The following is a 57,671-nucleotide window of genomic DNA, read 5'->3' as shown; positions in this document are numbered from 1 at the left end:
GGCTTCTTGAGAGTTGTCGCCGCTGCCGGTGGGGATACTGTTCGACAACGGAACGAACACCATACCGCCGGCGTTGAGGTTTTCGTCCGCACCACGCCCTTCGTGTACGCGGAAAAAGCCGCCGATAACGAAACGGTCCATCATATAAACAACGGGTTCGCACACGGCGCCATTCATGGTTTCATAGGTATAAATGCCTTCTTGGACAATCACTTCGCTGACTTCCAAGCCTTCTTTCACCTTCGCCATTTTGTTGCGGTTTTTGCGGTTCAATCCGCGCACTTCGTCGGCGGATTTGACGCTCATCACGCCCATGCCATAAGTACCTGCGTCGGCTTTGACAATCACGAAAGGCCGGTCGGTAATGCCCAATTCGTCGTATTTGGCTTGAATTTTTGCCAGCACGCGTTCTACCGCTTCCGCCAACGCATCTTCACCTTCGCGCTCTTGGAAGTCCAAACCGCCGATTTTTTCAAAATACGGGTTAATCTGCCATTCGTCGATGTCAATCAGCTTGGCAAATTCGGCGGCGACTTGGTTGTATGCGCTGAAATGCTCTGTTTTGCGGCGCGTCGTCCAACCGCCGTGCAGCGGAGGCAATACGGTTTGGTTGATGCCTTTGAGAATGTCGGGAACGCCCGCGGACAAGTCGTTGTTCAACAAGACGACGCAAGGCGAGAAACCGTCTGCAAGATGGACGCGCTCGCGGGTACGCAATAAGGGCTCCAGCAGGATTTTATCGCCCAACGCGGTTTCAAATTCGGTCGGTTCGGTAACTTCCGGATTCAGGCTGCCCAAACGGACTTCATACCCTGCCGAGCGCAAAATCTCGCTGAGTGCGTAAACGTTTTGCAGGTAGAATGTGTTGCGGGTATGGTTTTCGGGAATAATCAATACGGATTTTGCCGTTTCGCAAGCGCGTTGTACCGCATCTTGAGCCGCCACTGCCGCCAGCGGGATGAAATTCGGATTCAGGTTGTTGAAACCGCCAGGAAACAAGTTCATATCAATAGATGAAATTTTGTAACCGGCATTGCGGATGTCGACCGAACCGTAAAATGGCGGGCGGTGCGCGTTCCATTGCGAACGGAACCATGCTTCGATTTTGGCGTGGTTGCACAAGATTTTCGCTTCAAACGCCTGAAGTTGCGACAGATGTTCGGCAGCCATAACCGGTAATTTCATTCTCTATACCTCTGTTGTCGGATGTAGGATACGGATGGAAATGATAGTGCTTTTTTAGGCGGTACGACAAGCATTGTTTCAAATAAAATACCTCTTTTTGTCAACAATTCTACAATTTGTCTAATTTTTGAAAGTTATTTTTAGATTTTTATGTGAAAATGTAGAAATTAGACAAGTTTCTATTGCACTACCCCTATAAAAAGCCTAAAATCCGCCCATTAAAACAAACCATCTACTCCTATTATTAATAAGCAAAGATAACCCATCATGAGCGCACAAACCCTCTACGACAAACTCTGGAACAGCCACGTCGTCCGCGAAGAAGAAGACGGCACTGTCCTGCTCTATATCGACCGCCATTTAGTGCACGAAGTCACCAGCCCGCAAGCATTTGAAGGCCTGAAAATGGCGGGACGCAAGCTGTGGCGTATCGATAGCGTCGTCTCCACCGCCGACCACAACACCCCGACCGGCGATTGGGACAAAGGCATCCAAGATCCGATTTCCAAGCTGCAAGTCGATACTTTAGACAAAAATATCAAAGAGTTCGGCGCACTCGCCTACTTCCCGTTCATGGATAAAGGTCAGGGCATCGTTCATGTTATGGGTCCGGAGCAAGGCGCAACCCTGCCCGGCATGACCGTCGTCTGCGGCGACTCGCACACCTCTACCCACGGCGCATTCGGCGCGCTGGCACACGGTATCGGCACTTCCGAAGTCGAACACACTATGGCGACCCAGTGTATTACCGCGAAAAAATCCAAATCCATGCTGATTGCCGTTGAAGGTCGTCTGAAACCGGGCGTTACCGCCAAAGACGTCGCCCTCTACATCATCGGACAAATCGGTACGGCAGGCGGTACGGGCTATGCCATTGAGTTCGGCGGCGAAGCCATCCGCAGCCTTTCGATGGAAGGCCGCATGACCCTGTGCAACATGGCGATTGAAGCAGGAGCGCGCTCCGGCATGGTTGCCGTCGATCAAACCACCATCGACTATGTCAAAGACAAACCCTTCGCACCCAAAGGCGAAGCATGGGACAAAGCCGTCGAATACTGGCGCACGCTGGTTTCCGACGAAGGCGCGGTATTCGACAAAGAATACCGTTTCAAAGCCGAAGACATCGAACCACAAGTAACATGGGGCACATCGCCTGAAATGGTTTTGGACATCAGCGGCAAAGTACCGAATCCTGCCGAAGAAACTGATCCCGTCAAACGCAGCGGCATGGAGCGCGCCCTCGAATACATGGGTTTGGAAGCCGGCACGCCGCTGAACGAAATCCCCGTCGACATCGTATTCATCGGCTCCTGCACCAACAGCCGCATCGAAGATTTGCGCGAAGCCGCCGCCGTCGCTAAAGGCCGTAAAAAAGCCGACAACGTACAGCGCGTGTTAATCGTTCCCGGCTCCGGCTTGGTTAAACGGCAGGCGGAACAAGAAGGCTTGGACAAAATCTTCATCGACGCCGGTTTCGAATGGCGCGAACCAGGCTGCTCGATGTGCCTCGCCATGAACGCCGACCGCCTCACTCCGGGCCAACGCTGCGCCTCCACCTCCAACCGCAACTTCGAAGGCCGGCAAGGCAACGGCGGGCGCACGCACTTGGTCAGCCCCGCTATGGCTGCCGCCGCCGCGGTAAACGGTAAATTTACCGACATCCGTACTATGGCATAATCTTTCAGACGACCTCATCAATAAAGGTCGTCTGAAAACACGTTGCTCAAGCAAATCTCCCTATCGTTGCGCAAAACGTCTGAAACCTTTTCAATCATTTATCACTTGAAAGGAATCCATTATGAAAAAACTTTTTGCATTGGCTGCCGCAGCTTTCATCTTGTCTGCCTGTTCCAGCACATGGTCCGGAGCAAAAGATGATACCAGCCGCAACTGGGATAAAACCAAAGAAACCGCCGGTCATGTAGCCGACAAGACTGAGGAAGCCGTTAAAAAAGGCGGCAATGCCGTAGGTCGCGGCATGACTCATGTCGGCGAAAAACTTGAAGCCGCTACCGAATAAACCGGCAACCAAGGTCGTCTGAAAAATCCAAACCTTTTTTCAGACGACCTCTTACCCTACATCAATAAGGCATCCAGAAATATTCAGCATCTCATAAAAAGGAAGAAACCATGAGCAATCCGTCAAGCTGGTTTGGTATTCACGCCCAAGATTTGGATCGAGCCAAAGCGTTTTACGAATCTGTCTTCGGCAAACCTTTGCAAGATATCGGCGGTAACGGCTTCCGTTTCATCATTTTCCTGCCGATTACACGCAACACGGTACTGCCGGCATGATTTGGCACGACAGCAACGCCCAACCCGGTCACGGCGGTACAACCATTTTCTTCAATTGTCCGGATTGTGCCGAGACCGCAGAAAAAGCCGTTTCGGCAGGGGGAAAATTGTTGCAGGGAAAATTCCCCATCGCCAACGGCTTTGCCGCCTTTATCGAAGATACCGAAGGCAACCGAATCGGTTTGCACAGCACACGTTAACCCAATCCGCCAAACAGCCACAGTTTTTTTCACATTATTCCTATAAGAACCTGACATGAAAGCCTTTACCAAAATCACCTCCATCGTCGCCCCGCTCGACCGCAGCAACGTCGACACCGACGCCATCATACCCAAACAATTTTTAAAATCCATCAAACGAAGCGGCTTCGGTCCCAATGCCTTTGACGAATGGCGTTACCTCGACCACGGCGAACCGGGCATGGACAACAGCAAACGCCCGCTGAACCCCGATTTCTCGCTGAACCAGCCGCGTTACCAAGGCGCACAAATCCTGTTGACGCGCAAAAACTTCGGCTGCGGCTCCTCGCGCGAACATGCCCCTTGGGCATTGGATGACTACGGTTTCCGCGCCGTCATCGCCCCCAGCTTCGCCGACATCTTCTTCAACAACTGCTACAAAAACGGCCTCCTGCCCATCGTGTTGACCGAAGAACAAGTCGACCAGCTCTTCAAAGAAATCGAAGCCAACGAAGGCTATCAGCTCTCCATCGACCTTGCCGAACAAACCCTGACCACACCTAGCGGCGAAACGTTCAAATTCGACATTACCGAACACCGCAAACACTGCCTCTTAAACGGTTTGGATGAAATCGGCTTAACCCTGCAACACGCCGACGAAATCCGCGATTTCGAAGAAAAACGCCGCCAAAGCCAGCCTTGGCTGTTTAACGGTTAAAACAGCAGGCAGCCTGCAATGATTGTGCAGGCTGCCTGTTTTTTGTGCGTCAGACCAAATGCAGAGAATAGAAACCCTCTCCGCTCATTTTCAATTAGTCCCAAATGAAAACATTATCCGAACTCATCAATACCGCCGCCCCCGCATGGCCGCTGATTCAAGAGTGGCTTACTGAAGCTGCCCATCCTGTGGAAATCCTGCCGCGCGATTCTGCCGCTGCAGAAGCCGAACTCTTAAAAACCCAAGTAACAACACGTTCATTTATGGGTGCGGTCGTTTATGAAACCGGCGGCATCCTGATTGACGACGGCTGGTTGCGGATACTGGGTTCCGGCAGCGCAAAACTGCCTCGCGGACTGGGAAGCTGGAATCTCGGCCGCACACAATCCGAACCTGCCGCGCCCGCGCCCTATTACCTGATTGCCGATGACGCCGCAGGCGGCTACTTTGCCCTCAACGGCGGCGGATTGGACGGCACACCCGGCAATGTTTTCTACCTCCCGCCGGATACGCTCGAATGGGAAGATTGCGAAAAAGGCTATGGCGATTTCTTGCATTGGGCATTAGTAGGCGACCTGCAGATGTATTATGAGAACCTACGCTGGCAAAATTGGCGCGAAGAAATCCGCAATTTGAGTGGTGACAGTGTTTATACGTTCTTTCCATTTTTATGTACTGAAGAAGGTAGCGACATCAACCAAGTCAGCCGCAAGCCTATCGCCATTGCCGAACATTATGCTTCCACTTTAGATTTACAAAAATCTATCCTATAAGGAATGCTTTTTCAGACGACTTTTTTATCAAAGCCAAATTTGGCGGGAAATATAACCTGAGATATATAAAACCATTCACTCACGACCACCATGAAAAAAATTATCCTGCTCCCTATACTTTTTATCAGCCTCGCCGCACATGCGGAATTCTCAGAAATTCAAGATCCTGACGGATACAGCAACTTACGCGAAAAACCGAACGCCCAAAGCCGAATCCTGACCAAAATTCCAAACGGTACCCATGTTTATACCCCCGAGATGGACGGAAAGCTTTATTTAGAACACGGTTGGCAGATGACCTACGATTTGCGCGGCAAAAAAAGGCTAGATGGCTGGGTGCATACTTCGCGACTGATTCCGTTGTCGCGTTATGAAAGCATCCCCGTTACGGCCACTGCCGACGGCTTTACCTGCCAAAAAAACGGTATGGGCGTGCGCATTAAATCGGAACGTTTCAACTATAAGAAAGAAAAACATCTGTTTACACACGATCAATACGGACTTTCCCATTATCGCAGAAAAGAAATGTTCGGCACTGACGGTACAATTCCATTCAGCCACTATCGTGAAATTGCCTTTTTCCGCAACGGTAAAACACAAATCGCTCCCCGAGCCCAATATGACCACCTGTTCAACCCATATTTTGAAAAGGCAGGCGATAATACGCAACTGAGCCACTGTTACTACCGCGCTAAAGACGATACCCTTTTCTTAACGACCATCATCGGAGATGGTGCCGCCTATACTGAAGTCTTATTTGTCTTCCGGCAAGGCATCTTGAAGAACGTATTGGCTTCGCTACACCCTGAGGTTTAATTTTCAGACGGCCTTTTTATCTCTTCCTTCAAAACATGATTACCGACATCATCAGCAACGCCACCCGCTACGCCGCACTGCACCCCGACTTCGCCGACGCCGTCCGGCTGTTGCAAACGCTGGATTTCGCCGCCCTGCCCGACGGACAAGTGCCGTGCGCAAACCCAAACATCCGCCTCTTTATCGGCAGCGAACTGATGAGGAGCAAAGCCGATGCCAAGCCGGAAGCGCATTTGAAACATATCGACATCCAAGCCCCCATCAGCGGGGAAGAAACCTACGGCTGGATAGACAGAGGTCGTCTGAAAAACGGTTTGGGCTACGACGAAAAGCGCGACATCGAATTTTTCGACTGCGAACCGGAAACTTGGCTCACGCTCCAACCGGGCGAGTTCGCCCTCTTCTTTCCCAACGACGCGCACGCCCCATTGGTGGGCGAAGAAAAGTCCATACGCAAAGCCGTATTTAAAATCCGTATCGAAGCAGAACGCTACTGATTTCCTTCAATCCTTCGGAAATACTGTAAAACTCGGCTATATCGCCCATCGCGTTCCCAACGAATCCGCCTGCATGATTTCCACGCAGCTTTCTCGATGCCGCAATGGTACAATCAGCCTCGTTCAAGCAAACCGACCTGCAAACAGACACAAAAGGTCGTCTGAAAACACCATCCTAAAAAATGGAAAACGTATCGCCGTTTTCAGACGACCTTCCCCTTTCCAAACCCTCATAAGGATTTTGCCATGACCAAACATATCGCCATCCTCCGAGGCGACGGCATCGGTCCCGAAATCGTCGCCGAAACCGTCCGCGTACTCGACAAACTCATCGCCCAAGGCTTGGACGTCAGCTACGAATATGCCCCACTAGGCGGCGAAGCCTACGACGAATACGGCCATCCCTATCCCGAATTTACACAAAACCTCTGCCGCAAAGCCGATGCCGTCCTGCTCGGCGCGGTCGGCAGCCCGCAATACGATAACCTCGACCGCCCGCTACGCCCCGAACGCGGCCTATTGGCAATCCGCAAAGACCTGAACCTGTTTGCCAACCTGCGCCCCGCCATCCTCTACCCCGAGCTTGCCAACGCCTCCACGCTCAAACCCGAAATCGTCGCAGGACTAGATATCCTCATCGTGCGCGAACTCACCGGCGACATCTACTTCGGCGAACCGCGCGGCATCCGTGTTCTGGAAAACGGTGAACGCGAAGGCTACAACACCATGAAATACAGCGAAAGCGAAATCCGCCGCATCGCCCACGTCGCCTTCCAATCCGCCCAAAAACGCAGCAAAAAAGTCTGCTCCGTCGGCAAAGCCAACGTCTTGGAAACCACCGAACTTTGGCGCGAAATCTTTGAAGAAATCGGCAAACAATACCCCGACGTCGAACTCTCCCACATGTATGTGGACAACGCCGCCATGCAGCTCGTGCGCGCACCCAAACAATTCGACGTCATCGCCACCGGCAACATCTTCGGCGACATCCTCTCCGACGAAGCCTCCATGCTGACCGGCTCCATCGGCATGCTGCCCTCCGCCTCGCTGGACGAAAACGGCAAAGGCCTGTACGAACCGTCACACGGCTCCGCCCCTGACATCGCCGGACAAAACAAAGCCAACCCGCTGGCCACCATCCTCTCGCTTGCCATGCTGCTGCGTTACAGCCTGAACGACGAAACCCGCGCGCAACAAGTCGAAAGCGCCGTCCAAAAAGTGCTGCAACAAGGCTTGCGCACCGGCGACATTTACGAAGAAGGCACAAAACTCGTTTCCTGCTCCGAAATGGGCGACGCCGTACTCGCCGCCTTGTAAAAGGTCGTCTGAAAACCAAAAGCGCGGATAATTCCGCGCTTTTTTCATTAACTTTAATAACAGAAGTTTTAATCACTACTTGCCAAAATTTTAGCTCCTTCTGGCAATATTGCCTTTAGTTCAGTCTTTGTGAATAAACCTTGTGCTTCAGGATTTACCGTTAAAGCTTCTGGATATTGCCGCCAAAAATTTTTATCCGCTTCTAATTGTGTCACATTCGGTGGCCAAAAATCATTCTGAGCTTTAAATAACAAATCATTCCCTGAGCGTTCCCCGGATAGATATGCTTCGAAATCCGTGGTGTTTATTTCAAAAACTCGCCTCACAGAAGCAATACCAAGTTCAAAAAACGTATAGTATTTTCCATCATGCTCCCGAATATAAAGATTGTCTGGCGTATGGACTTCCTTAAAGTTCTCATATTCTTCCCATGCTATTTTTGTTAAGCCCATTTTAATTATCACCTAATTTTCTAATTGTAAATTGTCCCCAAGGCACCTCATCAATGACTGCTTCGGGCATATCGCCTGGATAAGTGCGGCCACCTGGTTTCCAATATCCTTTAAAAGCTGACGCTTCGTTACCACTTGGAACTTTCAAATTTTTAATTGAATCATAAGGAATTTCTATTGTCACAGGTGTATTACCTAAATCACCAGGATGTAATTCTAGCAAATCTTCAAGAAGTCTAGGGTTGCCTTAATATTGCTCTTCTCAGTTTTCAGACGACCCCATCATCAAATCCAAGTAAATCCACCATTCACCCTTAAGAAATGATATGCATTCTTTCCTATGTTAAGATAAACGTCTTTACAACCTCATACAAAGGACAAGAATCATGAAAAAAATCATCTTCGCCGCACTCGCAGCAACAGCCATCGGTACTGCCTCCGCCGCCACTTACAAAGTGGACGAACACCACGCCAACGCCCGTTTTGCCATCGACCACTTCAACACCAGCACCAACATCGGCGGTTTCTACGGTCTGACCGGCTCCGTCGATTTCGATCAAGCAAAACGCACCGGCAAAATCGACATTACCATTCCCGTTGCCAACCTGCAAAGCGGTTCGCAACACTTCACCGACCACCTGAAATCCGCCGACATCTTTGATGCCGCCAAATATCCGAACATCCGCTTTGTTTCCACCAAATTCAACTTCAACGGCAAAAAACTGCTCTCCGTTGACGGCAATCTGACCATGCACGGCAAAACCGCCCCCGTCAAACTCAAAGCCGAAAAATTCAACTGCTACCAAAGCCCGATGGCGAAAACCGAAGTTTGCGGCGGCGACTTCAGCACCACCATCGACCGCACCAAATGGGGCGTGAACTATCTGGTTGATGCAGGCATGACCAAAACCGTCCGCATCGACATCCAACTTGAAGCCGCCAAACAATAAGCCGCGGCGCAACACAAAAGGTCGTCTGAAACGAAGTTCGCTGTATCCGTTTTCAGACGACCTTAAAATATTTCACAACGCCTTTTAGAGATTTCACATAAAATCCGCGATAATAACGTTTATAGTGGATTAACTTTAAACCAGTACGGCGTTGCCTCGCCTTGCCGTACTATCTGTACTGTCTGCGGCTTCGTCGCCTTGTCCTGATTTAAATTTAATCCACTATAATTTTCACACTACGAGAAACACTCCAATGAACAAAACCCTTAAACTCACTTTCGCCGCCCTTGCCCTTGCCGCAGCCTTCAACGCCCAAGCCGAGACACACGCCGTCATCGAAACCAATATGGGCAACATCAGCCTGTCGCTCGACGAAACCAAAGCACCGAAAACCGTCGCCAACTTCGTCAACTACGCCCGCAAAGGCTTTTACGACAACACCGTCTTCCACCGCGTTATCGACGGCTTCATGATTCAAGGTGGCGGCTTTACCCCTGATCTTGCCCAAAAAGCCACCGACAAAGCCATCAACAACGAAGCGGACAACGGCTTGAAAAACACCGTCGGCACCATCGCCATGGCGCGTACCGGCGATCCTAATTCCGCCACCAGCCAGTTCTTCATCAACACTGCCGACAACGCATTCCTCGACTTCAAAAACAAAACCCCGCAAGGCTACGGCTATGCCGTCTTCGGCAAAGTGACTTCGGGCATGGATGTCGTGCAGCAAATCAGCAAAACCCCGACTGCAACACGCGGCTTCCACCAAAACGTCCCCGTCAAACCGGTCATCATCAAGCGTGTAACCATCGGCAAATAAATCGTAAACCGACTTCTTCGACAGAATACGGTTTCAATCCAAACCCGATAGAAAAGGTCGTCTGAAAATCAAATTTTCAGACGACCTTTCGTTTACGTTTGAAACTTAATGCTCCAGCCCCTCGATATTGATTTCGACGACTTTGTCGGTTTTATCCTCCGGCAAAAGCAGGTTCAGGATAACTGCCGTGATGCCGCCGGCGGAAATGGAGTTTTGAAACAAGACAGGCAGGTTCTTAAACACTTCCGGCTCAAACGCCACGCCCAAGCCCAGACCGACCGACGTTGCCGCAATTACCGCCTCGCGTCTGCGGATACCGTGACTGACCAAAATCCGCACGCCCGCAATCGCAATCAAGCCGAACATCAAAACCATCGCACCGCCTAAAACCGGACTCGGAATCGTCGTAAACGCGCGTCCGACCACGGGGAACAAACCCAGCAACACCAAAATCACGGCAATATATTTGCCCACATGGCGCGAAGCCACGCCGGTCATCTGAATCACGCCGTTGTTTTGCGCGAAGGTGGTCAGAGGCAGCGAACCCAAAGCCGTCGCAATTACCGATACCAAGCCGTCCGCCAATACGCCGCCGCGCAAGCGTTTGGTGTATTCCTCGCCTTCAATCGGCTGGTCGGATACCATTGCCGTCGCGGTCAAATCGCCGACCGCCTCAAACACGCTCAACAGGAAAATCGCACCCGCCACAATAAATGCGTGCCAGTCAAAAGCAAAACCATATTTAAACGGTACGGGCAGCGTAACCAACGGCAGGTTTTGCAGCGCGGAAAAATCCACCTTGCCCAAAAACAGCGCGACGATGTAGCCGACAATCAACCCGACTGCGATGCCGCTCATACGCAGCAGCGGATTTTTCATGCAGTTGAATATCAACACAATCAGCAACACCAGCGACGCCAGCCCCAAGTTTTCCATCGAGCCGAACGTGCCGTTCGCCTTCGCGCCGAAGCCGCCGCCGAAATCGGTAATGCCGACGTGTACCAAACTCAGACCAATCAGCATCACAACCACGCCGCTGACCGTAGGCGTAATCACTTTTTTCAAATACGGCAGAAGCCACGCCGAGAAACACACCAAAAACGCGCCGACAAACGATACGCCCAGCAGCGTCGAAATCATCGCATCCTTGGTCAAACCGCCCTCTTTCATCCCCGCGCCCAGCGCAATCATGACGGTAACGAACGAGAAATTCACCGACTGGATAGACAGCATCCCCGAACCGACCGGCCCGAAGCGGTTGACCTGCAAATAAGTGCCGACACCCGACGCAACCATCGCCATCGACACGAGATACGCCGTCATCTCCACCGGCAATTCCAGCGCGCCGCCCACAATCAGCGCGGGCGTAATCATCGGCACAAAAATCGCCAGAAGATGCGTTATCGCGCTTAATAAGGCATTTCCGAATGGCGGTTTGTCTTCCAAACCGTACACCAAATCGGGTGAATCCGCCTGTTTTTTCATTGTTCCAGCCATTGCAGTCTTCCTGTCCGCCGTGAAGCGTTAAAAATTTTTAAGAAACGAAATTGTAGCGAATCAAAGATTCCTTATCAATTCAAATACTCCAGCGCAAAAACATCTTCAGTTGCCCAAACTCAAATTTCTTTGAATTTCCGCTCTAGGCAATCCCTCATTTTCAGGCAGCCTTCATACGCTTAACACATTTTAATTCTTGACAGCACTTCCACCGCCAAAAACCAATAATTTTATGATTATAAAAAATATTATTTATTAAGATATGATAGCCCTTAAGCTTCCAAACCAACCGCCCGGCCGATATGTTTCACACAAACAACAAAGTAAGCTACAATCCCAAGCATAATCGACCTCACACAATGAATAAAAAGGTTTCCGTATGTTACAAGGTAGCTTGGTTGCCCTGATTACACCCATGAATCAAGACGGCAGCATCCATTACGAACAACTCCGCGATCTGATCGATTGGCACATCGAAAGCGGTACTGACGGCATCGTCGCCGTCGGCACGACAGGCGAATCCGCCACCCTCTCCGTCGAAGAACATTTAAGCGTAATCGAAGAAACGGTCAAACACGTCAACAAACGCGTTCCCGTTATCGCCGGCACCGGCGCCAACAACACCCTTGAAGCCATCGCACTCTCCCGCGCCGCCGAAAAAGCCGGCGCAGACTACACCCTTTCCGTCGTCCCCTATTACAACAAGCCCTCCCAAGAAGGCATTTACCAACATTTCAAAACCATCGCCGAAGCCACTTCGATTCCGATGATTATCTACAACGTACCCGGCCGCACCGTCGTCAGCATGACCAACGACACCATCCTGCGCCTTGCCAAAATCCCGAATATCGTCGGCGTCAAAGAAGCCAGCGGCAATATCGGCAACAATCTCGAACTGATCAAACACGCACCAGAAGGCTTCACCATCCTTTCCGGCGACGACCCAACCGGTCTGCCCTTCATGCTCTGCGGCGGACACGGCGTCATCACTGTTGCCGCCAATGTCGCCCCCAAACTCTTCGCCGACATGTGCCGCGCCGCCCTTGCAGGAGATATTGCGACCGCTCGTCAATTAAATGACCGCCTGATTCCGATTTATAACACTATGTTCTGCGAACCAAGCCCTGCCGCGCCCAAATGGGGCGTATCCGCGTTGGGCAAATGCGAACCTTATGTCCGCCTGCCGCTCGTTTCCCTGACCGAAGCCGGACAGGCAAAAGTCCGCGCCGCATTGCAAGAATCCGGACAACTCACCGCATAAACCGCAAAGGTCGTCTGAAAACCGTTTCCAAGTTTTCAGACGACCTGCCGTTAACCCATCACATCCCACAGGAAACCAATATGACCTATATGAAACCTGTCGTCGTAGCAATCGCCCTGATCAGTATGACCGCTTGTTCGGGCAACAAAAAAGACCTGCCCAAGCTGGATTACCAAACCCAGACCCGAAAAATCGTCAAATTAGAAGTACCGCCTGATTTGAACAATCCCGATCAAGGCAACCTCTATCAAGTACCCGCCGGCAGCGGTGCCGTCCGCGCCAGCGATTTGAGCCGCCGCACATCGGCAACCCAACAAGCCGCCAATTCTGAAGTCCTCAAATCCGTCAAAGGCGTCCGTTTGGAGCGTGACGGCAACCAACGCTGGGTTGAAGTCCAAGGCAAATCCCCTGCCGAAATTTGGCCTCTGTTGAAAGCATTCTGGCAAGAAAACGGCTTCGACATCAAATCCGAAGAACCCGGCATCGGTCAAATGGAAACCGAATGGGCCGAAAACCGCGCCAAAATCCCGCAAGACGGTCTGCGCCGCCTCCTGGACAAAGTCGGTATGGGCGGTGTCTATTCCACCAGCGAGCGCGATAAATTCATCATCCGCATCGAACAAGGCAGAAACGGTACAACCGACATCTTCTTTGCCCACAAAGGCATGAAAGAAGTTTACGCCGACAAGAAAAAAGACACGACCATGTGGCAGCCTGCCGCCAACGACCCAAATCTTGAAGCCGCCTTCCTCGCACGCTTCATGCAATACTTGGGCGTTGACCAGCAACAAGCTGAAAACGCGCTGACCCAAAGCGTTGCCAAACGCAGCGGCAACGATTTGGCTCGAATCGACGGCAACACCCTGCTCGTCTCCGGCGACTACGGCCGCAACTGGCGCCGCACCGCGCTCGCCCTCGACCGCATCGGCTTGAACGTCTTGGGTCAAAACATGGAACGCCACGCTTTCTTGGTTCAACAAGCACCTACCGAAAGTGAAGCCGTTTCCACGAAAAAACCGGGCTTCTTCGGCCGTATGTTGGGCAAAGGTAAAAAAGCCGAAAAACCTGCCGCCTATCCCGAAATCATCGTATTCGTTGAACCTGTCAACGGCGGTTCACGCATCAGCCTCTTGAATAAAGACGGCAGCGCGTACAAAGGCAGCGATGCCTCTACGCTCCTCAGCCGCCTGCACACAGAGCTGCGTTAAGCAATCCGGTATGACAAAAGGTCGTCTGAAAACCTGAAACATGGTTTTCAGACGACCTTTTTCTTTGAATCGGTTTTATAGTGGATTAAATTTAAATCAGGACAAGGCGACGAAGCCGAAGACAGTACAGATAGTACGGCAAGGCGAGGCGAGGCAATGCCGTACCGGTTTAAAGTTAATCCACTATAAAAATGCACCATGACGGCTGGAGGGTACAGCCGTCACGGTGCCATTCAAACTGTTTTCATCTGTTTAAAACGTAGGGGTCGTCTGAAAACCATACAAGCCTTACAGCAACACTTTCTCTACGCCGCCGTTGTTGGCTTTTTTCACAAACTCGTCCAGCCAGTTTTCGCCGAGGATATGTTTCGCCATTTCGATAACGATGTAGTCGGCAGGCATGTCGTTGTCGTCGACGTAGCGGCTCAGGCCTTGCAGACACGCCGGGCAGGAGGTGAGCATTTTGACGGGTTCGCCCTGCGGCAGCTCTTTGAGGTTTTTCTCGATTTCTTCCTGTTTGCGGAATTTGACTTGGGTGGCGATGTCGGGGCGTTTGACGGCGAACATGCCGGATTCGCCGCAGCAGCGGTCGCTTAAGACGACTTTCTGCCCCATGAGGCTGCTTGCCATTTGGGTGGCGTTCATGGTTTTGATGGGCGTGTGGCAGGGGTCGTGGTAGAGGTATTGCTGACCTTTTACGCCGTTCAGTTTCACACCTTTTTCGAGCAGGTATTCGTGGATGTCGATGATGCGGCAGCCGGGGAAGATTTCTTCGAAGCGGTATTTTTCGAGCTGGTCGTAGCAGGTACCGCAACTGACGACGACGGTTTTGATGTCGAGGTAGTTGAGGGTGTTCGCCATGCGGTGGAAGGCGACGCGGTTGTTGGTACTCATCTGCTCGGCTTTTGCCTTGTTGCCGCCCGCGTCCTGCGGATAGCCGCAACACATATAGCCGGGCGGCAGGACGGTTTGTACACCGACGTGCCAGAGCATGGCTTGAACGGCGAGTCCGATTTGGCTGAACAGGCGTTCGGAACCGCAGCCGGGGAAGTAGAACACGGCTTCGGCATCTTCCGGCGCGGCGGGATTGCGGATGATGGGGATGCTTTTGTCGTCTTCGATGCCGAGCATGGAACGCGGTGTTTTGGCAGGCACGCTTTTGGGCAAAGGACGGTTGATGAAGTGGATGATTTGTTCTTTGACCGGAGCGGTGCCGACGGTGGCTTTGGGTTCGGCTTTTTGTTTTTTAGTGCCGACGGGCAGCAGTTTGCCGATTTTGTAGGCGAAGTTCTGCGCAGGGAAACCGGTCTGTATCATGGCAGCGCGCAGGGCTTTGATGGTTTTCGGACCGGTGGCGTTCAGGAATGCCATGCCCATCGATGCGGCGGGTGCAAAGCGTTTGTGGCCGGAATCGGCAAGGTAGTTGCGGATGGCTACGGTTACGTCGCCGAAGTCGATGTTGACGGGGCAGGGTTTGACGCAGCGGTGACACACGGTGCAGTGGTCGCCGATGTCCATCAGTTCTTCAAAGTGTTTGATGGAAACGCCGCGGCGGGTTTGCTCTTCGTATAAGAATGCTTCGGTCAACAGCCCCACGCCGAGGATTTTGTTGCGCGGACTGTACAGCAGGTTGGCGCGCGGAACATGGGTGGAGCAGACGGGTTTGCATTTGCCGCAGCGCAGGCAGTCTTTGACGGAATCGGCGATGGTGCCGAGGTCTGATTTTTCCATAATCAGCGATTCCGCGCCCAAAAGCTCGAAGGACGGCGTGTAGGCGTTGCGTAAGTCCGAACCTTTCATCAGTTTGTGACGGTTGAAGGTGTGCTTGGGATCGACTTGGTTTTTGTAGTCCCAAAACGGCTGCAAATCTTCATCGGTCAGAAATTCGAGCTTGGTGATGCCGATGCCGTGTTCGCCGGAAATCACGCCGCCGAGCGAGCGGGCGAGTTTCATGATGCGCTCGACCGAACGGTAGGCCGTCTGAAGCATTTGGGCGTCGTCTGAATTGACGGGGATATTGGTGTGGACATTGCCGTCGCCGGCGTGCATGTGCAGGGCAACGAAGACTCTGCCGCGCACGGTTTTGGCGTGGATTTTGCCCAAACCTTCGATGATTTTGGTGTCAGTTTTGCCGCTGAAGATTTCGGCGAGCGGTTTCATTACGTCTTCTTTGACGGACACGCGCAGGCGGAAGTCGCGGAATGCGGTGAAACAGCTCTCGTCGTCTTTGGCTTCGGGCGCGGCATGGACGGTTGCGCCGTAGCGGGCTTTGTAGTCGGCAAGCGGCGTATCCAGATTAGCGAGCAACCAGTCCCAACGCGCTTTGACGGCGGAAACGTGGGCAAGGGCGTGTTTGCCGCGTTCGCCCAAAAGTTCGGCAGTCGGCAGATCCGTGCCCATTTTGTCGATGGGGAGTTTGCCGGAAAGATATTGCTCCAATGCGGCGCAGAGGGTGAGTTTGTTTTGGATGGAAAGCTCGATGTTGATGCGTTCGATACCGTCCGAATACTCGCCCAGCCGTTCCAGCGGAATCACCACGTCTTCGTTGATTTTAAAGGCGTTGGTGTGCTTGGCGATGGCGGCGGTGCGGCTGCGGTCGAGCCAGAAGGTTTTGCGCGCTTCGGGCGACACGGCGATAAAGCCTTCGCCGTCGCGGGCGCGGGCAAGTTCGCAGATGTGTTCGGCGGCTGCCTCTACGGCGGCTTCGTCGTCTGAAACCACGTCCGCCAGCAAGACCATTTTCGGCCGCCCCTTACCTGCCGCTTTGGTGGCGTAGCCGACGGCACGGACATAACGCCAGTCCAAATGTTCCAAACCCGCCAGCCGCACGCTGTCGTGGGCGAGCAGGAAATCGCGGATTTCGACGATAGAAGGTGTAGCAGTAGCGACCGTGCCGAAAAACTCCATACACACGGTGCGCGTGTATTTCGGCATTTTATGTAACACGAAGGCGACGCTGGTGATGATGCCATCCGTGCCTTCTTTCTGCACGCCGGGCAGGCCGCTCAAGAATTTGTCGGTAACGTCTTTGCCCAAACCGACTTTGCGGAATTTGTGGCCGGGGATTTCCAAGCGTTCGGTTTTAACGATATTGAGGCCGTCTGAATCCAGCGTGTGAACGTCGAACACGGCGGTTTCTTCGTCGTGGATTTTGCCGAAATTGTGGCGCACGCGCTCGATGCGCAGCCATTCGCCCTGCGGGTTGACCATCTGCCAGTAGGCGAGGTTGTCCAACGCCGTCCCCCACAGCACGGCTTTTTTGCCGCCCGCGTTCATCGCTACATTGCCGCCCACGCAGGACGCATCGGCGGAAGTCGGATCGACGGCGAACACCAAACCCGCCTGATGCGCGGTTTCTTCCACCCGCCGCGTAACCACGCCCGCGCCGCAATGGATAATCGGATATTTGCCGTCCAAACCCGCCAGTTCGACAAATTCGACGCCGCGATGCTTGTCCAGCTTTTCCGTATTGATGACCGCGCTGTTTGCATCCAAAGGCACGGCGCCGCCGGTATAACCCGTGCCGCCGCCGCGCGGGATAATGACCAAATCCAGCTCGATTAAGGCGCGCACCAAAGGCGCGACTTCCGCCTCCGTATCGGGATTGACGACGACAAACGGATATTCGACGCGCCAGTCGGTCGCATCGGTAACGTGCGTTACCCGCGCCAGCCCGTCAAACATAATATTGTGCGGCTTGGTGATTTTGCTCAAACGCTCCAAAATCTGCCGCCGCTTTTGGCGCGTTTCGTCAAAGCTGCCGTCAAAACGTTCGACCGCCTTTTCCGCCGCAGCGATCAACACATCGACTTGCGGATTGTCATCGCGGCGTTTGCGGATTTCGTTCAAACGGTGGTGCATTTCACGCACCAACGCGGCGCGGCGTTTCGGATGCTCCAGCAAATCATCGACCAGATACGGATTGCGCACGACCACCCAAATATCACCCAACACTTCAAACAGCATCCGCGCCGAACGCCCCGTCCTGCGCTGTCCGCGCAAGTCCTGCAGAATCTGCCACGCCTCATCGCCCAACAGGCGGATGACGATTTCACGGTCGGTGTAGGAAGTATAGTTGTAGGGAATTTCCCGAATACGCTGCGGGGCGGTAGTCGTGGTCATGGTGGCGGTGTGTCCGTATGATTATTGGTACGGCGAAACTGCGGAAAGCTGCGGCATGATTTCGCCGTATTTTTATGAAAAGGTCGTCTGAAAGCGCAACTTCAACGAAGTTATAGTGGATTAACTTTAAATCAGGACAAGGCGACGAAGCCGCAAACAGTACAGATAGTACGGAACCGATTCACTTGGTGCTTCAGCACCTTAGAGAATCGTTCTCTTTGAGCTAAGGCGAGGCAACGCCGTCCTGGTTTAAAGTTAATCCACTATAAAATGATTTTCAAAACAATCAGAACAACTCGTTGGAAAAGCGATAATGTAGTTTAAATTCCGATGTTTTTCAACGGAAAAGGCGAAAAATGTTTCAATAGGAATAATTTTCAAAAAGCAAATATTGTTGACAATTTAAAGGTAAAAAGACTTTTCAGACGACCTTCGACGCCGTCGCGCTTGAGTTTTCCCGTAAAACAGTTATAATGCCACTCTCTTACGGCGGGTCTCCCCGCATGGTAATTCGGAACACCGGGTCAGGGGCGGAAGCCAGCAGCCCACTCCGATGCGTCAGTGCCGGGGGTCTGGCTCGCCACCCTATTAAAAAACACCGAAGATTAATTGGTCTTCGGTGTTTTTGCTTTTGCAGAATCTGGGATGGGGAAAAGGTCGTCTGAAAATCTATTGAATGTACCTACTCGAATAACAGCAAGGCATTGCATCCGTTTGTGCCGGCAAGGCAACATCAAGCATTTTTCTCGTTGGCACGCCCTAAGTAAATAGCAATCAGGGTCAACACGGCGCCGCTCCATTGGTGGGCGTTAATCGGTTTATCCAACCAAAAATAGTCTATCAACAAAGCGGCGACAGGCTCGGAGAGCAGCAGCAGTCCGGTCAGCGAGAATGACAATAAGGGAATGGCGTAGGCTATCATGCCCCATGCGAAACACTGCATCACTGCGCCGTAAATCAATACCAGTCCGATATCGCGCATGGTGGCGGGATAGAGGGCGTGGCTGTCAAACAATATGGACGGGATGATGAGGGATAACACGCCGCCAAAGCTCAAAATCATCATCATCGGGAACAGGGAGGTTTTCTCGATTTGGTGGGTTTTGTGGATACACACCATAGACAATGCGAGCATCCCGCCCGAAGTGATGCCGCTGATAAAGCCCCAGACGGCGTTGCCGTTGTGTCCGAACTCAGGGCTGCCGATAAGGGCGACGCCGCTGATGGCGAGAATGAGGCTGAACATTTGCGGTTTGCTCAAACGTTCGCCAAAAAAGAAGAAACCGATAGCGGAGAGGAAAAATATCTGCAAGCTGTTGAGCAAGGTGGAAATACCGGGGCCGACGGCGTGTATGCTTTCATGCCACAGCGACAGGTCGAATGCCAAAAACACGCCGGAGAGCATGGCGGTGTAGATGGCTTTTCTGCTTTTGGGCAGTTTTTGCCCGAAGAGTCGAGACAGCAGCCAAAAAATCACCGCCGCTATCGCCAGCCGCCAAAATGCGATGGCGTAAGAGCCGACTTCGACAAATTTGACAATCAAGCTGCCCAATCCGAAAACGACGCAGCCGACGACCAGCAAAGGGGCGGCATGCGAATGATGCGGCTTATTCATAACGTTCTCTATTCTCTTTGTTTTATAGTGGATTAACTTTAAACCAGTACGGCGTTGCCTCGCCTTAGCTCAAAGAGAACGATTCTCTAAGGTGCTGAAGCACCAAGTGAATCGGTTCCGTACTATCTGTACTGTCTGCGGCTTCGTCGCCTTGTCCTGATTTAAATTTAATCCACTATATAAGGCGGATTTGAAATCCGTCGGTTTTATGGGTATTGCTATACAGCCGGTTTGCAGAAAGGTCGTCTGAAAACGTGCAACCTGCTTTTCAGACGACCTTTTTACATCCTTTTCACATCAATCCTGCATCAGCCAATATTGCAGGCCGATTAGGGTTTTGCCGTCTTTGATTTCGTTGTGTGCCAAAGCGGTGCGGGCTTCTTCCTTGCTCATCAGGACGGTTTCGGTGATTTCGTCTTCGTCGTTGCTCAGAGTGCTGCCGAGGCGCACGCCTTCTGCTTGGTAGAAGTACATTTTTTCGTCGCAGAAGCCGATGGCAGTGTAGAAGCTGCTGATGAGTTTGACGCGGTCGGCGGTGTACGGGGTTTCTTCCGCCAGCTCGCGCAGGGCGCATTCGGCGGGGTCTTCGCCTGCATCGAGTTTGCCGGCGGGCAGCTCGAGCGTGGCAGCGTCTGCGGCGTAACGCCATTGGCGCACGAGTACGGCTTTGCCCTCTTCGGTAACCGCCAAAACGCAGGCCGCGCCAGGATGGCGGATGACGATGCGCTGGCTTTCGTTGCCGTTGGGCAGGCGGACTTTGTCGCGGTTGATGGTAACAAATGAGCCTTGGTAAATTGATTCGCTGCTGAGTTTGGTTTCTTTCAAATCCATTTGCGTGTTCTCTTTATTAAAGTGTGGTACGGGGTTGTCTGAAAATCGGGAATGGGTTTCAGACGACCTTATTGTGTCAAGAAGGTCGTCTGAAACGAGCGAAGCGGGTTTTGCCAAAACGATTTTGTCGTTTTTAAACCTTGCTGCGTTCGATTTCAATGCCGACTTCTTTGACATCGGGCAGGATGCCGGGCTTGATGATTCTGACGCGTACACTCAACGCGCTGAAATTGTCGAGAATCAGCTTGGCGATGTGTTCCGCCAATGATTCGAGCAAAAGGAAACTTTGTTCGGCAAGGCTTGCCCTGACGGCTTCGCAGACTTCGCCGTAGTGGACGGTATTGCCGATGTGGTCGTCTTGGCCGCTTTGTTCGGGGATGCCGATGTCCAAATCCAAAATCAGGGTTTGGGGGCGTTCGCGTTCCCAGTCGTACACGCCGATTAAGGTGTCCGCCTTCATGCCGCGTAAAAAGATTTTGTCCATTTGCCTGCCTGTTTTTTTGATAAAATGAGCGTCCCATTTTAAGTAAAGCATCTGAAATGTTCAATGTATCCGCCGTTATCGCGGCTTATTTAATCGGTTCGCTGTCGTTTGCCGTCATTGTTTCCAAATATTACGGCATGGACGATCCGCGCACTTACGGCTCGGGCAACCCTGGCGCGACCAATGTTTTGCGCAGCGGCAAGAAAAAAGCGGCGGCGCTGACTTTGCTGGGCGACGCGCTCAAAGGTTTGGTGGCGGTGATTTTGGCACGCTGTCTGCAAGATGCTTTGAATCTGTCGGACATCGCCATAGCCGCAGTTGCCGTAGCTGCACTGGTCGGACATATGTGGCCGCTGTTTTTCGGCTTTAAAGGCGGCAAGGGTGTGGCAACTGCTTTGGGCGTATTGCTGGCGCTTTCTCCCGCAATGGCTTTGGTTTGCGCGGCGATTTGGCTGGTGATGGCGTTCGGCTTTAAAGTGTCCTCGCTCGCCGCACTCGCTGCCACCGTAGCCGCGCCACTCGTCGCCTTTTGGCTGATGCCTTACCCTTCTTGGGCTTGGGCGACCGTCGTCATCGCCGTGCTGGTGTTGTACCGCCATAAAAGCAATATCCAAAACCTGCTTCAAGGCAAAGAAGGCAAAATCGGAGACAAGGCGGACAAACCTTAAACCTGATTTTATTTTTCAGACGACCTGTCCGATTGCGGAATGAACCAAGGTCGTCTGAAAACCTTTCAATCTACGCTGCGGCATGCCCTTAACCTGCCGGCAGGTATCGAAAACCGATTTAATCCATTATAATCAAGCTCTTTTGTTTCACAGCCGAACTTCCATGCCGAAACGCTCGTTCAAAACCGTCCTGACCGCCTTTACTTTGGCCGCGCTGTCTGCCTGCTCGCTGGTCAAGTATCAGCCTGTCGCCACCATCAATAAAATTGATATGAACCAAGGCTATCGTTTTGAAACCAGCCAGTTTCGGCGCGAAGAAGACGACACCTTCATCATCCTGATGCTCTCCGGCGGCGGCACGCGCGCGGCGGCGTTGGGCTACGGCGTGTTGGAACAGCTTCAGCAGCAAAAAGTTACCATCGGCGGCAAAAGCAAATCGCTGATGTCCAATGTCGATTTGGTGGTCGGCGTATCCGGCGGCTCCGTCCTCGCCGCCTACTTCGCGCTCAAAGGCGAAGAAACCATCCCCATGTTTTACAAGCGTTTCCTTCACCAAAACTTCCAACGCCAAGTCGTCAAACAAGCCTTCTCCATGACCAACCTGCCCCGCCTTGCCTCGCCCGAATACGGACGCGGCGACCTCTTGCAGGAGCAGTTTGAAAACCACCTTTTCGGTAAAGCCACCTTCCGCGATTTGGAAAAATACGGCAAAGGCCCGTTCGCCATCATTTCCGCCACCGACATGGGCGCGGGCGAACGCCTGAACTTCACGCAAGAATACTTCGACCCCATGTGTCTCGACTTGGGCGGTTTGCGCCTTGCCCGCGCCGTTGCCGCCTCTAGCTCCGTGCCTATGGTGTTCGCTCCGATTACCCTCAACAACAACGGCGGCAACTGCGGCTACATCCTGCCGCCGCAGCTGCAAATGACCGGCCTTGAGTCCCAAAAGCAGCAAAACGCCACTTATCAAGAGTTTAAAAACAGGTTCAACAAATACAGCGACAGCAAAACCCGCCCTTACATCCACCTGATAGACGGCGGGCTGACCGACAACCTCGGCATGCGCAACCTTTTGGACATGACCGAAATCTATCCCGACAAAGTGTTGGAACAACAAATCCGCAGCCGCAACCTGCGCCACATCGTCGTCATCAGCGTCAACGCCCAAAACCAAATCAGCAGCAATATGGACAAAACCGCAGCCGTACCCGGATTCCGCGACGTCGTTACCGCCATCGTCAACATCCCCATCGACCAATACACCCAAGAATCCCTGCGCCGCTTCCGCGCCTTTGTCGATCAACGTAACGAAGCCAACCAACAAAGCGGCGACGGAATCAGCTTCTCCTTCGTCAGCCTCAACCTCAAAGACCTGCCGCCGTCCGCGTTGCGTGACAAAGTGTTAAACATTCCCACCAGCTTCTACCTCCCGCCCGAAGACGTGGACAACCTGCGAACCGCCGCAGCCGAGCTGATGAAACAGTCCCAAGACTACCAAAAACTGCTGCAAGAATTTGCCGCACACCCCAACCCCGAAACCATCTTCGCCGAGCCGCCGCCACCCGATCCCAAAGACGGCAAAGCAGCCAAAAAACAAAACAAACCCATCGAATAACCATACCACAACCATTTTCAGACGACCCATAAAACCCAAGAGGTCGTCTGAAACACCAAAACGGAACACCCCAATCATGAACGACAAAAACAGCCCCATCGTTACCGACATCAACCGCCCCGTCCTCGTCCCGCCCGGCGGCAATAAAAAAGTCCTCTTGCATTCCTGCTGCGCCCCGTGCAGCGGCGAAGTGATGGAAGCCATGCTCGCCAGCGGCATCGACTACACCATCTACTTCTACAACCCCAACATCCACCCGCTCAAAGAATACATGTTGCGCAAAGAAGAAAACATGCGCTTCGCCGACAAATTCGGCATCCCCTTCATCGACAAAGACGACGACTACGAAAACGACCGCAAAGAATGGTTTGCCAAAGCCAAAGGCATGGAATTCGAACCCGAACGCGGCATCCGCTGCACCATGTGTTTCGACATGCGTTTCGAAAAAGCCGCCCAATACGCCCACGAAAACGGCTTCCCCGTCTTCACCAGCTCGCTGGGCATTTCCCGCTGGAAAAACATGGCGCAAATCAACGACTGCGGCCACCGCGCCGCCGCACCCTACGACGACGTCGTCTATTGGGATTTCAACTGGCGCAAAGGCGGCGGCAGCGCGCGCATGATCGAAATCAGCAAACGCGAACACTTCTACCAACAAGAATACTGCGGCTGCGCCTACTCCCTGCGCGACTCCAACGCCCACCGCAAATCGCAAGGCCGCATCCCCATCAAACTCGGCGTACTGTATTACGGCGACGAATCCACACAATACGAACCCTCGCCTGACGAACAGACAGCCAAAATCGTTATGGACAAATAATTGATATCGGTTTTATATGAAGAAAAAGGTCGTCTGAAAGATTTTCAGACGACCTTTTCAGCATTTACCCATTCAAAAAAAGTAACACCCGCCCGTCTAACCGTGTTCTAATAATGCTTTACATTTACGCTGAACGAGAGAAAAGCCATGACCGCACCTCAAACGCCCGTTATCCGCTCCCTGCTCGACACCGACCTGTACAAGTTCACCATGCTTCAGGTGATACTGCACCAATTCCCCCAAACCCACAGCCTTTATGAGTTCCGCTGTCGCAACAAAGACATGGTTTACCCGCTTGCCGACATCCAAAGCGACTTGGAACGAGAACTCGACGCGCTCTGCCAACTGCGCTTCACCCACGACGAACTCGACTACCTGCGCAGCCTGCGCTTCATCAAAAGCGACTTTGTCGACTATCTCGAACTCTTCCAGCTTCAACGCCGCTTCGTCAAAGTCAGCCCCGATTTAGAAGGTCGTCTGAATATCCGCATCGAAGGCCCCATGATTCAGGCGATGTTCTTTGAAATCTTCATCCTCGCCATCGTCAACGAACTCTACTTCCGCCGTCTCGAAACCCCCGCCGTCATCGAAGAAGGCGAACGCCGCCTCCAAGCCAAAGCGCAACGCCTCAAAGAAATCTCCGCCGCGCAAAACCCCGACGATCCGCCGTTCCTCATCTCCGACTTCGGCACCCGCCGCCGCTACACCCTCGACTGGCAGGAACACGTCATCCGCACCCTGCTTGAAGCCGCCCCCGACATCGTGCGCGGTACCAGCAACGTTTATCTCGCCAAAAAAATCGGCATCACCCCCATCGGCACAATGGCACACGAGTTCCTCCAAGCCTTCCAAGCCCTTGACGTACGCCTGCGCAATTTCCAAAAAGCCGCCCTCGAAAGTTGGGTACACGAATACCGCGGCGACCTCGGTATCGCACTGACCGACGTGGTCGGCATGGACGCCTTCCTGCGCGACTTCGATCTCTATTTCGCTAAACTTTTCGACGGTCTGCGCCACGACAGCGGCGACCCTTATGTATGGGGCGACAAAGCGCATGCGCACTATAAAAAACTCAAAATCGACAGCCGCACCAAAATGCTGACCTTCTCCGACGGTCTGGACATCGAACGCTCATGGGCGTTGCACCAATATTTCAAAGACCGTTTCAAAACCAGCTTTGGTATCGGCACAAACCTTACCAACGACATGGGTCATACCCCGCTGAACATCGTTTTGAAACTTGTCGAGTGCAACGGTCAGTCCGTCGCCAAACTCTCCGACTCCCCGGGCAAAACGATGACCACCAACAACACCTTCCTCGCCTACCTGCGTCAGGTGTTTGACGTTCCCGAGCCGAAGGCAGAGGAGTGATTAATTGAAAAACGGCAAGAGGTCGTCTGAAAACCTTGATTCAAGGTTTTCAGACGACCTTTTTTATAGTGGATTAACAAAAATCAGGACAAGGCGACGAAGCCGCAGACAGTACAGATAGTACGGAACCGATTCACTTGGTGCTTCAGCACCTTAGAGAATCGTTCTCTTTGAGCTAAGGCGAGGCAACGCCGTACTGCCGTACTGGTTTAAAGTTAATCCACTATATCAGACAAATTGACAACAAAACCATCCATTCCAAGCCGCAATCCGCCCTATCCTGATATAGGGCTGTTGTCGTTTATGCAACCATTTCATTTGAGTCATAATGTTGCATTTAAAATTCATTTCAGATATGTCTATTAAGGAGTAAAATAGCCACCGTTTTATTTTGTTATGTTTTGAAAGTATATTTAAATGTCCGCACCTCAATTCGACGTCGCCGTCATCGGCGCAGGTCCTGCAGGCTCGGTAGCATCCGCCCTGCTTCACAAAAAAGGTTATAAAGTCTGCGTGTTGGAAAAACAGCACTTCCCGCGCTTCGTCATCGGCGAAAGCCTGCTGCCGCACTGCATGGAAATGCTGGAAGAAGCCGGTTTTGCCGACGCCGTACACGCCGAACCCAGCTTTCAGTTTAAAAACGGCGCGGCGTTTTCATGGGGCAGCCGTTATACCGAATTTGATTTTACCGATAAATTTTCAGACGGCCCCGGCACGGTTTACCAAGTGCGCCGCGGTATTTTCGACAAAATCCTGATTGACGAAGCCGCCAAACAAGGCGTAGAAGTACGTTTCGGACACGGCGTGACCGCGTTCGACAACAGCGGCGACTTTGCCCGTTTGAGCGTGGAAGCCGACACGGGCGAGAGCTACGAGCTGACCGCGAAATTCGTATTGGACGCCAGCGGCTACGGCCGCGTGCTGCCGCGCCTGCTGGACTTGGAAACACCGTCGCACCTGCCGCCGCGTCAAGCGCATTTCACGCATATCGACGACAACATCACCAACCCGAAATTCGACCGCAGCAAAATCCTGATTACCACCCACCCGCAACACCGCGACGTGTGGATTTGGCTGATTCCCTTCGGCGACAACCGCTGCTCCATCGGCGTAGTCGGCACGCCCGACGTACTCGCGGGCGAATCGGAAACGGTGTTGAAAAAATTTGTCTACGAATGCCCGATGCTGAAAGAAATTCTGGACAAAGCCGTCTGGGAAAACGACTTCCCGTTCCGCTCCATCCAAGGCTATTCCGCCAACGTCAAATCGCTGCACGGCAAACATTTCGCGCTGTTGGGCAATGCCGCCGAGTTCCTCGACCCCGTGTTCTCATCAGGCGTAACCATCGCGCTGCACTCCGCCAAACTCGCCGCCGACCTGTTGGCAAAACAGCTTGAAGGCGGTGCGGTAGACTGGGATGCCGAATTTGCCAAACCGCTGATGATCGGTGTGAACGCGTTCCGCACCTACGTCGACGGCTGGTACGATTTCCGCTTCCAAAACGTCGTGTACGCGCCCAACCGCAGCCCTGAAATCAGCCGCATGATTTCTTCCATTTTGGCAGGCTACGCATGGGATACCGAGAATCCGTTCGTGGCAAAATCCGAACAACGCCTGTCCACACTGGCGGCTTTGGTCGGCGACCTGAAAATCGAATAAAGGGGCAACCGACGCCCTCTCGCAACCGCTTCCGCCCCAGTGCGCCAATCGTTGTCCACTGGGGCAAGCTGTTTTATAGTGGATTAACTTTAAACCAGTAGGCGTTGCCTTGCCGTACTATCTGTACTGTCTGCGGCTTCGTCGCCTTGTCCTGATTTAAATTTAATCCACTATACATTTTCAGACGACCCCTGAAAAGGTCGTCTGAAATACTGTCCGACATCGGTTACAATACTTCCTTACTCCGCACCGACAAAGGAACCCCATGCGATTTCCAAGCCTAGCCCTTGCTGCGCTGACCCTTAGTGCCTGCGCCCTTTCCCCTTCCCTGCCTCATCCGCAAACTCTGCCGACGCTTGAGCAATCGGGTTTGTGGTTCAAGCTTGAGCAGACCGATGCTTCGGGCAATGCCGCCCAAACCAGCCTGCTGGCGGTTGAACAGTTGCCGGAGGGCATACGCTTTGTGCAGACCGACGCACTGGGTGCGCCCGTATCGCGCCAGTTTGTCAGCACAAAAGGCTGGAAAAACGACGGCTTCATCATGCCCAATTCCGCTTCGCGCCGCCTGTTTGCCGCGCTGCTGCCGCTGCTTGCCGCCGACCGCGCCGCCGAGCTGTATCCCGAAGTGGAACAAAAAACATCCGAACACAACACATTCTGCCCTGACGGCAACGGCGCGGTATTCCGTTATAAAGAACAAGATTTATGGTGCGTCGCACAAGATAACGGACGTTTCGTGATTGCCTTCCCCGACAAAACCCGTTGGACCGTCAGCCCGATCAAAGAAGAAGAATAATGAAATCCCCTGTTTACCTCAGCCGCCCCGCCGTAACCAGCGCGCTCGGCAGCGGCCTGCAAACCCATATCGACGCGCTGCTGGCGCCGTCTGAAACTTCGCCGCTGACGTTTTCCGACCAATGGGTCAAAGGCAAAAACTTCGCATTCGGCGCGGTAAGCGAAACGCTGCGCCCGCTGCCCGACAATCTGCCCGCCGCATACCGCAGCCGCAACAACCAACTGCTGTGGCACGCGTTGGAACAGATTGAAGACGACATCCATGCCGCCGTCCGCCGTTACGGCGCAGCGCGGACCGCCGTCATCATGGGTACATCCACCAGCGGCGCAGATGAAAATATGCCCTTGTTCCAACACGTTGCCGACGGCGGCAGCTGGACGGACAAACCATTCAACCAGCTTCAACACGAAATGGCATCGCCTTCGGAATTTGTTGCACACGTTTACGGCATTCACGGTCTGTGTTACGCCGTTTCCACCGCCTGCACATCGGGCGCGCGCGCCTTAATCAGCGCGGCTCGGCTGTTGCGTGCGGGTTTGTGCGACGCGGTCATTTGTGGCGGTGTCGATACCCTCTCGCCGTTGACCATCAACGGTTTCGCTTCGCTGGAAGTGCTTTCAGACGACCTCGCCAACCCGTTTTCCGCTAACCGCAACGGTATCAATATTGGCGAAGCCGCCTCAGCCTTCGTCATGACCCGCGATGCCGATTTCGGCGGCACGATGCAGCTGTTGGGCTACGGCGCAAGCAGCGACGCTTATCATATGTCCTCGCCCCGCCCCGACGGTTTGGGGGCGGCGCAGTCTTTTCAGGCAGCGCTGAACAATGCCGGTTTGCAGCCGCAGGACATCGGCTGGATTAATCTGCACGGCACCGGCACGAAACACAACGACAGCATGGAAAGCCGCGCCGTCGCCGACGTATTCGGCAGCCAAACCTTCTGTACTTCGACCAAGCCGCAAACCGGACACACGCTCGGCGCCGCCGGGGCCATCGAAGCCGCATTCGCCTGGGGCATCGCCGACCGCGGCTGCAACCCGCAGGGCAAACTGCCGCCGCAACAGTGGGACGGCATCCCCGACCCCGAACTGCCCGCCATCGCCCTGACCTACGGCAACAGCGTATGGCCGTCTGAAAAACGTATCGCCGCCAGCTCGTCTTTCGCCTTCGGCGGCAGCAATGCGGTATTGATTATTGGAGAATCAGCCGAATAAACCGCTTCCGGCTTTGCCTCAACGATATAGTGGATTAACTAAATCAGGACAAGGCGACGAAGCCGCAGACAGTACAGATAGTACGGCAAGGCGAGGCAACGCCGTACTGGTTTAAAGTTAATCCACTATAATCCACTATAGTGCGGCAAAGCGAGGCAACGCCGCACTGGTTTAAAGTTAATCCACTATAAAAAGGTCGTCTGAAAACAGTTTTGGGTAACTGTTTTCAGACGACCTTTTCCCTTGCTGCGGCCAAACCCGCTCAAGCATGGTTCGGCTTGACGTTTATCCTAATTGGCTGCGTTGACGCACAAAGAATCAATCTTGCCCGCGCGCGGGAAGCGGATGGTGTAGCGTCCTTTTTGGTTGATTTCGGCAAAGCTGAAGCGGTCTTCAGGCGTATCGCCGTCCGCGCCCACTTCCAAAGCAACGCGTTTGCCTTTCGGGTCTTTCACGACCACATTAGGGCTGACGGGCGCGAATGAAAGCATCAAACCATTGTCTTCCGTCACTTTAAAGCTGTACACCTCGCCGCGTTTGACCTTCATAGGTTGGTCGATGCAGCCCGTTTCATTCAAGGGCAAATTTTTTTCCGCATAAGCAAAAGCGGTGCTGCCCAAGCCCAAAGCAAGCATCAGGGAAAAACTCAGAGATTTCATACGGTTTCCTTTGAGATTTAAATATTCAAACGAAGCGGGATTATAGCACTGATTATTTGGCATCCGCGCTAGGCGAGACGAAAAATAATCCAACCAACATAAAACTCAACCATCCCTCCGTTCCAACACCTTCCTCGCCGCTTCCACGCCCCAATACAAGGCTTCTTCGAATACCGAATAGCCACTTAAATCGCTGTGGGCAAACAGCAATCCTGACGCGCGGTTTCTGATTTTTAACAAAGATTCGTCGTTCAGATAACCGACTTTCGGTACGCTCATGCCGTGTCCGCGTACCGTAACATCAACGTGGGAAACGTGTTGCCAGAAGCTCTCTCCGTAGGCGGCGATCAAATCTTTGGCGGCCAAGTCGCGCAGTTCTTCGTCGGAGGCTTCGAGCAGTTGGCGGCGGACGGCTTGCGGGGTGTCGTGGTTAAGCGCGGCGTAGGCGGTGAAGATGGTGCGTTCGGGGCGGGCGACGCGGATGAGCTGGTTGGTGGCGACGACGTAGCCGAGCCCCTGGCTGCCGTAGATGACGTTATCCCACGCCGTTTCGCTGTTGCTTTTTTCTTTCGGGAAGCTGTGCAGCTCGAAATTGGCGACCAACCACGGGGCGTATTCGGGAATGTTCAAACCGTATTGCGCGGGATTTTCGACGATGCGGGCGGCGACCATCAACGGCATGGCGGAGATAACGTGTTGCGCGGTCAGGGCGACGGTTTCGCCGCTTGAATTGTCACGCAGCCAAACTTCAATACGGTCGTCTGAAAGCAGTTTGATTTTGACGGCGGATGCGTTGACGGAAGCGGGTTTGTCTAGGCGGATGCGGTTTTCAGACGACCATTGCCAACCTTCCTGCAAACCGGCATGGCGGCGCAAGCTTTCGGAAAGGTGCGCCAAACCTTCGGGCCAGGTCAGGACGGTTTCCGCGCTGTTTCGGGCAGAGAAGTAATGCAGTCCGGCAAAGGCGGATACTTGCGCTATGCCCTGCCCGTAATCGTCGCGGCAGCAGTAATCGAGATACCACAAGAGTTCGGGCGAGGTGTAGCCTTCTTGCGTAAGCCATTGTTTAAACGTCAGGCTATCGAGTTTGCGCCACGTTTCGTCCGCCGATGACAGGGCTATCGGAATGGCGAAAATCTTTTTGCCGTCGCTGCCGTAAGCCTGTTTCAGACGACCGATTAAATCAAAAAAACGTTTGGAATCCGCATCTTCTTTCGGCAACAGGTGTTCCTGCCATTTATCCTGATACAAAAGGCGCGACTCGGGCGCGTAAACCAAATCAGTTTCCCTGAACCTACCGTCCGATTGCAAGATACCAAAATCCGCCAGCATCTCGCGCACATACGCGCTCTCTTTCGACGGCAACGCAAGATAATGCGCGCCGCTCGGCGCTTGCAGGCCGTCTGAAGCGGCGTAGGCGGCATTATTGCCGTTTCGTTCGAACCCTTCCGCCAACAATACATCACGATGACCGTGTTTCGCCAAATACCACAACGCCCCCAACCCCGCCGCGCCGCCGCCGAGTATCAGCGTATTGCATTCGTAACGGCGGCTCGGCAGGCTGAGTAATTTCCCATCGCGCAACAAATGCCCCAACGGCAGCCCGACGCGGTTGACGGAAACCGGCGGTTTGCGGTTGAGACGTTGGTAAGTCAGCCAAGAGAAAGAGGACGCGGCGGCAAGCGCGGCGGTGTAACTGAGAAATTGACGGCGTGTCGGCATGGAGTTGAATGTCGGTTTATGGTTCTGACAGGTCGTCTGAAAACATCAAGACGGTTTCAGACGACCTTTTGATGAAATGTTTCCATCAATTTTGTTTGACTGAGGATGCTTGTTGGAAACGTTTTTTATTAAGCAGGGTATCAATGAAAAAATCAATTCGTTTCCCATCAAAAAACACAGCCCCTTTGATGTTTTTACATACCGGATCCCGCGAAACATACGAAAATCCATTATCCTCTTCTGAAACGTCTGATTCTTGAATGATGCCACTGATATTTTTGAGACATTGTCTATATACCGCTTCTCGTTTGGCATTGTCTTTCATCCACTCGCTGTACTGTTTTTGCTTTTTCTCCTGCAATACTAACCTGTAAAACATCCCAATTCTTGGAAACTCTTCTTCATATTTGGCCTCTGAAATCGAGAGCTCTTCTACAGTCTGATCCTGAAATTTTTTAAAGAGCACACGGATATGTATCTGGCACGATACGCCTTTTACCCAGTTTATTGATGCCTTACCACCACTACAATGCTCTGCTTCTTCCGCAATCAATTCATCGATACTTTTTTTCTGCAACTCTTCCTCTAGAGACTTGGTTTTGTCAGCAAGTACCTGTCCCAATGCGATGTCAATTAATACCGGCTCCCTCTCTTCCGTACCCAATGCATCAGTTACCATGCGCGAATGGTCTTCTTTCATGATACTTTCGAAGTCTTGCCAAGGTATTTGGGCATATTTCTGCGCCAAAATTTCTTTGATTTTTGCAACTTCAGGTGATTTTTCCAGCCGCTCCCATTCTGGCCGTTCCCCCTCTTTCTTTTTCAAATTTTGTTTGATCTGTTTTATCAGAATTTCTCTGTCAACAGCCTTGCTTAAATTTATAGGCAGCTCCAACTGCTCCATGACCCGATTCGCAATGGCGCATTCTGGAGCAAACACATAATAGTAGGAAGAGTCTTCGTATTCGGATTCGTCAACTTGGGTTACTGCAACTTTATCCTTAAGTTGTTTAAAGCATCTTCTGTATTCAGCCTCGAGTTTGCCATGGTCCAACATTAATGTCTTCTCAATGTTCTTCCAATCTGCCTCTGTGGCGGCGCGGTAGGCGGCTGTCAAGATGGGCGTAGGAATGTGCCTGCCGTCGCTATATCCTAATTCTATATGCACAAGTTCAAATAATGTCTTTTCTGAGAATTTCTCTTTTAAAACATAATAATAAGCGTTACACAAAGGAATATGATCCCAAGCTTCCTTCTGGCAGCTTTGCGGGATTTCTTTGGTCAGTGTTTCGATATTTTTTGTTTTCAATTCATTCAAAAGCGGCGCCGCCTTATCAGCAAAGATGCGGTCTATGGCTTCTCTTTTAGCCTGTTCTTCCAACGAACTGTCGGCAGTTATGGAGTGGACGGATTCTTGATGTAAAGCCTTGGAATAGAATGTGTTCCAATCTTCATCGGCATATTTCTTTTCCCATTCGGTTTTGAATTGCATGGCTTGCTTTTCAATTTTTTGATTAAGCGCTTCTTTTTCCGCATTTTCTTTCTGCCATTCATGAAGCGGTTCTGCGGAGTCAACAGCCGTCCATGCGGAGAAACAGGGTAATAACTCAGTGTTGTCAGGGTTCAACATCAAAAGATCGTCGGGATACGCCGCAATCATTTGTCGTCCATCGGCGTTTTCTATATCAACGCCCGCCTTCTTAAACACGTCGTCTTTCAAACATTGTTCTTTTTTAGCTTTGGCTTCGTCGAGATGCTGGAAATAATACACGCGGTCTTTGACGGGAGGCGTGATGGGGGCCGAATTTGGCTGACTGATACACGCGCCTAACGAGAGGGCGGATAAAGCGAGGATGGCAGAAGTGCGTAAGTGCATTGTTAGTTCCTTGGTCAGGATATTTTTAAAATTTAAAAATGGGGTCGTCTGAAAACGTAAAGACGGTTTCAGACGACCTTTTGATGAAATGTTTCCATCAATTTTGTTTGACTGCGGATGCTTGTTTGAAACGTTTTTTATTAAGCAGCGTTTCAGTAAAGTAGTCGAAACGTGACTCTTCAACTGGAAGACCAGAGCTAAACGCTAGACATCCCGGCGCCCGCCTAGCATACGAAGAAGCACTATCCTCTTCTGAAATATATGATTTTTCGATGATTCCACTGATATTTTTGATACATTGCCTATATGCCGCTTCTCGCTTGGTATTATCATTGCTCAGTTCAAGGTATTGTTTTCTCTCTTTTTCATGCAATGCCAAAGAGTAGGCTGTATAAACCCGTGAAAGCCCCTCTTCATCTTTATTTTCATATTTATCTTTTGAAGCGGAAAGCTCTTCTAACGTCTGATTCTGAAATTTTTTTGAGAGAGCGCGGGAATATGCATCACATTGACTATCTGCTAACCAATCTATTTTTCTTTCATCGCGACAGCTGGCAGGTATTTCGGCAATCAGTTGATCGATGCTTTTTTTCGCCAATTCATCCACGAGAGGCTGGATTTTGTCAGTAAACACCTGGTTCAATGCTATGACCATTATCTGATGCTGCTTTTGTTTCTGCTTCTGTTCCTCTTTCGTACCCGAGAAAATGTCTGCTATAGTCGTCGGATAGTCTTTTTCTACGGTACTTATGAAATTTTGCCAAGTGAAATTTTGCCAAGGTGTTTGGGCGTATTTCTGAGCCAAGATTGTTTTGGTTTGTGCGACCTCAGGCGTTTTTTCCAACTGCTCGTATTCTTTTTCGTGGTTTGCTTCCGTTTCCCAGATGTGTTTGCCTAACTTCATCCATACTTCTCTGTCAACAACCTTACTTAAATTGGATGGCAGCTCCAACCTTTCCATGACTTGATTCGTAATGACGCATTCTGGATAAAGTTCTGAATAAAAGGAAAAGGTGTAATCTCCGGTTTTATCCATCTGGAACGGTGTTGCTGCTATTTTACCGCCGATTTTTTTAGTACATTGCATATATTCGGTATTGAGTTTGCGATAGTCCAGCATTAATGCTTTATCCATTCTTTTTGAATTTCCCTCCACCGCAGAACGGTAGGCAGCTGACAAAACGGGAGCAGACAAATGCTTGGCACCTTTATATTGTTTTTCCATACCCGCCAATTCGGATAATGTTTTTTCTGAGAATTTATCCTTTAAAACATGATAATAGGCTTTACACGAAGGAATAAGGTCCCAAGCTCCCTTACGACAGCTTTGTGGAATTTCTTGGGCCAATGTTTCAATGTTTTTTGTTTTCAATTCATTCAAGAACGGCTCTGCCTTATCGACAAAAATGCGGTCGATGGCTTCTCTTTTGGCCCGATCTTCCAATCGGTTTTTTCTATTCCGCGCTTGAACAGATTCTTTACGCAAAGCCTCGGGATAGAATGTGTTCCAATCTTCATTGGCGTATTTCTTTTCCCATTCGGCTTTGAACTGGCTGACCTGCTTTTCAAATTTTTGATTAGTCGCTTCTTTTTTCGCATTTTCCTCCTGCCATTTGCGCAACGGTTCTGCAGCATTGTTTGCCGTCCATGCGGCGAAACAGGGGGATAATTCGGTGTTGCCGGGATTGAGCATCAAAATATCGTCGGGATACTCCGCAATCATTTGTCGTTCATCGGCGTTTTCCATATCAACGCCCACCTTTTTAAACACGCCGTCTTTCAAACATTGTTCGTTTTTAGCTTTGGCTTCGTCGAGATGCTCGAAATAATAGATGTAGTCTTTGACGAATGGGTTGATGGGTGTTGATGATGAAGAACTGGTGGGTGCCGAACTTGGGTTGCTGATACACGCGCCTAAAGAGAGCACGGATAAAAAGAGGATGATGGAAGTGCGTAAGTGCATTTTGGTTCCTTGATGTTCTTAGTGAGGATATTTTTGGGATTTTAAAATGAGGTCGTCTGAAAACAGATTGAGCCTGTTGAACTGGCCCCCAAATCTTGGACACTCATAAAAGCCTATTCAGGCGCTCTGTGCAAGCTGGGTTCTGTATGCGACAGGACTCAGCTTTTTCAATTTCAAACTGCAACGCTCCCGGTTGTAGTAATCCATATAGTCATCTATCTGCTTCATCAATTCATCTACCGTCAATTCACCTGCGTTATAGAAACACTCCGTCTTCAACACCGCAAAGAAGCTTTCCATCGGCGCATTGTCCCAACAGTTCGCCTTTCGCGACATGCTTTGAACCATGGAATGTTGGGCAAGTAATTCCCTATACCCCGCCGTACGGTACAGCACGCCTTGGTCGGAATGCAGCATCGTTCCTTCGCCGGTTAGACTGGGTGCGGCTTTTTCGAGCATTTCCTTCACCATTTCACTGTCGGCTCTGCGGCTCATGGCGTAGGCGACGATTTCCCGGTTGAACAAGTCCAAGATTGGCGAGAGGTACAGTTTGCCGTCCTTTCCTTTGAGTTCGGTCACGTCTGTCAGCCATTTTTCGTTGGGCTTTCGGGCTGTGAACCGGCGTTTGAGGAGGTGTTCCGATATTTCGCCCATGGCGGGATGGCGGTAGGCTTTTTTCGCCCGTATTTTGGCTTTCAGCCCCATCTGTTTCATTAACCGAGCTGCTTTTTTGCGGTTCCAATCCAATGCTGCGGCAATGCGCCTTTGCCCGTAGCGTCCTTTGTGCCGCCGGTAGGTTTCGATAAGGAGGGCTTTGTCGGCTTCATCGGGGTCGGGTCGGTCTTGGTGGTGGTAGTAAAAGCTGCTTTTGGGCAGGTTTGCGATATGCAGCAGGTATTTGAGCGGGTGTTGCGCCCTCAGTGCTTGGACGGTTTGGCTTTGTCCTTTTCGGTCTGCTTTTGGCTGAGGGCTTTTAACTCCTTTAGGTAGGCGGCCTCTGCGCGCATATAGCACAACTCTTCGATAAGCTCTGCCTGTGTTTTTTCATGGTCGGGTTTGTCGGCGATGAAGGGGTTTTTGCGGTGTTCGGTCATGGTTTTGGATTGGGGACGTTCGAGTGCGCCGATACCACCTTCCTGATGGGCGCGTATCCATCGTCTCAGGTGGGTTCGGGAAATGCCGTAGTGGTCTGCGGTACGCTGTTGGCTGCGTATATGCAGGTAGTGGAGTACGGCTTGGTATTTGAAGTGTAATGTATATTTGCTCATAAAAAAACTGCACCTTGTGAGTTGGAGGGGATGTCCAACTTTTGGGGTGCAGTTCATGTTTCAGACGACCTTTACAGGTTTTATTGTTCTATTGGCGGCTGCGTATCGTCCAGTATTCCTTCGCCACGTTGCGCAACTGTCCAAACGGCCCGTTCCGCCGCCAATTCCCTGCACAATACTTCCTTCACTTTTTCCAACTTCATGCCGCCGCAGATAAATGCGTCTATGGCGGCGAAGCGGTGTTCCGGCCAAGTGTGGATGCTGATGTGGGATTCGGCGAGCAATAAGATGCCGGTAATGCCGCCTGCACCGCCAAAGGTGTGGAAACGTTCGGCGAGAACGGTGGCTTCTGCGGCTTGGGCAGCGGCTTTGAGGACGGTTTTCAGACGACCTTCGTCTTTCAAGACAGCTTCATCACAGCCATATAAATCTAAAAGACCGTGATTGCCGGGGATATGGGTCATTTATGGCCTCCGGAGAAACCTCCGCCGCCGTAATAGCCGCCGGAATGCATACGCGAGCCGTCGGATTCGGAAGAGCCGTAGCTGATGATCATGGAGATGATGATGATAATGGTGCTGAAAATGATGTAAGTGGCTCTCGACATGTTAATCCTCGTCCTCGTCTTCTTTGCCCATAGTCCACAACAACCAAGTTCCTATAAAGATGACGGTAAATGAGGCAGAGTTGCCGTCGGTCAGCAGCGCAGGAAGGTTGACGACAACCAAGATGGCGATCATGACAAACCGCAATTGGTTATCGACCCCGTCTGCGTTCATTTTTGCCGTGTATCTGGGCGCTTCCGCCTGCAAACCGAAAGCGCCGGCAACTTTGCCGTAGGTAGTGCGCGTGCTTTTACTCCATGCCAGCTCGTGTTCGGTCAGCTCGGCACACAGTTTGCTGTTGCTGCCGACTTGGTAGTCGGTGTAATACGCCAAATCACCCGAACGGATATGCCAATAAAACGCGCCGGCAGCGACTTCGACTTTGCCGCCGTAGGAATAAAGTTCATCACAACCTTGCGGTTTGCGGGCGCTGTTTAAACGTGGCCAGTTATTTTGAGTTTCGGATTGGCTCCACTCGCCGTCGGACGATTCGACCAACCACGCAAAGCCTTTCTGCGGATTGTAAAGCAGGTATTCGACCCACCAACCGACCGGCGTCAGTATCCGCCGTTTGCCTTCAAACATATATTCATAAGTCGCATCGGGATCCAGCTCGGAATACCTGACCGCACCCATCACAAAATAATCATTGTTATTCAGACGACCTTGCTTGCCAATAGGCAGGGTAAACAGTTTATCCTGCGACACACGCATGGCGTTGGCAGTAATCAGCCGCGCTTTTTGTTTGCCGACTTCCAATTCGCTGCCGCAGCTCGGGCAAATCAGAAAATCGGTGACACCGCTCAACCAATGGACGGACGATCCGCAATTCGGACAATTTTCCGAATGATGGCTGCCTTTCAGACGACCTGCTGTTTCACGGATTTGGTCGTCGGTACGGGTATTTTGCAGCTTCAGTTCATTTAAACCGACCATACTGCCGTAATAGATTTCGGGAGGATCCTCGCCGTAATCTATCGTCAGGAAAAGACCGGCGTGTCGCCAGTCTATGACTTTGCTTGTCGTATCTTCAGTCAGCTTAAACGGCAATTCGCCCTGCGCCGCCGATTTTCTGAGGCTGATTTCACGTTTATCCGACGGAACAAAGTTTTTATTTTGGAAATTGAAATTGCAACCGCCCGGCACGACATCGTGAAACTTCGGTACCACTTCAGTCGTCTCGACCAAGCGCGTCATGGAATACAGGTCTCCGGATTCAGACAGCCAACCGGTTTGCCCGTCATCAAACAGCGCATACCATTCGTTCCACACGCCGTCGTCGTATTGCACCTGAAGCCGTCCGACCAAGGTAAATGGGCGGGTAACGTATGTCCCTGTCGTGCCGATTTGAAGCGGGCTGAAATCTTCCAACAAAGCGGAATCGCGTCCGGAATCGACGATACTGTCATCCTGCCGCACCAGCATGCTGTTGCAGTAGCCGCACACCAGCGTAACGGCTGTCGCGGAATGCGCCTCAACAGGCGCGCCGCAGCTCGGGCAGTCGGTTTTGAAGAATGGGGTGTTTGACATGAATTTTCTTTTTCGGAATTTCAGACGACCTGGGACAAACCGATACAGGCTTCAGCCGATGCTTAAAAAATACTGGCAAATAAATATCTTGCCGCATTTTCCAAAACGCAAACAGCGTTCGCACTATCCGTATGCCGATGCAGACTGCAGCAAACAAGCAGTCGGCAGCAATATGATTGTATAGTAAAACAAAACGGCTTGGGTACGGAATCAGGCAAGCACAGCCGCATCCTACCGAATTTAACCCATCTATACGACAAAGGTCGTCTGAAAACCTACCTCCATTCTATCTATGTCCCACTATTTTAGGAATTTACGCCATAACTTGATTCGCTTCCTTTATCCTAAAACTTCAGAAATAGTCAAATTGATATTGTTATTTATTACAAATGCTGTATTATTCTCGGAAAATATAACAAATAAAATAATAACATCTTAAATCCCTAAATATCTCCTTTATCCGTCATTCAGACGACCTCATTCCACAGATTTTCGATTTTCAATCCTTTAAGCCATTTATAGGGCTTGTTCGTTAAATTTTGCGCGTTTTAAATTTGGAGAATCGATGTGAATTTCGACTATATAGCCCACATCAGAAAATCGGACCAAAAACCACAACCTTTGCAGACTCACCTGACCGAAGCCGCCGCTATCGCAAAATTATTGGCGACTAAGTTAAATTTAGAACAAGCAGGCGAACTGCTTGGGTTGATGCACGATTTTGGCAAATATTCCCAAAAATTCCAAAACTACATTCGCAGGGTTAATAATATTGGGTTCAATTTTGATCAAGATGACGAAGATAGTTTTAAAGGAGGAGACCATTCCACCGCCGGAGCACAATGGGTTTATCGCAAATTGAGGAAGTTTGGCGCAGCACAGGGTATCGGCGAATTGTTCGGACAAATGCTGGGTTTGTGCATTGCATCACACCACGGCGAAGGCTTGATTGACTGTTTGGATGGAGAAGGTAATCAGAAATGGATTGAGCGGTTTAATAAAACTGATGAACTGACACATTTGGTGGAATGCGAACGAAATGCTGATGAAGTCGTTCAGCAAAAAGCATATGAATTGGCAGGAGAAAACCTGATTCGCAGCCTGCTCAAAGCAGTGAAACCGATTCTTTCCGATCCAACAAGCAACGACAAAATCAAAGAATTTTACCTCGGCTGCCTGACCCGTTTCCTGTTTAGCTGCCTGATTGATGCTGACCGTATCAACAGTTCGGATTTTGAACGGGAAGCGCAAAAAGAAGTCCGCCGCTTGGCGGAAAAACCAGATTGGCAATCAGCAATTGATAAATTGGAAGCCAAATTAGCAGGTTTTGAAAATCGTCCTGCCGAAGAAATCAAACCTATTGACGAAATCCGCCGCAAAATTTCAGACGACTGTCTAAAAAGAGCATCAGATTCTCAAGGCATTTATACACTCACAGTACCGACCGGTGGCGGCAAAACATTGGCCAGTCTGCGCTACGCTCTGCATCATGCGCAAAAGCACAATCTTGACCGCATCATCTACATCATTCCCTATACTTCCATCATTGATCAAAACGCGGAAGAAGTCCGTAAAATTTATTGTTTAGATTTGAAAGAAGATGACAATGGTGAATTTCATTCATGTAGAGAATGTTCAGAATGTGAGAAGTGGGTGCTCGAACACCACTCCAATTTAGAACCCGAAAAGCAAAGCTGGCAGGACAAACTGCTGTCCGAAAACTGGGATAAGCCCATTGTATTTACCACGATGGTGCAGTTTTTGGATGCTTGGTTCGGCGGCGGTACGCGCGGCGCGCGGCATATCCACCCGATGACCAATGCGGTGCTGATTTTTGATGAAATCCAAACCCTGCCCGTGAAATGCGTACATTTGTTTTGCAATGTGCTGAACTGGTTGACGGCATTTGGCAAAAGCACGGCGGTTTTGTGTACGGCGACGCAGCCTTTGCTCGGTGAATCGGGTTTGCAGAATTTCCCTGAAGGCAAAAGGGAAAGCATTGCCGCGCGCGGTTTGTTAAAGCAGCCTGCACATGCCGAAATTATGGGAACTGATGAGCAAAGAGAAGAGCTTTATAAAAAGTTATCGCGCGTAGAAATCCGATTCAACGAAAAATCAGGCGGTTGGAATGTGGATGAAGCGGGCGCGTTTTTGCTGGAACAGTTTCAGACGACCCCAAGCTGCCTATTTATCGTCAATACCAAAAAATGGGCGCAGGAGCTTTATCAATATTGCCAAAGGCAAAATATGCCGTCCGAATCCTTATTCCATCTCAGCACCAACCAATGCGCGGCGCACCGCAAAGCGATTTTTGACACCATCAAAGCTCGTCTGAAAAACAAAGAACCCGTTATCTGCATCAGCACCCAGTTGATTGAAGCAGGCGTGGATATTTCAATGGCTTGCGTGATTCGTGCCTTAAGCGGATTGGACAGCATTGCCCAAGCGGCAGGGCGTTGCAACCGGCATGGCGAGAAAAAAGGCAAAGGGCTGGTGTGGGTGTTGAATTTGCAGGAGCAGGATTTTACGCGGATATTGCCCGATATTCAGGCAGGCAAAACCCATGCCGAACGCGTGTTTCGCGATTTTGCCGGGCAGGATATTTTGCAGCCAGAAGCGATGAAGCGATATTTTGAATATTATTTTTACCAGCGCAGTGATGAAATGTTGTATTCCGTCAAAAACAGCGAAACAGGTTCACTGCTGGATTGGCTGAGCGATAATAAAAACAATCCTGGCGGTAATATAAATATAAATAACCGCAGAACTGGAAAAATCCAACTGCTGATGCAATCCTTCAAAAGCGCAGGGCGTGCTTTCCAAGCCATAGACGCGCCGACACACGCCGTGATTGTGCCGTATGGTGAAGGTGCGGAACTCATTGCCAAACTCTGCGGCGAATGGGATCCGAAAGAAATGTATGACGCAAAGAAAAAAGCCCAGCGTTACAGCGTGAACGTCTTCCCCAACGTTTGGGATAAATTGCAAAAAGAAAACGCCCTGTATGAAACCATTGAAGGTTCGGGCATTTATTATTTGAATGAACGCTATTACAACGATGAATTCGGCTTGTCTTTGGACGAAACAAGCGAAATGACTTTTTACGATTTATAGGAGCAATATGGACAGCAAAATCAGTTTCCGCGTATGGGGGCGGCAAGCCTTGTTTACCGACCCCGTTACCAAAATTGGCGGCGAAAAATTCAGCTACCAAGTGCCGACATACGAAGCCATTAAAGGTATCGTTAAAAGCATCTATTGGAAACCCACGTTGATTTGGCATATCGACCGCATCCGCGTGATGAGACCCATCCGGACCCAAAGCAAATCCACTAAACCTCTGGACTGGAACGGCGGCAACACTTTGGCGATTTACACCTTTTTGCAGGACGTGGAATACCAAGTGGAAGCCCATTTTGAATGGAATGAGCATTGGGAAGAATTGGCAGGCGACCGCAATTTCGGCAAACATATCGCCATTGCCAGAAGAATGTTGGAACGCGGCGGACGGCAGGATATTTTCCTTGGTACGCGCGATTGCCAAGGCTATGTTGAACCTTGTGAGTTTGGCAAAGGAAAAGGATTTTACGACGAAAGAGATAATTTAGATTTCGGTCTGATGTTCCACAGCTTCGGCTATCCCGAAGAAACCGGAAAGCCTGAATTGGTAAGCCGTTTTTGGATGGCCAATATGAAAAACGGTGTGATTGAATTCCCCAGTGTAAACGAAAGTGCAGGCTGCCTGAAAACCCGATTTATCCGCAAAATGCAGCCTGAAAAACCGTTCAAGCGCGGCGAAAACGTCAAGCCTGTGGAAGATGAAGCCAAGGAGCTGGAATTATGAGTTGGATGCAGAAACTTTATCGGACGTATGAAAGCATTTTGGAACAGGGTGTTACTGATGATGCCGAGCCGCTGACGCCGGTCGGGCATACCATCCAAAACGCGCACATCGTCATCGTGATTGACGGTCAGGGCAATTTTCAGACAGCACGCGTGATGCCGCCGAAAACGGCGATTCTGCTGCCTGCCACCGAGTCGTCTGAAAACCGAACCAGCGGCGAAGCCCCGCATCCGCTTGCCGACAAAATTCAATATGTCGCCAAGGATTACGTCGATTACGGCGGAGAAAAGAAAGCCTATTTTGACGGCTACCTGAAACAACTCAAAGCATGGTGCGAATCGCCTTTTGCCCATCCTAAAGTGCAGGCTGTGTTGCACTATGTTGCCAAAGGGCGAGTGGTTGCCGATTTGGTGGAAGCAGGCATATTTCAGCTCGATTCCGGTAACAAAGTACTGAACAAATGGGAAGCCGAAGGCGATGCACCGTCGATTTTCTCCGTGCTACCCAAAACTAAAGGCGAAATCGAATTCGGCTCGGCATTGGTGTGCTGGCAGGTGGAAATTGCAGGTGACGTACACAGCCAAACGTGGACAGACAAAACCATACAGCAATCTTGGGCGGATTACGTTGCTTCGGAAAAAGCCGAAAAAGGTTTTTGCTTGGTGCAGGGCGAAGAAGCCGTCATTTCCACTATGCATCCCGCCAAACTGCGCCACACGGGCGACAAAGCCAAGCTGATTTCTTCCAACGATACGGCGGGTTACACCTTTCGCGGGCGTTTTGCCACTGCCGAAGAAGCAGCTAGCGTATCGGCAGACGTATCCACCAAGGCGCACAGCGCGCTGCGTTGGCTGATTTCCCGCCAAGGCATCCGAAACGGTGACCAAGTTACCGTCGCTTGGGCAATCAGCGGCAAACCCGTCCCATCGCCGATGAAAGATATTTCTACTGAATTGGATTGGGCGGATATGGACAACTGGGACATTAGTGCGGTTGAAAATCCCGATGAAATTGCCGCCCAAAGGCTACCTGAAAATTCGGAAGCGTCCCCCGATTGGTCAGTAAATATCGGGCGTGCTGCTGCACAAATTATCAAAAAGAAACTGCACGGCTATCAGGCAGAATTGAAAGCCCACGAACAAATCTCCCTGATTATGCTCGATTCTGCCACGCCGGGGCGCATGGCATTGACTTATTACCAAGAGTTTCTGCCTGCCGATTATTTCGCCAATTTGGATGCATGGATTGACGATTTTTCTTGGTATCAGCGTTACAGCATTGAAGTCCAAAATGGCAAAAAAAACGACAAGCGCACCCAATGGCGTTTCGTCCCGCCGTCGCCTTACAGCATTGCCGAAGCCGTGTACGGCAAATCCCTGTCCGACACGCTCAAAAAACAACTTTACGCCCGCCTTCTACCCGTTATCGCAGGCGGAATATCCGTGCCGATTCCCGAAGATTTGGTGCGTCAAAGTTTTCAGGCAGCCTGCAATCCTAATGGCTGCGAAAACTGGGAATGGCAAAGAAACATCGGCGTCGCCTGCGCCCTATACAAAGGCTGGCGCGCTCGTCATCACGATTTATCACAACGGAGAACTTACCCTATGAGCTTGGATACCCAAAATCGCTCGCGCGATTATATATTTGGTAGATTACTGGCAGTTGCCGAACACTTAGAACGCACCGCGTTGAGAATAGCCAACGAAACCCGTGCAACCAACGCAGAAAACTACATGCAGCGTTTTGTTATGCGTCCGTTTCATACCTGGGAGCAGCTTGAAACCAATCTGAAACCGTATAAAGACCGATTGCGTAAAGACTACCCAGTTAGGATTTCGGAAAAATTTGTTTTAACCAGCCCGATAGGCTTTTTGAACAATCGAGAAAACGAAATTAATCAGCTTATATGCGTGCTGGATGATTTGAAACAGGAAGGATGCGATTTAGACAAACCTTTGGAACCGGAGTTCCTATTGGGATACCACAGCCAAAAAATGGCGTATCGCAACAAATCCAACCAACCCGAGCAAGAAGTAACCGAAACCCACGAATAACCTATTTAAAGGAAAACTAAAATGAGCTTAACCAAAAAAATCGACTTCGCCTTAATCCTGAAAGTAACCAACGCCAACCCAAACGGCGACCCCTTAAACGGCAACCGCCCACGTGCTGATTTCCAAGGTTTTGGCGAAATGACCGACGTATGCCTGAAACGTAAAATCCGCGACCGCCTGCAAGACAGTGGCGAGAGCATTTTTGTGCAATCGGACGAAAAGAAAACCGACGGCATGACCAGCCTGGCCAACCGCGCCAAAGACAAAGATGTCGGCTTGGGTGCGGATGCCTTTAACGCCAAAAAAGCCAACAAAGACGATACCGCCAAAAAAGCCTGCGAAAAATGGCTAGATGTGCGCAGTTTCGGGCAGGTCTTCGCATTCAGCGGCGACGGCAGCAGCGGCATTTCCATTGCTGTGCGTGGGCCCGTTACCATTCAATCCGCATTCAGCGTTGAGCCGATTAACATCACCAGTACCCAAATCACCAAAAGCGTCAGCGGCGAAGGCGACGGTACGAAAAAATCTTCCGACACCATGGGCATGAAACACCGCGTCGATCAGGGCGTGTACGTTGCCTTCGGCGCAATGTCGCCGCAGCTTGCCGAGCGCACCGGCTTTTCAGACGACGATGCCGAAAAAATCAAAGCCGTACTCACCAAACTCTTTGAAGGAGACGCATCTTCCGCCCGCCCCGAGGGCAGCATGCAGGTGCTGAAACTTATCTGGTGGGAACACAACAGCAAAGCAGGGCAATATTCTTCCGCCAAAGTGCATAGCAGTCTGAAAGTGAATGCCGATGGCAACTATGAACTGGAAAACCTTGACGGTTTAACTCCGCAGGAAATTGACGGTTTCTAAAGCATTCAAAAAGATGACCGCACTTTTAACCGAAAGCCAAAGGGAAAATCAGGACACGCGCCTGATTCCCCTTTCCGCCCTGCAACACTATGCCTTCTGCCCGCGTCAATGTGCCTTGATTCACAACGAGCAGGCGTGGGCGGAGAACTATTTGACCGCGCAGGGCAAGGCGTTGCATGAGCGGGTGGATTCGGGCGAGCCGGAAACGCGCAAGGGCGTACGCTTTGAGCGGACGGTGCATGTGTCGGCGGAGAAACTGGGCATCAGCGGCGTATTGGATTTGGTGGAAGTGGACACGAAAACAGGCCGTCTGAAACCCGTGGAATACAAACGCGGCAAGCCCAAACCCGACCCGATGGACGAAATCCAGCTTTGCGCCCAAGGCTTGTGTTTGGAAGAAATGACGGGGCAAACCGTCTCTGAGGGCGCGCTGTGGTATATGCAAACCCGCCACCGCGTCCCCGTTGTGTTTTCAGACGACCTGCGCGCCCAAACACTCGCCACCATCACCGCCGTGCGCGAACTTCTAAACAGCGGACAAACCCCACCGCCTAACTACGGCAAACGCTGCAAAGCCTGCTCGCTGGTGGAGATTTGCCAGCCTGAGTTACTGGGGAAACGGGATAGGAATGTGGGGTATGTGGTGGGGTTGTTTGAGTTAGACAATAACTGAATTTATTTTATTTTTGAGGTAATTAATATGGCAAATTGGGAAACATACCGTATTTCTGATGTGATTAATGAAATTGATGAAGGTAAATATGTCTTACCTGTGATTCAAAGGTCTTTGGTATGGACAGAAGAAAAAATGGAATTATTATTTGACACCTTATTAAAAGGAGATAGTTTCAGTGGTGTGATAGCCATAGAAGAAGAAAAAGGTAAGATGCCTTTATTCAATTATCGTCGATTCAGCAAAACTGGCGAACTGGTTAATAGTAAAGAAATTGATAAATTAGAACAAACTCAATTTTTTATCATTGATGGACAACAGCGGTTACAAACTTTTTATATGGGATTAATGGGCAGTGTAAATGGAAAATATTTATATTTTGATTTATATAGTAACTATTTATCTCAATACGAGTTCAAATTTGAAAAAGACAAAAGTTCATTACCGTCATCATCTAAAGATGATGGCAGGAGCCTATCAAGACAGTTATGGTATGGGGCTAGTACATTATTAAACAAATTAAAAGATACCGATGATGACGATCAAGTTGCGGATGAATTAATTGATGATTTTGATGTTAAAGATGAGTTGGAAAGAGAACATATCAAAAAGAATATTAGAGCATTTTATAAAAATATTATTTCTTCGCGTAGCCTTGGTGTTTCTATTGTAAATATCAATAAAACCAGACCGGATCTTGAAAATAGACAGCGTATTGTGGAATTGTTTAGAAGACTGAATGATGGTGGTACAAAATTATCTTCATTTGATTTAGTTGCCTCTATTTTAAAAGGCTTTGATTGGAGGATGGAGGGCTTTCTAAGAGAGATTTTATCTCAATATGATGATATTGGTCTGACACAAGATAATTTGATTAAACTCATATTTATTCTGCAGGACAATCATAATAAAGAAATGGCTAATATAGAAGATACTGATGCCAATTTTGCAATTCTTAATAAAGAGAAAATTGAATCTTCTTTGTATGCAACAAAACAATTTTTAAAACATTCAAAATTGTATGATTATTATAAAGATGGGAGCCATTCGTTTATACCGCTATTTTTTATTGCATATCATTTATTTCATAAAAAATTAGAGTCAGATAAAATAAAATCATATTTTAATAATTTTGAAACTGGTAATTTTGATTATATCCCAATGAAAAACTGGTTATATCATTCTTTATTAAATGGTGTATTTCGTAGCCGGGGAGCTGGCTGGGTATCTTATAAAACAGGGATTAGGAAATTGCTCAGCGTGATTAAAGATTTTAAAAATAAAGAATTTCCAGTGAAAGATTTATTTGATGTTTATATTCAACATCCCTTAAACTTTGAGCTAAATTATTCTAAAGAATCTTTAAATAACTTAGATTCTTCTTTTGTTTATTATTTAATGTATGATCGTAAAGAGAGCTTGAGAGTTAATGATGTTGATCACATTATGCCAAAATTTATTTTGCAAAGCTATAACTACTCTTGGGATAAGATTAATAGTATTTCAAATTATCAACTATTAGATTATTCAACAAATAGAGGCAATAAAAATTCAAGCTCATTTAATGATTGGATTAATAATAAAGATAATGTTAAAGATAAAAAGCAGTATGTGAAAATTCATCTTATACCAGATGACGAAAGTTTATGGTTAGAGAAAGAGTTTGAGAAATTTATTGATAAGAGGGCAGAGTTAATCATTGAAAAAATATCGTCTTATTTGTAGAGATTACTGTGTTGAGTTATCGTGTTCACCCTAATCTACCAATAATTTTCAGGTGCCCCAACCACCACCCCAAAAAGTACGGTCAAACCCCAAGGAGCTCCCCATGCGCAAACTGCAAAATACGCTCTATATCACCACCCAAGGCAGCTATCTGCATAAGGAGCGGGAGACGTTGGTGGTGGAGCAGGAACGTAAGAAGGTAGCGCAGTTGCCGGTGCATTCCATCGGGCATATTTTCTGTTTTGGGAATGTGCTGGTGTCGCCGTTTTTGCTGGGGTTTTGCGGCGAAAATAATGTGAATTTGGCGTTTTTTACCGAAAACGGGCGTTATTTGGGACGGCTTCAGGGACGGCAGAGCGGCAATGTGCTGCTGCGTCGGGCGCAGTATCGGGTGTCGGAGCAAAATCCCGTGCCGATTGCGCGCAATATCATTGCGGCGAAGATTCAGGCGAGTAAACGGGTACTTCAGCGGCAGATTCGCAATTATGGTGAGAATGCGGCGATCCAAAGTGCGGTCGATTCGTTGAATATTTCGCTTCGGCAGTTGAAGGGTGCGGCGGAGCTGGACGTGGTGCGCGGTATTGAGGGCGATGCGGCGGCGCGTTATTTCGGTGTGTTCGGGCGGCTTTTGAGCGAAAAAAGCGGCTTTTCTTTTGACGGGCGCAACCGCCGTCCGCCCAGAGACGGGGTGAATGCGCTGTTGTCGTTTGTGTACAGTATTTTGGGCAAGGACATCAGCGGCGCGCTGCAAGGCGTGGGGCTGGATCCACAGGTGGGCTTTTTGCACGCCGACCGGCCGGGGCGCGACAGTTTGGCGCAAGATATTTTGGAAGAATTCCGCGCGTGGTGGGCGGATAGGTTGGTGCTGTCGCTGATTAACCGCGGACAAATCAAACCGCAGGATTTTGTTACCGAGGCAAGCGGCGCGGTAAGCCTAAAAGCCGATGCACGTAAGCTGTTGTTCCAAGCCTTGCAGGCGAAAAAGCAGGAGAAAATCGTTCATCCGTTTTTGGGCGAGGAAGTGGAAATCGGGCTGCTGCCGTATATTCAGGCAATGCTGTTGGCGCGGCATTTGCGTGGGGATTTGGCGGAATATCCGCCGTTTTTGATGAGATAGGTTTGCAGGCTGCCTGAAAACGGGTTGTATGTTTTCAGACGACCTCTTAAAGCAGCCTGCACATGGGAATGCAAAATGCTGATGCTGATTACTTACGATATTTCGCTGGAAGACGCTGAAGGACAGGCAAGGCTGCGGCGCGTGGCGAAGTTGTGTTTGGACTACGGCGTGCGCGTGCAGTATTCGGTGTTCGAATGCGACATCGCGCCAGATCAGTGGGTTGTTTTAAAAGACAAACTTTTGAAGACCTACAACCCTGAAACCGACAGCCTGCGCTTTTACCATCTGGGCAGCAAATGGCGGCGCAAAGTGGAACACCACGGTGCGAAGCCGGCGGTGGATGTGTTTAAGGATACGTTGATTGTGTGAATCGCCAACCTGTGGTTCTCATGAAAATGCGGCAGGGTTGGCGAACTGGGATTGTTCTTTAACAATCAGGATATTGTGAATGTGGGTGTAACAGAAAAGGCTGTGTTATACTCGCGTTCGCGCTTTTCTTGGGAGCCTAGCGAAATCGGGGCTGCGAAGCCTGATGGAGCAAGGCTTTTGAGAGAGGCTCAGCCGCCTTTAGGCGGCTGTGTGTTGAAACGCTTGCAAGCTCTACACCGGGGAATATCGCCCGATACAGCCGCCTTTAGGCGGCTGTGTGTTGAAACAACAAGAAATCAGGTAAAGAATTGCGCCTTGCCAACAGCCGCCTTTAGGCGGCTGTGTGTTGAAACGTCGTCGATTTTAATGTCTGAGGTTCGCCATGTTGCCCAGCCGCCTTTAGGCGGCTGTGTGTTGAAACGTCCCCACCCGACAAGTACAAGCCACAACGGGCCAGCCGCCTTTAGGCGGCTGTGTGTTGAAACAAGCTCTACTGGTCGTCTATATGTGGTTTCGTGGCAGCCGCCTTTAGGCGGCTGTGTGTTGAAACGCAGCCATGCAAAGCTCAGTGCGGCTCAGTACCTGCAGCCGCCTTTAGGCGGCTGTGTGTTGAAACGTTATTTTCGTCCATCATAACAATGTAGGTTTGCCAGCCGCCTTTAGGCGGCTGTGTGTTGAAACCTTGATGTAGTTGTAGTATTTGTCCCAACCCCAGCAGCCGCCTTTAGGCGGCTGTGTGTTGAAACCGTAGGTATACCGTAGTCTACCGTATATCCTCCGCAGCCGCCTTTAGGCGGCTGTGTGTTGAAACGGTCCAAGTAGTGGATACAGCTAAGGTTTTCAACAGCCGCCTTTAGGCGGCTGTGTGTTGAAACAGCTATTAAGCGGTTCAGTAAGCTAGTGTCACCGTCAGCCGCCTTTAGGCGGCTGTGTGTTGAAACACCTACGCTAAGTACAAGCTAAGTACAAGCTAAGTCAGCCGCCTTTAGGCGGCTGTGTGTTGAAACGGCGTGGTCGCCAAGCCGTAGCCTGCCACCTTGCAGCCGCCTTTAGGCGGCTGTGTGTTGAAACGGCAAAGACGGTCTAAAAGTCAGCAACAGCGTGGCCAGCCGCCTTTAGGCGGCTGTGTGTTGAAACTAGCATGTATCCTGCAAGGTCTATAAATAATCCCAGCCGCCTTTAGGCGGCTGTGTGTTGAAACTGCTACAAGGCGGTTAATTAAACTTACGTCACCCAGCCGCCTTTAGGCGGCTGTGTGTTGAAACTTTGGTTACTGTTTTAAGATTGTTTGCTACTACTCAGCCGCCTTTAGGCGGCTGTGTGTTGAAACGATTGGTTATTTCGCCGCGTGGTACGACGAGGCGATCAGCCGCCTTTAGGCGGCTGTGTGTTGAAACCCGGCGTATATGTACAATCCCAGCCCGAACATGCCAGCCGCCTTTAGGCGGCTGTGTGTTGAAACAAGAGCAAAGAACGGCACGGGCGAAACTAAGAGAACAGCCGCCTTTAGGCGGCTGTGTGTTGAAACAAGGTCGGCAACTGTAAAAATCCGGTCGCCCATTACAGCCGCCTTTAGGCGGCTGTGTGTTGAAACTGAGACGATTCCGCTATGCCCTGCCCATCATCGGACCAGCCGCCTTTAGGCGGCTGTGTGTTGAAACAATGAAGCCTATCGCCAACAGCACCCGCGTTTTCAGCCGCCTTTAGGCGGCTGTGTGTTGAAACTTCTGCGGCAAGGTTTTTGACGGATACGCCCGACCAGCCGCCTTTAGGCGGCTGTGTGTTGAAACGTGCCGGCATCGGCGGCAACGGCAACGCGGGTCCAGCCGCCTTTAGGCGGCTGTGTGTTGAAACTATCCATGCCGCGCCGGAAAAATATTATCGTGCTACAGCCGCCTTTAGGCGGCTGTGTGTTGAAACGGTTACGGCGGTTATAAGACTGTTGTCGATTTGGCAGCCGCCTTTAGGCGGCTGTGTGTTGAAACATTTTGGACTTCAATGCTGTAACGCTGATACCAACAGCCGCCTTTAGGCGGCTGTGTGTTGAAACCTGTTACTTTCGGCAAAGAATCTTCGTGTATCGTCAGCCGCCTTTAGGCGGCTGTGTGTTGAAACCTGGACGGTATGTGGGCAAAAGCATTCTCGCTGCTGCCCAGCCGCCTTTAGGCGGCTGTGTGTTGAAACTGGAGGGATACGGGATTTTGTACAGGGATTTTATACAGCCGCCTTTAGGCGGCTGTGTGTTGAAACAAGCAGGAAACCGTAGGGCATATAGGGGTCAGTCCAGCCGCCTTTAGGCGGCTGTGTGTTGAAACACCCTAGGTGCATACGCTAAGCTACAGAGGGATACCAGCCGCCTTTAGGCGGCTGTGTGTTGAAACAGCGATTAAGCGATTAATTAAACTTACGTCACCGTCAGCCGCCTTTAGGCGGCTGTGTGTTGAAACTGTCTATCTCTTTTATAACAGTGCCTTGCGAGCTACAGCCGCCTTTAGGCGGCTGTGTGTTGAAACTGTCCTTTATTCGGTGTCGGTATGATTTCGCTGCCAGCCGCCTTTAGGCGGCTGTGTGTTGAAACGTGTGTGAAATGGCAGACACGGCCGACTTGATAACCAGCCGCCTTTAGGCGGCTGTGTGTTGAAACTGTGTCTGAACGGATAATCAGACCGACATAGTGGCAGCCGCCTTTAGGCGGCTGTGTGTTGAAACGCCACGTGCGCCCACCGAAGGCGAAATCGTCATCGCCGAACAGCCGCCTTTAGGCGGCTGTGTGTTGAAACGCCACAGCAACAGCTTTGGCCATACCGACCATTGCAGCCGCCTTTAGGCGGCTGTGTGTTGAAACGCTGAAAATTAGAATTCTTAGATGATAAGTCAAGCATCAGCCGCCTTTAGGCGGCTGTGTGTTGAAACCTGTATATATTACGGAATACGTACTTTAAACATCGCAGCCGCCTTTAGGCGGCTGTGTGTTGAAACTGTATAGTAATCAGGAACTTAAGGAAATACCCTTCAGCCGCCTTTAGGCGGCTGTGTGTTGAAACCGTGAAACTGTCTTCGCTCTTCACATTTTTGCTGTTCAGCCGCCTTTAGGCGGCTGTGTGTTGAAACCAATGTTAATTTGCGTTAACATTTAGCAAAGAAACAGCCGCCTTTAGGCGGCTGTGTGTTGAAACCTTGGTATTAGCTTGTAGTTAGCTTGTAGTTAGCCAGCCGCCTTTAGGCGGCTGTGTGTTGAAACACCTACGGTAGGATACGGGGATACTACGGGGATACCAGCCGCCTTTAGGCGGCTGTGTGTTGAAACCGCCGACAAATCCGATCGTTTCGATGGTGTCTCTCAGCCGCCTTTAGGCGGCTGTGTGTTGAAACAGGCTGCTCATGCCGTCTGAAAGCGACTGCTCGCCAGCCGCCTTTAGGCGGCTGTGTGTTGAAACGGTTATTGCGCGAACGGTAAATCAACTCGTCCGCCCAGCCGCCTTTAGGCGGCTGTGTGTTGAAACACCGTTGCCGCCATCAAGCAGCCAGCCTGCAACACAGCCGCCTTTAGGCGGCTGTGTGTTGAAACATGACAGTGAACAGGGATGCGCAGCGTAGTTGCCTCAGCCGCCTTTAGGCGGCTGTGTGTTGAAACTAAAGCCTATCAAAAGCGGTATAAACAAGACGACCAGCCGCCTTTAGGCGGCTGTGTGTTGAAACAGGGATAAAGACAACGAATCCCAATGCATCAAAACCAGCCGCCTTTAGGCGGCTGTGTGTTGAAACGTGAACGGTCTCTCCAACGATGATGAAATGCAGATCAGCCGCCTTTAGGCGGCTGTGTGTTGAAACATCTTTAAAACGGAAAATAGCTTTTATTCGGAATCAGCCGCCTTTAGGCGGCTGTGTGTTGAAACTCAATTGGTTCTTAAATCGTTGCTGGTCTGCATCAGCCGCCTTTAGGCGGCTGTGTGTTGAAACACAACCCACACTGTACCAATCACAGTGCTAGGGTCAGCCGCCTTTAGGCGGCTGTGTGTTGAAACGCCCTAATAAATCGGCGGATATCGAAAGCAAAGGCAGCCGCCTTTAGGCGGCTGTGTGTTGAAACCGTAGTATATCCGTAGCTTACCGTAGGTAATACTGCAGCCGCCTTTAGGCGGCTGTGTGTTGAAACCTTACTGTAGCCTACTAGCTAAGAGTAGGCTAGGACAGCCGCCTTTAGGCGGCTGTGTGTTGAAACCCGTAGTATCCCGTGTACCCTCCGTAGGAAAAGAGCAGCCGCCTTTAGGCGGCTGTGTGTTGAAACCCAAATGCAAGCAGGCATACGCTGACTGCAAGCAGCAGCCGCCTTTAGGCGGCTGTGTGTTGAAACTGAAAAGAATACGGCCAAGATGGAAATATTCGTAGAACAGCCGCCTTTAGGCGGCTGTGTGTTGAAACGCGGCTGATTGCAGCTCGGCTTATCGGCAGTTTGCCAGCCGCCTTTAGGCGGCTGTGTGTTGAAACTGCAAGCCGCATTGAATTTGAAAGCAGATTTGCCAGCCGCCTTTAGGCGGCTGTGTGTTGAAACGAAGACCAACGCAGAAATATTTACCGCCGATGGCAGCCGCCTTTAGGCGGCTGTGTGTTGAAACTCGCCAATGTCTTTTGCGATGGCGCGTATCGACTCAGCCGCCTTTAGGCGGCTGTGTGTTGAAACTCGGATTATCGACTTGGAAAGCAGGGGCTTTGTTCAGCCGCCTTTAGGCGGCTGTGTGTTGAAACTTCTTCAAATGATGTATTGACGACAACGCCGACTCAGCCGCCTTTAGGCGGCTGTGTGTTGAAACATGTGAATTATTGCATACACAACTAAACACGAAACAGCCGCCTTTAGGCGGCTGTGTGTTGAAACTACGTGAAAACATGGAAAAGTACGGATTCGGACGACAGCCGCCTTTAGGCGGCTGTGTGTTGAAACGGTCACGCCTACGCGCGGAATCGCGCCGATGGCGCAGCCGCCTTTAGGCGGCTGTGTGTTGAAACTGGGGACTTTGCCCCACACCCCCACCCCGTCCGCCAGCCGCCTTTAGGCGGCTGTGTGTTGAAACTCCTGTAAGAGAACACCGCCCACTGAAGGGCGGTCAGCCGCCTTTAGGCGGCTGTGTGTTGAAACTCATAACGAATCCTTTATTTATGCCGAATCAAAACAGCCGCCTTTAGGCGGCTGTGTGTTGAAACTATTTTCAAGGATAATCGGTAGTTTTGAAATTATTCAGCCGCCTTTAGGCGGCTGTGTGTTGAAACTTGGAGCTTTTAGCAGTCAAGCCTTCGGAGATCACAGCCGCCTTTAGGCGGCTGTGTGTTGAAACACAAATCCTTCAAATACTGCACCGCTACCGCTTCCAGCCGCCTTTAGGCGGCTGTGTGTTGAAACGGTCTCGCGTATGCGCGGAATCGCGCCGATGGCCAGCCGCCTTTAGGCGGCTGTGTGTTGAAACTTTGCGTCAGGTTTTGTTTTGAACGCGAAAGACTGCAGCCGCCTTTAGGCGGCTGTGTGTTGAAACCTGCCGATTGTGCTGGAGGAGCACGATTTGGCGGCAGCCGCCTTTAGGCGGCTGTGTGTTGAAACAATGATACATCAATGAATGATACAAAAGAATAGCCAGCCGCCTTTAGGCGGCTGTGTGTTGAAACAACATTTTTGGAGATAAATCATGAAAATCATGAGCCAGCCGCCTTTAGGCGGCTGTGTGTTGAAACCAGCGTGGAACTGGACACGGACTACGATTTGGCGGCCAGCCGCCTTTAGGCGGCTGTGTGTTGAAACCTGCCGATTGTGCTGGAGGAGCACGATTTGGCGGCAGCCGCCTTTAGGCGGCTGTGTGTTGAAACCTGTGGCGATTAGCGTATATCAGGGCAAATTGTCCAGCCGCCTTTAGGCGGCTGTGTGTTGAAACTATAAGACAGACTGTTGTTAGTCTCTTGCGAGTACAGCCGCCTTTAGGCGGCTGTGTGTTGAAACGTGAGATGATGCTCGAGATGTTTGGCAAACAGGAATCAGCCGCCTTTAGGCGGCTGTGTGTTGAAACACGTAGCCGCCCTCGTGGCTGAGTACGCGGTCGACAGCCGCCTTTAGGCGGCTGTGTGTTGAAACTTATCGGCAATGGGCAGTATGATGTCGTCAAATTCAGCCGCCTTTAGGCGGCTGTGTGTTGAAACGCTCGATGGTTTTAACGGTTACCACCCTGCGCCGCCAGCCGCCTTTAGGCGGCTGTGTGTTGAAACAGGCAGCAGCAGGCGCGGCTGACCGCGAAACTGGCAGCCGCCTTTAGGCGGCTGTGTGTTGAAACAAACCGAAGGAAAAAAGCGAACACAGCACCACGTCAGCCGCCTTTAGGCGGCTGTGTGTTGAAACCCTGCCGGTACCGTCTTTGTCGCCTCAACGCTTTCCAGCCGCCTTTAGGCGGCTGTGTGTTGAAACATAAACACAACACAGAAAGCAAAGAATGAAGACCCAGCCGCCTTTAGGCGGCTGTGTGTTGAAACGCGGCGATGCCCAAATTGAGGGCAGCACCAGAGTCAGCCGCCTTTAGGCGGCTGTGTGTTGAAACTCGGGGTGCTTGGGCATGAAACGAAACGGCTTTGGCAGCCGCCTTTAGGCGGCTGTGTGTTGAAACGGGTTACGCGGAGCTGGAAGGCTGTCAAGGGGGAACAGCCGCCTTTAGGCGGCTGTGTGTTGAAACTTCGCTCTCTTCCACCTCGTCCGCCGCCAAGCCGCAGCCGCCTTTAGGCGGCTGTGTGTTGAAACGGTAAAGCCTGCAATATCTTTGCGCGCGATACCGAGCCAGCCGCCTTTAGGCGGCTGTGTGTTGAAACGGCTGGACGGCGCAGGCGATTGACGAGCTGCCGCCAGCCGCCTTTAGGCGGCTGTGTGTTGAAACCATTCCCGCTTGCGGAAATAAAAAATAGGCAGCTCAGCCGCCTTTAGGCGGCTGTGTGTTGAAACGAAATCAGACATTTCGCTTTCAGGTAAGTACCTGCCAGCCGCCTTCGGGCGGCTGTGTGTTGAAACAAATGACATCTGAACACGCGACATAATCTCTTTTGCCAGCCGCCTTCGGGCGGCTGTGTGTTGAAACATAAATGTAGCATTATCAACAATAGGATATGTTCCAGCCGCCTTCGGGCGGCTGTGTGTTGAAACGTACCCGTTTGAATATAAGGCTGTTCGTCACCCCAGCCGCCTTCGGGCGGCTGTGTGTTGAAACTTCACTTTCGCGGTCACCAGGGACGAACCTGATCCAGCCGCCTTCGGGCGGCTGTGTGTTGAAACCAGATTTGGTTAAAATTCTTGGTGATGGCAATAACCAGCCGCCTTCGGGCGGCTGTGTGTTGAAACCAGATTTGGTTAAAATTCTTGGTGATGGCAATAACCAGCCGCCTTCGGGCGGCTGTGTGTTGAAACGTTTGACATGAAATGCAATAACGTCACCTTCGGTCCAGCCGCCTTCGGGCGGCTGTGTGTTGAAACAACTGCCATGAGTTCCAGCTTTGTGTTAAAACACCCAGCCGCCTTCGGGCGGCTGTGTGTTGAAACTTCTAAATGAAGTGGTGTCACGAACACGAATATCCAGCCGCCTTCGGGCGGCTGTGTGTTGAAACCTATTTGAATGGGGATGACTATTGGTATGAAACGCCAGCCGCCTTCGGGCGGCTGTGTGTTGAAACCCTAATAACTCGAATGGAAGATTAGGAGCCACCTCCAGCCGCCTTCGGGCGGCTGTGTGTTGAAACTCCAGGTATCTGGCCTCAAAAACAAGGTCGGGGCCAGCCGCCTTCGGGCGGCTGTGTGTTGAAACAGCTTTTTCAGGCTGTTGGATTGTTCTTGAATGACCAGCCGCCTTCGGGCGGCTGTGTGTTGAAACCATACGGGAACTTGGTGAAGATTTACTGGAACGCCAGCCGCCTTCGGGCGGCTGTGTGTTGAAACTCTTTTACAGGAACAACAAAATGGCAAAAGGACGCCAGCCGCCTTCGGGCGGCTGTGTGTTGAAACATACCTAGCCTCCCGTTTAAGGTTTAACCCAAACCAGCCGCCTTCGGGCGGCTGTGTGTTGAAACTGATTTTGGCGGGGGTCAGAGCCCCATATCTTGACATCCTCCCCTTGCTAAAGCAAGGAGATTCCTACGGCGGTTAGTGATGTTCTACCAACTCGCTTCGGTGGGTTCGTGCTGCTGACAACCTGACTGCATTGTTCACTTCACACGCGCTACGGAC

General features: G+C 51.0%; 43 protein-coding genes, 1 other RNA gene, 1 pseudogene and 1 CRISPR repeat array (1 of these 46 running past the window's edge). Of the genes and pseudogenes, 28 read left to right on the top strand and 17 right to left on the bottom strand.

Annotated features, from left to right (window positions below; translation table 11 throughout):
- Positions 1-1,185 carry the 5' portion of a glutamate--cysteine ligase gene (gene gshA, locus AAG834_RS05410; protein ID WP_342031502.1) on the bottom strand. Its footprint begins 168 nt before the window's first position, so 1,185 of the gene's 1,353 nt are visible here — the first part of the coding sequence; the start codon lies at positions 1,183-1,185; its stop codon lies off the left edge, out of view.
- Positions 1,186-1,452: 267 nt separating this feature from the next.
- On the opposite strand from gshA, the gene leuC reads away from it, so the two are divergent.
- The 8 genes and pseudogenes from leuC (at position 1,453) to leuB (ending at position 7,780) form a co-directional block, all read left to right on the top strand.
- On the top strand, positions 1,453-2,862 hold the full coding sequence (leuC, locus tag AAG834_RS05405; protein ID WP_003765512.1) for a 3-isopropylmalate dehydratase large subunit: 1,410 nt from the start codon (positions 1,453-1,455) through the stop codon (positions 2,860-2,862).
- Between the two features lie 121 nt (positions 2,863-2,983).
- On the top strand, positions 2,984-3,205 hold the full coding sequence (locus tag AAG834_RS05400; RefSeq protein ID WP_049224328.1) for a hypothetical protein: 222 nt from the start codon (positions 2,984-2,986) through the stop codon (positions 3,203-3,205).
- A gap of 110 nt (positions 3,206-3,315) precedes the next feature.
- Positions 3,316-3,680 (top strand): annotated as a pseudogene (locus tag AAG834_RS05395) (VOC family protein).
- A 55-nt stretch (positions 3,681-3,735) separates the two neighbouring features.
- On the top strand, positions 3,736-4,377 hold the full coding sequence (gene leuD, locus AAG834_RS05390; protein ID WP_342031501.1) for a 3-isopropylmalate dehydratase small subunit: 642 nt from the start codon (positions 3,736-3,738) through the stop codon (positions 4,375-4,377).
- A gap of 104 nt (positions 4,378-4,481) precedes the next feature.
- Entirely contained in the window at positions 4,482-5,150 is a 669-nt protein-coding gene (locus AAG834_RS05385; RefSeq protein ID WP_342031500.1) for a DUF2625 domain-containing protein, read from the top strand.
- Between the two features lie 90 nt (positions 5,151-5,240).
- Entirely contained in the window at positions 5,241-5,966 is a 726-nt protein-coding gene (locus AAG834_RS05380; protein ID WP_342031499.1) for an SH3 domain-containing protein, read from the top strand.
- Positions 5,967-6,001: 35 nt separating this feature from the next.
- Positions 6,002-6,463: a YhcH/YjgK/YiaL family protein gene (locus AAG834_RS05375; protein ID WP_342031498.1), complete on the top strand. Its 462-nt coding sequence runs from the start codon at positions 6,002-6,004 to the stop codon at positions 6,461-6,463.
- Between the two features lie 246 nt (positions 6,464-6,709).
- Positions 6,710-7,780, top strand: a complete 1,071-nt coding sequence (gene leuB / locus AAG834_RS05370; RefSeq protein WP_342031497.1) for a 3-isopropylmalate dehydrogenase — start codon at positions 6,710-6,712, stop codon at positions 7,778-7,780.
- Positions 7,781-7,848: 68 nt separating this feature from the next.
- Here the strand turns inward: leuB and AAG834_RS05365 are convergent, their stop codons facing one another.
- Both AAG834_RS05365 and AAG834_RS05360 read right to left on the bottom strand, forming a co-directional pair.
- Complete coding sequence (locus AAG834_RS05365; protein WP_342031496.1) at positions 7,849-8,232, bottom strand: hypothetical protein; 384 nt, start codon at positions 8,230-8,232, stop codon at positions 7,849-7,851.
- Between the two features lies 1 nt (position 8,233).
- Positions 8,234-8,455, bottom strand: a complete 222-nt coding sequence (locus tag AAG834_RS05360) for a hypothetical protein (protein WP_342031495.1) — start codon at positions 8,453-8,455, stop codon at positions 8,234-8,236.
- A 163-nt stretch (positions 8,456-8,618) separates the two neighbouring features.
- On the opposite strand from AAG834_RS05360, the gene AAG834_RS05355 reads away from it, so the two are divergent.
- Both AAG834_RS05355 and AAG834_RS05350 read left to right on the top strand, forming a co-directional pair.
- The gene (locus AAG834_RS05355) at positions 8,619-9,182 is read left to right on the top strand and encodes a YceI family protein (RefSeq protein WP_342031494.1); all 564 of its coding nucleotides are present in this window, start codon (positions 8,619-8,621) and stop codon (positions 9,180-9,182) included.
- Between the two features lie 253 nt (positions 9,183-9,435).
- Positions 9,436-10,002 (top strand): peptidylprolyl isomerase, encoded by a 567-nt coding sequence (locus AAG834_RS05350; RefSeq protein ID WP_342031493.1) that lies wholly within the window; start codon positions 9,436-9,438, stop codon positions 10,000-10,002.
- 105 nt (positions 10,003-10,107) lie between these two features.
- Here AAG834_RS05350 and AAG834_RS05345 read toward each other — a convergent pair whose 3' ends face one another.
- Positions 10,108-11,499 (bottom strand): nucleobase:cation symporter-2 family protein, encoded by a 1,392-nt coding sequence (locus AAG834_RS05345; RefSeq protein WP_342031492.1) that lies wholly within the window; start codon positions 11,497-11,499, stop codon positions 10,108-10,110.
- Positions 11,500-11,878: 379 nt separating this feature from the next.
- On the opposite strand from AAG834_RS05345, the gene dapA reads away from it, so the two are divergent.
- On the top strand, positions 11,879-12,760 hold the full coding sequence (gene dapA / locus AAG834_RS05340; RefSeq protein WP_009311445.1) for a 4-hydroxy-tetrahydrodipicolinate synthase: 882 nt from the start codon (positions 11,879-11,881) through the stop codon (positions 12,758-12,760).
- A gap of 80 nt (positions 12,761-12,840) precedes the next feature.
- Positions 12,841-13,968: an outer membrane protein assembly factor BamC gene (gene bamC / locus AAG834_RS05335; protein ID WP_070514779.1), complete on the top strand. Its 1,128-nt coding sequence runs from the start codon at positions 12,841-12,843 to the stop codon at positions 13,966-13,968.
- A 288-nt stretch (positions 13,969-14,256) separates the two neighbouring features.
- Here bamC and AAG834_RS05330 read toward each other — a convergent pair whose 3' ends face one another.
- Positions 14,257-18,090 (bottom strand): FAD/FMN-binding oxidoreductase, encoded by a 3,834-nt coding sequence (locus tag AAG834_RS05330; protein WP_342031491.1) that lies wholly within the window; start codon positions 18,088-18,090, stop codon positions 14,257-14,259.
- Positions 18,091-18,578: 488 nt separating this feature from the next.
- Here AAG834_RS05330 and ffs point away from each other — a divergent pair.
- Positions 18,579-18,675, top strand: an RNA gene (gene ffs / locus AAG834_RS05320) — signal recognition particle sRNA small type.
- A 148-nt stretch (positions 18,676-18,823) separates the two neighbouring features.
- On the opposite strand, the gene AAG834_RS05315 is transcribed toward ffs, so the two are convergent.
- The 3 genes from AAG834_RS05315 to folB all read right to left on the bottom strand — a co-directional run bounded on the left by AAG834_RS05315 (position 18,824) and on the right by folB (position 21,020).
- Positions 18,824-19,705, bottom strand: a complete 882-nt coding sequence (locus AAG834_RS05315) for a DMT family transporter (RefSeq protein WP_070514773.1) — start codon at positions 19,703-19,705, stop codon at positions 18,824-18,826.
- Between the two features lie 297 nt (positions 19,706-20,002).
- A complete protein-coding gene (locus AAG834_RS05305; protein ID WP_342031512.1) occupies positions 20,003-20,536 on the bottom strand; it encodes an NUDIX hydrolase in 534 nt (177 codons plus the stop codon).
- A gap of 133 nt (positions 20,537-20,669) precedes the next feature.
- Positions 20,670-21,020, bottom strand: coding sequence for a dihydroneopterin aldolase (folB, locus tag AAG834_RS05300; protein WP_342031490.1), 351 nt, complete (start codon positions 21,018-21,020; stop codon positions 20,670-20,672).
- A 56-nt stretch (positions 21,021-21,076) separates the two neighbouring features.
- Here folB and plsY point away from each other — a divergent pair, with 56 nt between their 5' ends.
- The 7 genes from plsY (at position 21,077) to AAG834_RS05265 (ending at position 29,163) form a co-directional block, all read left to right on the top strand.
- Entirely contained in the window at positions 21,077-21,688 is a 612-nt protein-coding gene (gene plsY / locus AAG834_RS05295; protein WP_342031489.1) for a glycerol-3-phosphate 1-O-acyltransferase PlsY, read from the top strand.
- Positions 21,689-21,851: 163 nt separating this feature from the next.
- Positions 21,852-23,303: a patatin-like phospholipase family protein gene (locus AAG834_RS05290; RefSeq protein ID WP_342031488.1), complete on the top strand. Its 1,452-nt coding sequence runs from the start codon at positions 21,852-21,854 to the stop codon at positions 23,301-23,303.
- 76 nt (positions 23,304-23,379) lie between these two features.
- Complete coding sequence (locus AAG834_RS05285) at positions 23,380-24,123, top strand: epoxyqueuosine reductase QueH (RefSeq protein ID WP_342031487.1); 744 nt, start codon at positions 23,380-23,382, stop codon at positions 24,121-24,123.
- Positions 24,124-24,270: 147 nt separating this feature from the next.
- Positions 24,271-25,494 carry a nicotinate phosphoribosyltransferase gene (pncB, locus tag AAG834_RS05280; protein ID WP_342031486.1) on the top strand — a complete coding sequence of 408 codons (1,224 nt, stop codon included), beginning with the start codon at positions 24,271-24,273 and terminating at the stop codon, positions 25,492-25,494.
- Between the two features lie 417 nt (positions 25,495-25,911).
- Positions 25,912-27,153 (top strand): NAD(P)/FAD-dependent oxidoreductase, encoded by a 1,242-nt coding sequence (locus AAG834_RS05275; RefSeq protein ID WP_342031485.1) that lies wholly within the window; start codon positions 25,912-25,914, stop codon positions 27,151-27,153.
- 265 nt (positions 27,154-27,418) lie between these two features.
- Positions 27,419-27,949, top strand: a complete 531-nt coding sequence (locus AAG834_RS05270; protein WP_049230594.1) for a hypothetical protein — start codon at positions 27,419-27,421, stop codon at positions 27,947-27,949.
- Positions 27,949-29,163, top strand: coding sequence for a beta-ketoacyl-ACP synthase (locus AAG834_RS05265; protein ID WP_342031484.1), 1,215 nt, complete (start codon positions 27,949-27,951; stop codon positions 29,161-29,163). Before AAG834_RS05270 ends, AAG834_RS05265 begins: the two co-directional genes overlap by 1 nt.
- Before the next feature lie 290 nt (positions 29,164-29,453).
- On the opposite strand, the gene AAG834_RS05255 is transcribed toward AAG834_RS05265, so the two are convergent.
- The 9 genes from AAG834_RS05255 to AAG834_RS05215 all read right to left on the bottom strand — a co-directional run bounded on the left by AAG834_RS05255 (position 29,454) and on the right by AAG834_RS05215 (position 38,786).
- Positions 29,454-29,822 (bottom strand): hypothetical protein, encoded by a 369-nt coding sequence (locus AAG834_RS05255; RefSeq protein ID WP_003777800.1) that lies wholly within the window; start codon positions 29,820-29,822, stop codon positions 29,454-29,456.
- 105 nt (positions 29,823-29,927) lie between these two features.
- A complete protein-coding gene (locus tag AAG834_RS05250) occupies positions 29,928-31,544 on the bottom strand; it encodes an NAD(P)-binding protein (RefSeq protein ID WP_342031483.1) in 1,617 nt (538 codons plus the stop codon).
- An 85-nt stretch (positions 31,545-31,629) separates the two neighbouring features.
- Entirely contained in the window at positions 31,630-33,420 is a 1,791-nt protein-coding gene (locus AAG834_RS05245) for a hypothetical protein (RefSeq protein ID WP_342031482.1), read from the bottom strand.
- A 97-nt stretch (positions 33,421-33,517) separates the two neighbouring features.
- On the bottom strand, positions 33,518-35,383 hold the full coding sequence (locus tag AAG834_RS05240; protein WP_342031481.1) for a hypothetical protein: 1,866 nt from the start codon (positions 35,381-35,383) through the stop codon (positions 33,518-33,520).
- A 117-nt stretch (positions 35,384-35,500) separates the two neighbouring features.
- Positions 35,501-36,397 (bottom strand): IS3 family transposase, encoded by an 897-nt coding sequence (locus AAG834_RS05235; RefSeq protein WP_342031480.1) that lies wholly within the window; start codon positions 36,395-36,397, stop codon positions 35,501-35,503.
- On the bottom strand, positions 36,301-36,651 hold the full coding sequence (locus AAG834_RS05230) for a helix-turn-helix domain-containing protein (protein WP_342031479.1): 351 nt from the start codon (positions 36,649-36,651) through the stop codon (positions 36,301-36,303). Before AAG834_RS05230 ends, AAG834_RS05235 begins: the two co-directional genes overlap by 97 nt.
- An 80-nt stretch (positions 36,652-36,731) precedes the next feature.
- Positions 36,732-37,115 carry an adenosylmethionine decarboxylase gene (gene speD, locus AAG834_RS05225; RefSeq protein ID WP_342031478.1) on the bottom strand — a complete coding sequence of 128 codons (384 nt, stop codon included), beginning with the start codon at positions 37,113-37,115 and terminating at the stop codon, positions 36,732-36,734.
- Positions 37,112-37,258, bottom strand: coding sequence for a hypothetical protein (locus tag AAG834_RS05220; protein ID WP_168166256.1), 147 nt, complete (start codon positions 37,256-37,258; stop codon positions 37,112-37,114). The genes speD and AAG834_RS05220 overlap by 4 nt, the downstream gene beginning before the upstream one ends.
- A gap of 1 nt (position 37,259) precedes the next feature.
- Positions 37,260-38,786 carry a DUF4178 domain-containing protein gene (locus tag AAG834_RS05215; RefSeq protein WP_342031477.1) on the bottom strand — a complete coding sequence of 509 codons (1,527 nt, stop codon included), beginning with the start codon at positions 38,784-38,786 and terminating at the stop codon, positions 37,260-37,262.
- A 621-nt stretch (positions 38,787-39,407) separates the two neighbouring features.
- Between AAG834_RS05215 and cas3 the strand changes: the two genes are divergently transcribed.
- The 8 genes from cas3 to cas2 all read left to right on the top strand — a co-directional run bounded on the left by cas3 (position 39,408) and on the right by cas2 (position 49,429).
- A complete protein-coding gene (cas3, locus tag AAG834_RS05210) occupies positions 39,408-41,900 on the top strand; it encodes a CRISPR-associated helicase Cas3' (RefSeq protein WP_446740448.1) in 2,493 nt (830 codons plus the stop codon).
- 7 nt (positions 41,901-41,907) lie between these two features.
- Positions 41,908-42,630 (top strand): type I-C CRISPR-associated protein Cas5c, encoded by a 723-nt coding sequence (gene cas5c, locus AAG834_RS05205; protein ID WP_342031475.1) that lies wholly within the window; start codon positions 41,908-41,910, stop codon positions 42,628-42,630.
- A complete protein-coding gene (gene cas8c, locus AAG834_RS05200) occupies positions 42,627-44,684 on the top strand; it encodes a type I-C CRISPR-associated protein Cas8c/Csd1 (RefSeq protein ID WP_342031474.1) in 2,058 nt (685 codons plus the stop codon). The genes cas5c and cas8c overlap by 4 nt, the downstream gene beginning before the upstream one ends.
- Positions 44,685-44,705: 21 nt before the next feature.
- On the top strand, positions 44,706-45,545 hold the full coding sequence (gene cas7c, locus AAG834_RS05195; protein WP_314271815.1) for a type I-C CRISPR-associated protein Cas7/Csd2: 840 nt from the start codon (positions 44,706-44,708) through the stop codon (positions 45,543-45,545).
- Positions 45,546-45,558: 13 nt separating this feature from the next.
- Positions 45,559-46,218, top strand: a complete 660-nt coding sequence (gene cas4, locus AAG834_RS05190) for a CRISPR-associated protein Cas4 (protein WP_342031473.1) — start codon at positions 45,559-45,561, stop codon at positions 46,216-46,218.
- A gap of 27 nt (positions 46,219-46,245) precedes the next feature.
- Positions 46,246-47,943 (top strand): DUF262 domain-containing protein, encoded by a 1,698-nt coding sequence (locus AAG834_RS05185; protein WP_342031472.1) that lies wholly within the window; start codon positions 46,246-46,248, stop codon positions 47,941-47,943.
- A gap of 103 nt (positions 47,944-48,046) precedes the next feature.
- Complete coding sequence (gene cas1c / locus AAG834_RS05180) at positions 48,047-49,060, top strand: type I-C CRISPR-associated endonuclease Cas1c (RefSeq protein ID WP_342031471.1); 1,014 nt, start codon at positions 48,047-48,049, stop codon at positions 49,058-49,060.
- Positions 49,061-49,135: 75 nt separating this feature from the next.
- Positions 49,136-49,429, top strand: a complete 294-nt coding sequence (cas2, locus tag AAG834_RS05175) for a CRISPR-associated endonuclease Cas2 (RefSeq protein ID WP_003685729.1) — start codon at positions 49,136-49,138, stop codon at positions 49,427-49,429.
- 189 nt (positions 49,430-49,618) lie between these two features.
- Positions 49,619-57,514: a CRISPR direct-repeat array (repeat unit 31 nt; unit sequence CAGCCGCCTTTAGGCGGCTGTGTGTTGAAAC).
- Positions 57,515-57,671 lie beyond the last annotated feature (157 nt).

The organism is Neisseria sp. Marseille-Q2251 (assembly GCF_940793045.1).
Classification (GTDB): domain Bacteria; phylum Pseudomonadota; class Gammaproteobacteria; order Burkholderiales; family Neisseriaceae; genus Neisseria.
The sequence above is the reverse complement of the archived record's forward strand: the minus strand, read 5'-3'. Positions and strand labels throughout refer to the sequence as shown.

Excerpts from the sequence above, each read along its gene's own strand:
- leuC (WP_003765512.1), top strand. The coding sequence starts at position 1,453 with ATGAGCGCACAAACCCTCTACGACAAACTCTGGAACAGCCACGTCGTC.
- AAG834_RS05400 (WP_049224328.1), top strand. The coding sequence starts at position 2,984 with ATGAAAAAACTTTTTGCATTGGCTGCCGCAGCTTTCATCTTGTCTGCC.
- leuD (WP_342031501.1), top strand. The coding sequence starts at position 3,736 with ATGAAAGCCTTTACCAAAATCACCTCCATCGTCGCCCCGCTCGACCGC.
- AAG834_RS05385 (WP_342031500.1), top strand. The coding sequence starts at position 4,482 with ATGAAAACATTATCCGAACTCATCAATACCGCCGCCCCCGCATGGCCG.
- AAG834_RS05380 (WP_342031499.1), top strand. The coding sequence starts at position 5,241 with ATGAAAAAAATTATCCTGCTCCCTATACTTTTTATCAGCCTCGCCGCA.
- AAG834_RS05375 (WP_342031498.1), top strand. The coding sequence starts at position 6,002 with ATGATTACCGACATCATCAGCAACGCCACCCGCTACGCCGCACTGCAC.
- leuB (WP_342031497.1), top strand. The coding sequence starts at position 6,710 with ATGACCAAACATATCGCCATCCTCCGAGGCGACGGCATCGGTCCCGAA.
- AAG834_RS05365 (WP_342031496.1), bottom strand. The coding sequence starts at position 8,232 with ATGGGCTTAACAAAAATAGCATGGGAAGAATATGAGAACTTTAAGGAA.
- AAG834_RS05355 (WP_342031494.1), top strand. The coding sequence starts at position 8,619 with ATGAAAAAAATCATCTTCGCCGCACTCGCAGCAACAGCCATCGGTACT.
- AAG834_RS05350 (WP_342031493.1), top strand. The coding sequence starts at position 9,436 with ATGAACAAAACCCTTAAACTCACTTTCGCCGCCCTTGCCCTTGCCGCA.
- AAG834_RS05345 (WP_342031492.1), bottom strand. The coding sequence starts at position 11,499 with ATGGCTGGAACAATGAAAAAACAGGCGGATTCACCCGATTTGGTGTAC.
- dapA (WP_009311445.1), top strand. The coding sequence starts at position 11,879 with ATGTTACAAGGTAGCTTGGTTGCCCTGATTACACCCATGAATCAAGAC.
- bamC (WP_070514779.1), top strand. The coding sequence starts at position 12,841 with ATGACCTATATGAAACCTGTCGTCGTAGCAATCGCCCTGATCAGTATG.
- AAG834_RS05330 (WP_342031491.1), bottom strand. The coding sequence starts at position 18,090 with ATGACCACGACTACCGCCCCGCAGCGTATTCGGGAAATTCCCTACAAC.
- AAG834_RS05315 (WP_070514773.1), bottom strand. The coding sequence starts at position 19,705 with ATGAATAAGCCGCATCATTCGCATGCCGCCCCTTTGCTGGTCGTCGGC.
- AAG834_RS05305 (WP_342031512.1), bottom strand. The coding sequence starts at position 20,536 with ATGGATTTGAAAGAAACCAAACTCAGCAGCGAATCAATTTACCAAGGC.
- folB (WP_342031490.1), bottom strand. The coding sequence starts at position 21,020 with ATGGACAAAATCTTTTTACGCGGCATGAAGGCGGACACCTTAATCGGC.
- plsY (WP_342031489.1), top strand. The coding sequence starts at position 21,077 with ATGTTCAATGTATCCGCCGTTATCGCGGCTTATTTAATCGGTTCGCTG.
- AAG834_RS05290 (WP_342031488.1), top strand. The coding sequence starts at position 21,852 with ATGCCGAAACGCTCGTTCAAAACCGTCCTGACCGCCTTTACTTTGGCC.
- AAG834_RS05285 (WP_342031487.1), top strand. The coding sequence starts at position 23,380 with ATGAACGACAAAAACAGCCCCATCGTTACCGACATCAACCGCCCCGTC.
- pncB (WP_342031486.1), top strand. The coding sequence starts at position 24,271 with ATGACCGCACCTCAAACGCCCGTTATCCGCTCCCTGCTCGACACCGAC.
- AAG834_RS05275 (WP_342031485.1), top strand. The coding sequence starts at position 25,912 with ATGTCCGCACCTCAATTCGACGTCGCCGTCATCGGCGCAGGTCCTGCA.
- AAG834_RS05270 (WP_049230594.1), top strand. The coding sequence starts at position 27,419 with ATGCGATTTCCAAGCCTAGCCCTTGCTGCGCTGACCCTTAGTGCCTGC.
- AAG834_RS05265 (WP_342031484.1), top strand. The coding sequence starts at position 27,949 with ATGAAATCCCCTGTTTACCTCAGCCGCCCCGCCGTAACCAGCGCGCTC.
- AAG834_RS05255 (WP_003777800.1), bottom strand. The coding sequence starts at position 29,822 with ATGAAATCTCTGAGTTTTTCCCTGATGCTTGCTTTGGGCTTGGGCAGC.
- AAG834_RS05250 (WP_342031483.1), bottom strand. The coding sequence starts at position 31,544 with ATGCCGACACGCCGTCAATTTCTCAGTTACACCGCCGCGCTTGCCGCC.
- AAG834_RS05245 (WP_342031482.1), bottom strand. The coding sequence starts at position 33,420 with ATGCACTTACGCACTTCTGCCATCCTCGCTTTATCCGCCCTCTCGTTA.
- AAG834_RS05240 (WP_342031481.1), bottom strand. The coding sequence starts at position 35,383 with ATGCACTTACGCACTTCCATCATCCTCTTTTTATCCGTGCTCTCTTTA.
- AAG834_RS05230 (WP_342031479.1), bottom strand. The coding sequence starts at position 36,651 with ATGAGCAAATATACATTACACTTCAAATACCAAGCCGTACTCCACTAC.
- speD (WP_342031478.1), bottom strand. The coding sequence starts at position 37,115 with ATGACCCATATCCCCGGCAATCACGGTCTTTTAGATTTATATGGCTGT.
- AAG834_RS05220 (WP_168166256.1), bottom strand. The coding sequence starts at position 37,258 with ATGTCGAGAGCCACTTACATCATTTTCAGCACCATTATCATCATCATC.
- AAG834_RS05215 (WP_342031477.1), bottom strand. The coding sequence starts at position 38,786 with ATGTCAAACACCCCATTCTTCAAAACCGACTGCCCGAGCTGCGGCGCG.
- cas5c (WP_342031475.1), top strand. The coding sequence starts at position 41,908 with ATGGACAGCAAAATCAGTTTCCGCGTATGGGGGCGGCAAGCCTTGTTT.
- cas8c (WP_342031474.1), top strand. The coding sequence starts at position 42,627 with ATGAGTTGGATGCAGAAACTTTATCGGACGTATGAAAGCATTTTGGAA.
- cas7c (WP_314271815.1), top strand. The coding sequence starts at position 44,706 with ATGAGCTTAACCAAAAAAATCGACTTCGCCTTAATCCTGAAAGTAACC.
- cas4 (WP_342031473.1), top strand. The coding sequence starts at position 45,559 with ATGACCGCACTTTTAACCGAAAGCCAAAGGGAAAATCAGGACACGCGC.
- AAG834_RS05185 (WP_342031472.1), top strand. The coding sequence starts at position 46,246 with ATGGCAAATTGGGAAACATACCGTATTTCTGATGTGATTAATGAAATT.
- cas1c (WP_342031471.1), top strand. The coding sequence starts at position 48,047 with ATGCGCAAACTGCAAAATACGCTCTATATCACCACCCAAGGCAGCTAT.
- cas2 (WP_003685729.1), top strand. The coding sequence starts at position 49,136 with ATGCTGATGCTGATTACTTACGATATTTCGCTGGAAGACGCTGAAGGA.